At 55.7% G+C, this 45,175-nt stretch carries 36 protein-coding genes, 1 tRNA gene and 1 pseudogene; 24 read left to right on the top strand and 14 right to left on the bottom strand.

Annotation, left to right across the window (positions count from 1 at the left end):
- Positions 1–125 precede the first annotated feature (125 nt).
- The 4 genes from rfbB to PHA01_RS27755 all read left to right on the top strand — a co-directional run bounded on the left by rfbB (position 126) and on the right by PHA01_RS27755 (position 4,389).
- The gene (gene rfbB, locus PHA01_RS27770) at positions 126–1,196 is read left to right on the top strand and encodes a dTDP-glucose 4,6-dehydratase (protein WP_271899493.1); all 1,071 of its coding nucleotides are present in this window, start codon (positions 126–128) and stop codon (positions 1,194–1,196) included.
- Positions 1,193–2,077 (top strand): dTDP-4-dehydrorhamnose reductase, encoded by an 885-nt coding sequence (gene rfbD, locus PHA01_RS27765; RefSeq protein WP_271899492.1) that lies wholly within the window; start codon positions 1,193–1,195, stop codon positions 2,075–2,077. The genes rfbB and rfbD overlap by 4 nt, the downstream gene beginning before the upstream one ends.
- Positions 2,078–2,318: 241 nt before the next feature.
- Positions 2,319–3,431, top strand: coding sequence for a GDP-mannose 4,6-dehydratase (gene gmd, locus PHA01_RS27760; RefSeq protein WP_271899491.1), 1,113 nt, complete (start codon positions 2,319–2,321; stop codon positions 3,429–3,431).
- Between the two features lie 10 nt (positions 3,432–3,441).
- Complete coding sequence (locus tag PHA01_RS27755) at positions 3,442–4,389, top strand: GDP-L-fucose synthase family protein (protein ID WP_271899490.1); 948 nt, start codon at positions 3,442–3,444, stop codon at positions 4,387–4,389.
- Positions 4,390–4,526: 137 nt separating this feature from the next.
- Here the strand turns inward: PHA01_RS27755 and PHA01_RS27750 are convergent, their stop codons facing one another.
- The 5 genes from PHA01_RS27750 to PHA01_RS27730 form a co-directional block, all read right to left on the bottom strand.
- Complete coding sequence (locus PHA01_RS27750) at positions 4,527–7,199, bottom strand: glycosyltransferase (RefSeq protein ID WP_271899489.1); 2,673 nt, start codon at positions 7,197–7,199, stop codon at positions 4,527–4,529.
- Positions 7,200–7,260: 61 nt separating this feature from the next.
- The gene (locus tag PHA01_RS27745) at positions 7,261–8,004 is read right to left on the bottom strand and encodes an ABC transporter ATP-binding protein (RefSeq protein WP_271899494.1); all 744 of its coding nucleotides are present in this window, start codon (positions 8,002–8,004) and stop codon (positions 7,261–7,263) included.
- Between the two features lie 31 nt (positions 8,005–8,035).
- Positions 8,036–8,848: an ABC transporter permease gene (locus PHA01_RS27740; RefSeq protein ID WP_271899488.1), complete on the bottom strand. Its 813-nt coding sequence runs from the start codon at positions 8,846–8,848 to the stop codon at positions 8,036–8,038.
- A gap of 243 nt (positions 8,849–9,091) precedes the next feature.
- Entirely contained in the window at positions 9,092–10,159 is a 1,068-nt protein-coding gene (locus tag PHA01_RS27735; protein ID WP_271899487.1) for an LCP family protein, read from the bottom strand.
- 909 nt (positions 10,160–11,068) lie between these two features.
- Positions 11,069–11,338 carry a hypothetical protein gene (locus PHA01_RS27730; protein ID WP_271899486.1) on the bottom strand — a complete coding sequence of 90 codons (270 nt, stop codon included), beginning with the start codon at positions 11,336–11,338 and terminating at the stop codon, positions 11,069–11,071.
- 315 nt (positions 11,339–11,653) lie between these two features.
- Here PHA01_RS27730 and PHA01_RS27725 point away from each other — a divergent pair, with 315 nt between their 5' ends.
- The 3 genes and pseudogenes from PHA01_RS27725 (at position 11,654) to PHA01_RS27715 (ending at position 15,836) form a co-directional block, all read left to right on the top strand.
- Positions 11,654–12,670, top strand: a complete 1,017-nt coding sequence (locus PHA01_RS27725; RefSeq protein ID WP_271899485.1) for an Lnb N-terminal periplasmic domain-containing protein — start codon at positions 11,654–11,656, stop codon at positions 12,668–12,670.
- A 602-nt stretch (positions 12,671–13,272) separates the two neighbouring features.
- Positions 13,273–14,790, top strand: a complete 1,518-nt coding sequence (locus tag PHA01_RS27720; protein WP_334312061.1) for an MFS transporter — start codon at positions 13,273–13,275, stop codon at positions 14,788–14,790.
- Positions 14,791–14,795: 5 nt separating this feature from the next.
- A pseudogene (locus PHA01_RS27715) lies at positions 14,796–15,836 on the top strand (HlyD family secretion protein).
- 373 nt (positions 15,837–16,209) lie between these two features.
- Here the strand turns inward: PHA01_RS27715 and PHA01_RS27710 are convergent.
- On the bottom strand, positions 16,210–16,413 hold the full coding sequence (locus PHA01_RS27710) for a hypothetical protein (protein WP_112527216.1): 204 nt from the start codon (positions 16,411–16,413) through the stop codon (positions 16,210–16,212).
- A 717-nt stretch (positions 16,414–17,130) separates the two neighbouring features.
- Between PHA01_RS27710 and PHA01_RS27705 the strand changes: the two genes are divergently transcribed.
- Positions 17,131–17,445, top strand: coding sequence for a hypothetical protein (locus PHA01_RS27705; protein ID WP_112551159.1), 315 nt, complete (start codon positions 17,131–17,133; stop codon positions 17,443–17,445).
- A gap of 219 nt (positions 17,446–17,664) precedes the next feature.
- On the opposite strand, the gene PHA01_RS27700 is transcribed toward PHA01_RS27705, so the two are convergent.
- The 7 genes from PHA01_RS27700 to PHA01_RS27670 form a co-directional block, all read right to left on the bottom strand.
- On the bottom strand, positions 17,665–18,819 hold the full coding sequence (locus PHA01_RS27700; protein WP_271899483.1) for an alpha/beta hydrolase: 1,155 nt from the start codon (positions 18,817–18,819) through the stop codon (positions 17,665–17,667).
- A gap of 68 nt (positions 18,820–18,887) precedes the next feature.
- Positions 18,888–19,013 (bottom strand): hypothetical protein, encoded by a 126-nt coding sequence (locus PHA01_RS27695; RefSeq protein WP_271899482.1) that lies wholly within the window; start codon positions 19,011–19,013, stop codon positions 18,888–18,890.
- Positions 19,014–19,037: 24 nt separating this feature from the next.
- Positions 19,038–20,186, bottom strand: a complete 1,149-nt coding sequence (locus PHA01_RS27690) for a helix-turn-helix domain-containing protein (protein WP_271899481.1) — start codon at positions 20,184–20,186, stop codon at positions 19,038–19,040.
- Between the two features lie 369 nt (positions 20,187–20,555).
- Positions 20,556–21,752 (bottom strand): sodium/glutamate symporter, encoded by a 1,197-nt coding sequence (gene gltS, locus PHA01_RS27685; protein ID WP_271899480.1) that lies wholly within the window; start codon positions 21,750–21,752, stop codon positions 20,556–20,558.
- A gap of 23 nt (positions 21,753–21,775) precedes the next feature.
- Positions 21,776–24,856, bottom strand: a complete 3,081-nt coding sequence (locus PHA01_RS27680; RefSeq protein WP_271899479.1) for an efflux RND transporter permease subunit — start codon at positions 24,854–24,856, stop codon at positions 21,776–21,778.
- Positions 24,853–25,965: an efflux RND transporter periplasmic adaptor subunit gene (locus PHA01_RS27675; protein ID WP_271899478.1), complete on the bottom strand. Its 1,113-nt coding sequence runs from the start codon at positions 25,963–25,965 to the stop codon at positions 24,853–24,855. The genes PHA01_RS27680 and PHA01_RS27675 overlap by 4 nt, the downstream gene beginning before the upstream one ends.
- Before the next feature lie 241 nt (positions 25,966–26,206).
- Complete coding sequence (locus tag PHA01_RS27670) at positions 26,207–27,793, bottom strand: bactofilin family protein (protein WP_271899477.1); 1,587 nt, start codon at positions 27,791–27,793, stop codon at positions 26,207–26,209.
- A 405-nt stretch (positions 27,794–28,198) separates the two neighbouring features.
- On the opposite strand from PHA01_RS27670, the gene PHA01_RS27665 reads away from it, so the two are divergent.
- The 7 genes from PHA01_RS27665 to PHA01_RS27635 are packed head-to-tail and all read left to right on the top strand — an operon-like array spanning position 28,199 to position 33,744.
- The gene (locus tag PHA01_RS27665; protein WP_271899476.1) at positions 28,199–28,732 is read left to right on the top strand and encodes a Na+/H+ antiporter subunit E; all 534 of its coding nucleotides are present in this window, start codon (positions 28,199–28,201) and stop codon (positions 28,730–28,732) included.
- On the top strand, positions 28,725–28,985 hold the full coding sequence (locus PHA01_RS27660; protein ID WP_271899475.1) for an MrpF/PhaF family protein: 261 nt from the start codon (positions 28,725–28,727) through the stop codon (positions 28,983–28,985). Before PHA01_RS27665 ends, PHA01_RS27660 begins: the two co-directional genes overlap by 8 nt.
- Before the next feature lie 4 nt (positions 28,986–28,989).
- A complete protein-coding gene (locus PHA01_RS27655) occupies positions 28,990–29,235 on the top strand; it encodes a hydrogenase subunit MbhD domain-containing protein (RefSeq protein WP_112530998.1) in 246 nt (81 codons plus the stop codon).
- Positions 29,232–29,579 (top strand): monovalent cation/H(+) antiporter subunit G, encoded by a 348-nt coding sequence (gene mnhG / locus PHA01_RS27650; RefSeq protein WP_271899474.1) that lies wholly within the window; start codon positions 29,232–29,234, stop codon positions 29,577–29,579. Before PHA01_RS27655 ends, mnhG begins: the two co-directional genes overlap by 4 nt.
- The gene (locus PHA01_RS27645; RefSeq protein WP_271899473.1) at positions 29,576–30,274 is read left to right on the top strand and encodes a Na(+)/H(+) antiporter subunit B; all 699 of its coding nucleotides are present in this window, start codon (positions 29,576–29,578) and stop codon (positions 30,272–30,274) included. The genes mnhG and PHA01_RS27645 overlap by 4 nt, the downstream gene beginning before the upstream one ends.
- Positions 30,275–30,295: 21 nt before the next feature.
- The gene (locus tag PHA01_RS27640) at positions 30,296–30,664 is read left to right on the top strand and encodes a sodium:proton antiporter (protein ID WP_224506401.1); all 369 of its coding nucleotides are present in this window, start codon (positions 30,296–30,298) and stop codon (positions 30,662–30,664) included.
- Complete coding sequence (locus tag PHA01_RS27635; RefSeq protein WP_271899472.1) at positions 30,658–33,744, top strand: proton-conducting transporter transmembrane domain-containing protein; 3,087 nt, start codon at positions 30,658–30,660, stop codon at positions 33,742–33,744. The genes PHA01_RS27640 and PHA01_RS27635 overlap by 7 nt, the downstream gene beginning before the upstream one ends.
- Positions 33,745–33,934: 190 nt before the next feature.
- Here the strand turns inward: PHA01_RS27635 and PHA01_RS27630 are convergent.
- A tRNA-Ser gene (locus tag PHA01_RS27630) sits at positions 33,935–34,024 on the bottom strand.
- Positions 34,025–34,268: 244 nt separating this feature from the next.
- Between PHA01_RS27630 and PHA01_RS27625 the strand changes: the two genes are divergently transcribed.
- The 9 genes from PHA01_RS27625 to PHA01_RS27585 all read left to right on the top strand — a co-directional run bounded on the left by PHA01_RS27625 (position 34,269) and on the right by PHA01_RS27585 (position 45,000).
- The gene (locus PHA01_RS27625) at positions 34,269–36,716 is read left to right on the top strand and encodes a mechanosensitive ion channel family protein (protein ID WP_271899471.1); all 2,448 of its coding nucleotides are present in this window, start codon (positions 34,269–34,271) and stop codon (positions 36,714–36,716) included.
- 301 nt (positions 36,717–37,017) lie between these two features.
- Positions 37,018–38,271, top strand: a complete 1,254-nt coding sequence (locus PHA01_RS27620; RefSeq protein ID WP_417021058.1) for a septal ring lytic transglycosylase RlpA family protein — start codon at positions 37,018–37,020, stop codon at positions 38,269–38,271.
- A gap of 61 nt (positions 38,272–38,332) precedes the next feature.
- The gene (locus PHA01_RS27615; RefSeq protein WP_417021057.1) at positions 38,333–39,469 is read left to right on the top strand and encodes a D-alanyl-D-alanine carboxypeptidase family protein; all 1,137 of its coding nucleotides are present in this window, start codon (positions 38,333–38,335) and stop codon (positions 39,467–39,469) included.
- 86 nt (positions 39,470–39,555) lie between these two features.
- Positions 39,556–40,227: a dTMP kinase gene (gene tmk / locus PHA01_RS27610; RefSeq protein WP_271899468.1), complete on the top strand. Its 672-nt coding sequence runs from the start codon at positions 39,556–39,558 to the stop codon at positions 40,225–40,227.
- Positions 40,224–41,282, top strand: a complete 1,059-nt coding sequence (locus tag PHA01_RS27605) for a DNA polymerase III subunit delta' (RefSeq protein ID WP_271899467.1) — start codon at positions 40,224–40,226, stop codon at positions 41,280–41,282. Before tmk ends, PHA01_RS27605 begins: the two co-directional genes overlap by 4 nt.
- Positions 41,283–41,294: 12 nt before the next feature.
- The gene (gene metG / locus PHA01_RS27600; protein ID WP_271899466.1) at positions 41,295–42,926 is read left to right on the top strand and encodes a methionine--tRNA ligase; all 1,632 of its coding nucleotides are present in this window, start codon (positions 41,295–41,297) and stop codon (positions 42,924–42,926) included.
- Positions 42,927–42,930: 4 nt separating this feature from the next.
- Positions 42,931–43,731 carry a TatD family hydrolase gene (locus PHA01_RS27595; RefSeq protein ID WP_271899465.1) on the top strand — a complete coding sequence of 267 codons (801 nt, stop codon included), beginning with the start codon at positions 42,931–42,933 and terminating at the stop codon, positions 43,729–43,731.
- Positions 43,724–44,533, top strand: a complete 810-nt coding sequence (locus PHA01_RS27590; protein WP_417021056.1) for an MBL fold metallo-hydrolase — start codon at positions 43,724–43,726, stop codon at positions 44,531–44,533. Before PHA01_RS27595 ends, PHA01_RS27590 begins: the two co-directional genes overlap by 8 nt.
- Entirely contained in the window at positions 44,530–45,000 is a 471-nt protein-coding gene (locus tag PHA01_RS27585) for a YbaK/EbsC family protein (protein WP_271899463.1), read from the top strand. The genes PHA01_RS27590 and PHA01_RS27585 overlap by 4 nt, the downstream gene beginning before the upstream one ends.
- Positions 45,001–45,175 lie beyond the last annotated feature (175 nt).

Raw genomic sequence — 45,175 nt, 5'->3', positions numbered from 1 at the left:
TCGACGATCCTTCCATAGGTGTTGATTGGCCCTTCGAGGCTTCTGCAATCCAGCTGTCTGACAAGGACCGGAAGGCGCCCTTGCTCGATGGCGCCGATATTTTTCCCTGAGGAGCAATCAATTTCATGAAGATATTTGTTACGGGTGGCGCCGGCTTCATTGGATCAGCGGTCTGCCGTCATCTTGCCGCCAACCCCAAGAACCATGTCGTCAATGTCGACAAGCTCACCTATGCGGGCAATCTCGCTTCATTGCGCCAGCTTGAAAACCATCCGAATTACAGCTTCGTCAAGGCCGATATCTGCGACGATATGACGATCCTCGGCCTTCTCCGCAGCGAGAAGATCGATGCGATCATGCATCTTGCAGCCGAGAGCCACGTCGATCGTTCTATCGACGGCCCGGCCGCGTTCATCGAAACCAACATTATTGGTACATTCCGCATGCTCAATGCGGCGCTGACCTATTGGCGGGAACTTTCGGAGCCCAAGAAATCCGCGTTCCGCTTCCATCACATATCAACCGATGAAGTGTTCGGCGACCTGCCCTTCGATAGCGGTATCTTCACCGAGGAAACGCCTTACGCACCGTCATCGCCCTATTCCGCTTCCAAGGCTGCTTCGGATCATCTGGTTCGGGCCTGGCATGAGACCTATGGCCTGCCTGTGGTCCTGTCGAATTGCTCGAACAATTACGGCCCCTTCCATTTTCCGGAAAAACTGATTCCGCTGGTCATCCTCAATGCCCTCGATGGAAAGCCGCTTCCCGTCTACGGCGCCGGTGCCAATATACGGGACTGGCTATACGTGGAAGATCACGCCCGCGCCTTGGAATTGGTTGTCACCAGGGGCAAGCCCGGCGAAAGCTACAATATCGGTGGTCGCGCGGAACGCACCAATCTCAGCGTTGTCGAAACGATCTGCGATATTCTCGACAAGAAACGTCCGCGGAGCGGTGGCCGACATTACCGCGACTTGATCACTTTCGTCACCGACCGGCCGGGCCATGATCGCCGTTACGCCATAGATGCCTCCAAGATAGAGCGGGAGCTCGGGTGGAAACCTGCGGAAACGTTCGAGACCGGCCTGGAGCGCACTGTGCAGTGGTATCTCGACAATGAGTGGTGGTGGCAGCCAATTCGTGGTGAGCGTTATGCTGGCGAGCGGCTTGGCGCAGCGGCCAAAGGAACGTCATGAGGATTGTCGTTACGGGTCGAGAAGGACAAGTCGTACGCAGCCTCATCGAACGGGCAGCATATCAGCCTTCAATCGAACTCATTGCCCTTGGACGCCCGACATTCGACCTGACGCGCACCGAAACCGTCTCGAATGCAATCCATGCCGCCAGGCCAGATCTTGTCATCTCAGCGGCAGCATATACGGCAGTCGATCTTGCCGAAGACGAACCCGAGCTGGCACCTGCCGTTAATGCAGTTGGCGCGGGAAGTGTGGCGCAGGCTGCAGCAGCGATCGGCGTCCCAGTAATCCATCTCTCCACGGATTATGTGTTTTCTGGAGAGGGCGATAGGCCTTATACGGAAACCGATCCGACTGGACCGCGCGGCGTTTACGGCCAATCGAAACTCGCGGGTGAAATGACCGTCGCTGCCGCCAACCCTCGCCATCTGATCTTGCGGACAGCGTGGGTCTATAGCCCGTTCGGCAGGAACTTTGTGAAGACGATGCTCAAGCTGGCGGAAAGCCGCGACACCGTGTCGGTGGTTTCGGATCAATGGGGCAATCCCACATCAGCGCTCGATATAGCAGATGCTATTTTGCGCGTTGCCGACCGGCTGCGGACAGACCCTGCATTCGATGCTTTCGGCATCTATCATCTCGTGGGCAGCGGCGACACGAACTGGAGCTCGTTCGCCAGGGAAATCTTTGCGGCAAGCAGCAATAAAGGCGGTCCTCATGCCGAGGTCAGGGACATTCTTACCGCTGAATATCCTACAAAAGCCGCTCGCCCGCTCAATTCCAGATTGTCGACGGACAAATTCTTTGACGTTTTCGATTGGCGTGCCCCAAAATGGAATATTTCCCTTGCGCACGTGATAGACAAGTTGGTCTCTTCCTGAAAACTACTTCGGAATGTGTAGCATAGTGAGACTATCGGGGTATCTTCAATGCAGAATGAGGTAACTTCAGTAGAACGAATATCAAAACGTGCCGGTGAAGATACTTCACAAAATCAATGCCAACGCTTGATTTCGAAGCATTTTCGGAAAGCAAATGTGATACATTTCATCCGCTGTAACGGCAGGCCATCCTTCAAGCAGCGGCGTTAGCAGTGCCCAGTACCCGTTAAAGAGGTGTGTTATGAATGAATCGGTTAATACGAATTCTACGAGGAAGCGCGTTGCGTTAATAACCGGCGTCACCGGACAAGACGGATCCTACCTGGCCGAACTGCTGTTGCAAAAAGGCTATATTGTTCATGGCGTTAAGAGGCGATCCTCTTCCTTCAACACAGCTCGCGTTGACCATTTGTACCAGGATCCGCACGAACAGAATCCCCGATTCATTCTACACTATGGCGACCTGACGGATGCGACCAATCTGATCCGCGTCCTTCAAGAGACAAAGCCGGACGAAGTCTACAATTTAGGTGCTCAGTCTCACGTTCAAGTAAGTTTTGAAACTCCGGAATACACTGGAAATTCCGATGCGCTCGGCACGCTGAGATTGCTCGAGGCCATCCGAATTCTTGGTATGGAAAAAAGCACGCGCTTCTATCAAGCATCGACCAGTGAATTGTACGGAAAGGCGGAGGTGGCCCCGCAGGACGAAACCACGCCTTTCTATCCTCGCAGCCCTTACGCTGCTGCAAAACTGTATGCGTACTGGATCACCGTGAACTATCGCGAAGCCTACGGCATACACGCGTCGAATGGCATACTATTTAATCACGAAAGTCCTCGCCGCGGCGAGACATTCGTCACACGCAAGATCACGCGCGCAGTCGCGGCTATTTTGCTGGGACAGCAGGAATGCGTGTGGTTGGGAAATCTGAACGCGAAGAGAGACTGGGGCCACGCTCGCGATTTCGTCGAAGGTATGTGGCAAATCGTTCAGCAGGAAGAACCGGGCGACTACGTGCTTGCAACCGGCGAAACACACACAGTGCGCCGCTTTGTCGAGCTATCCTTCGCATGTGGTGGTATTGAGATCGCCTGGCGTGGATCAGGCTTGGAGGAAGAGGGATACTGTCGAAACACCGGTAGAGTTCTTGTGCGGATCGATCCTGCCTATTTCCGCCCAACAGAAGTCGATTTGTTGCTTGGCAATCCAGCCAAGGCACGGGCAAAACTCGGATGGCGCCATACAATTGGTCTCGAAGCCATGGTGAGTGAGATGGTTGCGGCTGACTACGCGCTGCTTGGTGGCGGCGATTTGCCTTTGAACGCAGTTGCCCCAACAACTATTTCTTGAGACCCTTTGAATGGCTGATTTCTTGCTTGCAGGAAAGAAGGTATTTGTCGCTGGCCATAAAGGCATGGTGGGTTCGGCCTGCGTGCGTCGCTTGGCAAGAGAGCAATGTGAGGTGCTAACGGCCAACCGCGAGGACGTCGACCTAGTCAACCAAGCTGCTGTCGATCGTTATATTCGGGAAACCAAGCCTGATGTCGTCCTCATGGCAGCCGCCAAAGTTGGCGGAATTGTTGCAAATGATTCATATTCCGGGGTGTTTCTTTATGAAAACCTCGTGATAGCGGCAAATCTGATCAACGCAGCATATCATGCGGGCGTTGCACGGTTGTTGTTTCTCGGATCGTCCTGCATCTATCCTCGGGATGCGTTGCAGCCAATTCCTGAGGAAGCCCTCCTGACGGGACCATTGGAATCAACCAGTGAATGGTACGCGATCGCGAAGATTGCGGGTATAAAATTGTGCCAGGCCTATCGGAAGCAATACGGCGCCGACTTCATCAGCGTGATGCCATCCAATCTTTATGGTCCGAACGACTACTTCCATCCAGACTTCAGCCACGTAATCCCGGGCATGCTTCGCCGGTTCCACGAAGCGAAGCTGCGCGGCGACAGTGAGGTGATCTGCTGGGGAAGCGGACGTCCGCGCAGGGAATTTCTCCACGTCGACGATCTTGCCGATGCCTGCGTTTTCTTGCTGCAACATTATTCCAATGACCAGCATATAAACGTAGGAACGGGTATCGACTTAAGTATCGCTGAATTGGCGGATGCGATTCGTCGCGTCACAGGTTTTGAGGGCATGATCGTTTGGGACAATGCCAAGCCAGAAGGAACAATGCTGAAACGTATGGATGTGACAAAAATCCAAGAGATGGGCTGGCACCCGACTGTCTCGTTCGAACAAGGTCTTGCTGGGACCTATCGATGGTTTTTACAACAGCAGAATGTGCGTTCCTGATGCCGAATATGAAATGTCAGTGGCCTTTCCTTGACTCTGCGCCGGCCCCAATTCCTTCGAATGGAAAGGCATTGTCGCCACGATTTTTGGTGCAGTTTATTCCGTTGTCGACGAGAATTCGTTTCGGACTTTTCCTATCAAACGAGGTGCCCCGAGGAATCGGGCTGTTGTGCCGTCATTGAATCGGCGTCCAGCAACGGAGATGGCTCGCCTGAATGCTGAAGGGGATAGGCGGCGGTGACTGAACGCTTGATGAGCGACTTCAAGTAAGCGAGCAATTCATCAGCTTGTCCATCGAAAGTTCGGATTCGATCTTTGTAAGGATTCGAATAATCTTTGAGAAAATCACCATTTTCAACGATCTTTTCCATGGATTTTCTCAAATAGACGCTGTCATTTGAAATCGGAATTATATCTCCATTCTCTCCGGGAACCAGGTCTTCGACGGCTCCTCCGGCGTCGGTAGCAATAACCCAAACATCGCGGATAAGCGCTTCTCTCACGGTGAGACCAAAGCTTTCTTTCCATTGTGAAGGAAACAGAAGGACATCGATTCCGGAAAAGAACTCATCGATGGTGTCCTGTGAATAGGCCGGCACTATGCGCACTGGGTTTCCAGCATTAAATCCCTTGGCGTTGACACTGCTGTATCCGTGATTGAGAGTGTTATCGACCATTACCAATTCGATGCCGCATTCAGGAAGTTCGCAAAAAGCTTTTCGGACCAGCTCGTATCCTTTTATGGGAGTCGATCCACCGACATAACCAAACCGAATGCGTTTGGACGGACGACGCTTGTATGTTGACGATGGAACTTTTATGCCATTTTTGTTCACAAATATTCGTTCGTCATCCAGCCCGTTATCCATGTAAAGCTGTTTGAAAAAGTGGCTTGGAGAGATAAGTCCATCCGCCTGAAACAACCCTCCTCGAACGATTGCAGTGCGCTGTTTATTAAAGTCTTTGTCCGGTACACAACGCGCGCACACCTCCGGATCAATCCAGGTCTGGAAACAATATTTGCCCTCGCCGGTGACCATGAACTGGCGTTCGCACAACCACCACGCATCGTGGAGGGTTATTGCATAGGGAATTCCAGCTGCCTTGCACACTGAACCCAAGGTAACACCCAAAGTCTGAATTGAATGCAACTGGACTACGTCCGGTTTGATTGCGCTAAGTACGTCTTGGAATACCTGGCTCATAGCATCGTCTTCGACATCCATGAGGCGGCTCCGAATCATCGGCGTTTTTACGGCGAAAACGGTGGCTCCTTTGGCATCGTAGCGAACGATTCCATAGTCAGGCGCGCCATCATTCGACCAGGAAGTGAAAACGTAGACTTCAACATTTTCTTTCTTTGCCAGCCGCTGCGCCATCTCCTCGGCAACTATCGTTGCCCCACCAAATGACTGAGGAGCGAAGTAGACGTTCGCAAAGAGAATACGTGTGACCATTGATATTCGATTATTGAACCTTCCGATGATCGGGGCCAGTTGCTGCTGTGCAATGCGTTCCAGACTGTAGTTCCGATTCACGCTTTCAAAGGCTTTGCCGGCCATTTCAGCGCGAAGCGCCTGATCGTCCACAAGCGCGACCAACTTGTATTCCCATTCGTGGGAACTTGTGGCCATGAAGCCTGTTTCACCATCGATGATGGCCGATCTAAATGCATCTGCAGGTGAACACACTGAAGGGAGACCCAGAACCGATGCTTCCAAAAATTTGATGTTGCTCTTTGCATCGTTGAAAGCAGTCTGTTCAAGGGGAGCGATGGAAATATCAGCATCGGCGACCTTTTCCAGATAGTCATTGAAAGTTGTAAACGGGAGCCGTTCGATGCGATCTGAAAAGTCGTTGAACCGGCTTTCAATGTTCAATTCGCCGATGATCCGAAGCTTAACATTGGGACGCTTCGACAGGACGTTGTAGAGTGCCTCGCTCGCCGACAAAAAGTCGATGTCGTGTGTCTTCGTGCCCGAACCATAGACAATGGTCACCTCTTTGTGTGACCTAGCAAACGGCTTTTTTGTATCCTGAATTCTGCGTGCTATTTTTATTGTTTCGTCGTCAAGCGCATTTTCAACAACATATGCAGGTTTGCCTGTGATCTGCGTCTTTGCTTTTGCAAGCAAAGGCGTAGAGCCAATGCCCTCATCACATAGCAGGAGTGCCTCGCGATAAAGTTTCATGCCCGAAATAACACCGGCGCGTATTTCCGGGTTCAACCGCTCGAGGTTCCGATTGGAAAGATAGCCGTCAGGATCGAATACGAGGTCGTCAACCTCCCAAAAAGTGTGAACGCCGAGGCGCTTGGCTTCTTGGATTATCAGAATGATTTCGGGCGTTGCCGGAACCCTGTAGAATATAACGACAGGATAGGTCTGAAGTAGCGTCCGAACGGTGTCCAGATGCGTCCAATCAACGATCTCGGTTTCGATCCCTATCTTGCCAAACAATTCTGCTTTTTGAGTTACGCGATATTTTTTGCACTGAGGGATCGATAGTTCCGCGACGATCAATACTCGTGGTGTCATGAATGTTGCAGCTAGACGGCTCTGGGTTCGGGGATAGAAAGAGGTGAGGGCGTCGCTGTTTTTGTCGTTGATTGTTGACAGCAAGAAAGTACGGCGATTTCCGATGAGAGCGGGCAATTTGCCACTTCGTGCAAAAGTGAAAATTCGCGATACTGTTTTAGTCAGGCCAAAGACGCGAACGGATTCGACGAGCTTTCTGGTAGCGAAAGGCAGCGTTTCGTTGAGACTTTGCGTTTTGCGAACGAATGCGCTCAGGGCGCGCTTAAAACTCATGCCTTTTACCAATCGGTCTGCTGTTCAGAGGACCACCTTTCGAACTGGTCATTCCGCATGATTAACGACCAAAATATGCGCTCGCTACGGTTTCGGCATTGCCATCCATTTTGATTTTTCCGTGTTCGAGCCAGACAATACGCGTACAATTCTTGACCAACAACTCTTTCGAGTGACTGGCGATAATGAGGATCTTGGTCTTGTTGACAAGATCATGCAGGCGTTCGTTTGCTTTGTGTTGAAATCCTTCATCGCCCGCAGCCAGCCATTCATCCATGATTAGAATTTCTGGCTGTATGACGGTGGAGATCGAAAATGCCAGGCGAAGCTGCATACCCGTAGAGTATGTCCTTACTGGCATGTCGAGGAAATTACCCAACTCCGAGAATTCCTCGATTTCTGCTTGTTTTTCGGCCATTTCGCGTTTCGTGAACCCAAGAAGCGCGCCGCGAATTCCAATGTTTTCGCGCCCCGTTGCTTCAGCATCAATCCCTAGCGAAATATTGATCAATGATGTGCATTTTCCATTGATCGATATGCGCCCACCTGAGGGATAATAAACACCGCTCATCACCCGCAAAAGCGTGGTCTTTCCAGAACCGTTGTGACCTATCAGCCCAAGCCTGTCACCATCGTTCAGCGACAGGTTAATCGATTCCAGTCCTCTGATGACGACGTGGCCTTCAGCGTTCGATCCAATGGTTCCTCCCGTTGCCAGGCTCATCACCTGGTTCTTGAGAGACCGGCTTTTTGCATTGTAGATGGGAAAATCTACAGTGACATCTTCGAGAGTCATTGAAGTCATGATCACCTTCGCGAATTCGTTGGGCTGTTTTTTATAACCAATAGGTAACGCGTGAGCGAAAGCGGTTGAGAAAGAGCAGGGCGATAGTCCATCCGACAAATGCCATGACGACGACTACGCCCCAATTGAGAAGCGTACCAGTCCCACCAAGCAAGGGATCTCTAATGACGCTGATAAGATGATAGAAAGGGTTGAAATCAAGTATCAAAATCGATTTGTTGGCAGGTAATTGATGAGGCTGCCACATGATCGGTGTAACGTACATGCCGACCTGCATAATGTTCTGTATGATTTGTGTTAGATCGCGATAGCGAGTGCATACTACAGACAGGATAACCATCATCCACAATAAATTCAGAGAAACTAGAAAGAATGCTGGGATAACAAGTAAAGCATTTAAACCCATAAATTTCCCGAATAACAAAAGAACTATAGGAAATATAACGATATTATGGAATAATATTATCGAGTTTCTCCACCATGTCCTGAGAATGTACGTAAAAAATGGCAAGGGCAGTTGAAGCATCGTTTCCGTATTGGAAATGAAACTTAAGCAGCCCTCATTGATCAACTGGGAGTAATAGCCCCACATTATCAGGCCGACACAGATGAACGGCAGGAACTCGGACATCGGTGACCTGAAGATCGTTCCAAAAATGAGACCTAATGCACCGATGAGAACACCCATGTTGATAGTGAGCCAGAAAGCTCCCACGCTGGATCTGCGATAGCGCTGCGCCACATCCTGCCAACCGAGAAGCGCCGCTAGACGAAAATTGCCAGCCGCGGCCGTGACGTCTTCCCACGCGGTGACTTTTTGGGAGTTCGCTATGGTCATGGACATGTGGTCTTTCTCTGGATCGTAACAGGGTGGTGTTGAACGATGGGCTATATACTCAATACCACACAGGTTCTATGCGGCATCAAGTTCCATCAACAGCAACGAAACGTGGCGGTAGCATGAAGAGGGCAGTCTGCGAAAGCCCTCAAGCGCTTCATAATAACCGGCAGGCCGTCATGCGGGGGTCTTTGAGAACAGGATGCATATTGTTCAAGTTGATACTCTTTTCCTTGCCCCGGGGTTGGCTTACAGAACGGAATTCACTGGTGGGCAGGGTGCAGTTGTCGCCGGCGGCTCGGGTGGGTCAGGCTTGATTTGGGGCCCGGTGAAGGGCTTGTCGTCGGCGATCGACCGGAACAGTTTCTTGGCCGGTCCCTGGAGCCACTCTATCCGGCCGGGGTAGCTGGTCGAGTAGCGCCACGGCGTGATGACAAAGTGGACCTGATCGGACGACAGCCTGCGGGCAGTGAGCCCGAGATCTAACATCACGCCGAGTGTGAGGGCAGGGTCGGTGGTAATGGACTTGGTAGCCGTGTTGAGGAAGCCAAGCAGCCGGACCGGGTTGATCAGAGTCCAGCTGCTCAGTGTCTTCTTCGCCATGGCGACGACGAAATCCTGCTGACGCTGGATGCGGCCGATGTCGGACCTGTCGCCAATACTGTGGCGGGTACGGACGTACCCCAGCGCCTGTTCGCCCTGCAGCGTCTGCCACCCCGCGAGCAGGTCGAGCTGTACGTAGTTGTCGCGGATCGGCTCGGGGATGCAGAGGTCCACCCCGCCAATCGCATCCACCATCCCTTTGAAGCCGGTGAAATCAACCGTGACGAAGTGGTCGATGTGAATGCCGGTGAGCGTTTCCATGGTCTTCCAGGTGCAGCCGATACCGCCGAAGCTGAACGAGGAGTTTATCATGCCGAGACGACGCTGCTGACCCCGCCGCCTTTCCCCGGCGCGGCAGGCGGGAAGCTGGACCAGCGAGTCGCGCGGGAAGCTGATCACGGCCGCCTCGTTTCGTGCGGGGGACAGATGCACGAGCATGATGATGTCCGCACGCTCCCCGGCATACCTGTCGTCTCTCTGGTCCGACCCGACGACGAGAATGTTCAGAGCATCGGTCCGAGCCTTGGCCGGGCGGTCGTCGCCCAAATCCTCGCGGGTGACTTCGATGTGACTGATGTTGCGGGTGAGCTTCGCGTACACGGTGGCAGGTAGCAGCGCGATTAGGATGACCACGATGGATGGCCACCGCAAGTAGCGGCGGCGCTGGGGCTTGTCCTCGGCTGCCGGCTGCTCGTCGATCACCCCACCGCTCACGTGACTCTCCGGGAGAGGGCGGGTCAATAGCCGCAATTGGCCGGGCTGCCCCAACCCAATATATCCTGCCAAATAGGATTCTAGTCATACGCCTCTAAAACGCAAGGGGCAACGCAGCCGTAGCGGCGTCACAGGAGATGCTGTCTCAACGCCGGAAGTCGTTCGCCTGCAATGTCTCCGCGGTCGCAACTAGACCAAAAAGATGATAATTGGCGAAGTCACCTGAACGATATCCATCGGGGAATGCTGAAATGAGATTAGCTTGCCACGTCTTGATTGCCATCGCTTTCGTCTTTTTATCTGCGTGTACGACTGCTCCCAGTGTCGACAGCAATCTGGCGACTAGCTCCCTCAGAAACTCGATATATGACGAGTGTGGATGGGCGCCGGACTCGTCTAGTCTCGCGAGCTTGATACCTGCCATTTCAACGGGCCGGGACGGATTTCAAAGAATTACAAAAGCAACATGCGCTGCGGCGAAGAGTGCACCGGCTCCCACTTCCCCAGGGGATCATGTTACGGTCGAGATCGAGGGGAAATCGGTTCGCGGGAGGTTCCTCGAACCCGGGGAGAAACTCGCGCAAGATTGATAGACAAACGCGAAGCGATCTATTTCGCCACATAAATGACAACCGGGCTGCCAGCAGGCATGCGGCCGTGATCATCTTAAGCGAACCATTCGTCTTCATCCCTGCTTGCTTCAAGATGTTTAACGTTGTGAGCGGTGACCAGCTTCAAATCCTTCTGGTTGACGGCAAAATCATCCGACTTGGAGCCAAGAATGCCCCCCCTGGGAGACGTAGTCCGCCGGCAGTTTTTGGCCCAAAGCGGTCATTGAGGAGCATCAGAAATCTGAACAGTGTTGCCCTATGTTGGCGGCCAACATCGATGGGATTAATGTCGTCGCCGTCACTCTCGTTTTGACGCGTAAGCTTCTAGCATACGATCGACGTCAGAAAGCTGCCGATAGAATTCGTCTAGCATATCATCAATGACATTCATCTTTTCACCCGCCAGGGCAAAAATTTCCTGTGAGGCACCGCGTACCTTGGGGTCCGAGACCGTCTCCAAAATCAAATCGAGCCCATCGTAGCGATAACGAGCATGAGCAAGTGCATCTTTGATGTCGATGACGCGCCTGCGAAATGGATCAAGCACTTCGCCTAAATCAATCTCCATCCGGGATCTCCACTTTCGAACGATGATTTTGGTTTCTGCTTTGCCAGTACATTAGTAGATACTGACCGCGTGCGATAAATTGTTTGCCTTCCCGGCCTACTCACTTACGGCCGTCGGTACGATGTAACCATGTCAAGCGGGTTGGTTGGCACCGCAACAGCACCAGGTCACTCATGAGCGTCGGTAGCGCGCACCGTCCCGCAGTGTTACACTATAGTGGGGGAAATCGAACATGGATATGGTCAGGAACTGGCTCTCGATCGCGGTCACTGCGCGCTCTCTGCCAAGGAGGACGATAGGATCAAGTAGCGGGCAATGCGACTTATAGGGCGTTTGCTGGTTGCCGGCATTCTGGCTTCAATCATCCTTGTTGCCACGGCATGGGCTGTGGGAGCACTTTGGTACCAGCTACCCGTGCGTCCATCTGCAAGAGTTGCTACTGCTTTCTTGTATGGTGTTTTCGGCCTTGCAACGATAGTTGCCATCTTCACGAAGCTCAGGAACTGGTTGTTGTTCCTGTTTCTATTGTGTTTTGTCTTGCTGCTGACATGGTGGAGCACCATCAAGCCGCTGGAACATGCAGACTGGGCACCGGAGGTGGCGCGTCAGGTGACGGGGACGCGTAACGGCGATGTCTTGACGCTGAACAATGTCCGCGACTTCGAATGGCGCAGCAAAACGGATTTCACCGAACGCTGGGTGACGCGGACCTATGATCTGAGCAAGCTTCGGACGGCTGACCTCTTCTTGTCTCAATGGGGAAATCCCAACATCGCCCATGTTATTCTAAGCTTCGGCTTCGAGGGTGGTGACTTCATCGCCTGGTCGGTAGAGGTGCGGCGGCGCGTCGGGGGCGCGTTTTCGCCTGTTGCCGATCTCTTCAAGAGCGATCCGCTGGTGATCATAGCGTCGGATGAGCGCGATGTGGTCGGGGTGAGATCGAACTTTCGTGGCGAAGACGTCCAGATATATCGTCTCAGAGCGTCGCCGGACGCCGCCCGCGCGTTGCTGCTTGAGTATGTGCAGGATGCCAATGCGCTTTCCACGACGCCGGAATTCTACAACTCAATCACGACCAACTGCACGACGACCATCGTCAAGATGATGCGGGCCGTCGGTGATGTGGTTCCATTCGACTGGCGGCTCATCGTCAATGGATATCTTCCCGAATACGCATATGAGCGGGGCGCGCTCGATACCAGTCTGCCGCTCGCGGATTTGCGGCAACGTTCCCATATTGCCGAGCGGGCCAAGGCAGCAGGTCTCAGGCCGGACTTCTCCCGCCTCATCAGGCTGGATGTGCCATCTCCATCTGCACCGCAAATACAATGAGACCGACAGCGCACTGGAAATTCGCAACGCCGCCCTTTGCTGGCGGGTTCGAATACCGCAACAGAGCATGCAACGCGCGTGTGCCTGAGGGTGTTCGTGGCCTCCCTGTCGATGCATGCCAATTGGCAGCCCGTCGCCGCCCAGTTGCGATCCATGAGTGATGCACAGGTCCACAGTTAATCAGGAGCAAATGTGGCCTGGTTGTAGTGAAATCGAGTTTGTTGGGGCTACCACCGCGAAGCCCTGCTGTTGCAGCTGCCTGTAACCGTAACGTACTGTTACCCAACTGAGTCTTCAGTCAAATTGCAATTCCTAAACAGAGAGGATTTGCGCAATGCGGCGGTAGTCAGCACTCTCTTCAGTCACTCTTCTTGCGGGAACAGACGTTGAAGACGCGCAGAGTGATCTAGACTAGCCCGAAAATAATGTCATCGTATCGAGAGGGTTACTTCATGATCCCCGAGGCGGAGTTTGTCGGATACACCCCAAACAACATAAATCGGGCGAAGGTGCAGACCGTCACCGATGCATCGCCAGTCGCCGACCCACCTATCAATGCGCTCCGATCTGCCGCCTGTATCGCTGCATCAACTCTTTTGTCGATGACACAAGGACTCGGCATGAATTTGGTCGCGACGAATATCCCGCAAATTCAAGGCTATCTTGGTGCCACAAATGTCGAAGCGACTTGGCTGATCGCTGCGTATATGGCTCCCAATGTCAGCCTTTCGGTTGCACTGATCAAGATCCGGAACCAATACGGTCTCCGGAATTTCGCCGAACTGAGCATCGCCATATTTGTATTGGTTTCGCTGTTGCATCTTTTTGTCATTGATCTGCAATCCGCGATCATCGTTCGCTTTGTCAGCGGCATTGCGGCTGCTCCACTGTCGAGCCTCGCCTTTCTCTATATGCTGGAGGCATTTCCGCCATCTCGAAAACGGACGATCGGGGTTTGCCTGGTGCTCACCAACATCTCGCTTGCCGCTCCGATGGCGCGCCTGCTGTCGCCGACCTTACTCGATATCGGCCAGTGGCAAGGTCTCTACATGTTCGAAGTGTCGTTAGCGCTCGTCTCGTTTGGAGTGATCTACCTCCTTCCGCTGACGCCCATTCCGCGTGCCAAGGTGATCGAAAAGATGGACGTTGTGAGCTACGTGCTGATCGCCATTGGTTTTGGGTGTACGGCCGTCGTTCTGGTCACGGGCCGCCTCTATTGGTGGAGGGAAGCAGCCTGGCTTGGAGTTCTGCTCGCGATCGCCATTGTGACGATAACGATAGCCGTGGTGATTGAACTCAATCGCGAAAGACCTCTCCTCGACATACGATGGATCGCCAGCAAGGAGATCCTGCATCTTGCCGGAACGATCCTTCTCTTTCGGCTGGCCGTCTCCGAGCAGTCGACCATCGCCACAAGCTTTTTCCAGAATCTCGGCCTGATGAACGACCAGCTGTGGAAGCTCTATGTCGTCATGATGGTATCAATGATTGCAGCAGGATTGTCTTGCGCCGCGGTCATGACGCCGGAACGCGTTCCAGCAATTCACGCCGTCGCGCTGATTTTTCTCATCATAGGTTCCTATATGGACAGCCAAGCGACCTATCTTACCCGCCCTCCGGAAATGTATGTCAGCCAAGCGCTGATCGCGGCGGCAACCGCCCTGTTCTTGCCGCCGGCCATGTCGATCGGATTGACTGCGGCGCTGAAGCGCGGGCCCAACTACATACTGAGCTTCATCATCGTCTTCCTGTCGACGCAGAGCCTGGGCGGGCTCCTCGGCCAGGCTGTTTTCGGCTCGTTCATTACGATCCGCGAGAAGTTTCACTCAAACATATTGGCTGAAAGGATCGTTCCCTTCGATCCCATGGTGACCGAGCGCGCATCGAAAATGGCCGACGCGTATGGTGGGATGATTGCCGATAAGGCCTTGCTCAAAGCCGAAGGGATCGCGTTGTTGTCCCAACAGATCACGCGCCAAGCAAATATCCTCGCCTATAACGACGCTTTCCTGCTAGTTGCCGGAATATCTTTTGGTGCTCTTGTCATGCTTTTAGCACATACGTCTACCCGAGCGCTTCTCGCTCGCCGACATTCCCCAGCAACCGTTCCAATAAGTTGAGATGTATGTCCAGTTATCGCCGCCATTTCGCAACGTTGATCGCAATCGCCGTGGGTGTCTCGGGCCTGGTCATTGTTCTCTATGCTTGGCGTTTGCCGCCGTTCAGGAGCGATGTCGAGATAACGGAGAATGCCTATGTCAGGGGTTACGTCACGCTGATCAGCCCGCAGCTTAGCGGTTATATCGTTGAGGTGGCGGTACAGGATTATGCGGAAGTTGTGGAGGGTCAGCTTCTGGCCCGGATAGACGATCGGATTTTTGCTCAATAGCTCGACCAGGCCAAAGCGACACTGGCAGGTGAACAGGCTGCGCTGGACAATTCGGCCCAGCAACAACGCGCGGCCGAAGCACGCATCGCCTCAAGCCAGGCGCAGCTTGACAGCGCTATCGCCGTCTCACATCAGGCCCAGGCCGATTGGGCGAGAATCGACCCCTTGGCGCGCCGGGGCGTCATGAGCAAGAGCGATGCCGATCAGAGCGAAAGCGCCAAGCAACAAGCACAGTCCCTGGAATTGCAAGCCAAGGCCGCCCTCGAAGTGTCGCGGCAGGATCTTGAGACAATCAAAGTCAGCCGCGGCTCCTTGGAGGCGGCCGTCGCCGGAGCTCAAGCGGCTGTGAAGCTGGCCGAGATTGATCTGGCCAACACGCGGATCCTTGCCCCTCGAAACGGACGGCTCGGCGAGGTTGGCGTGAAGCTTGGACAATATGTTGCCGCGGGCACGCAATTGATGGCGATCGTTCCACCGGACGTATGGGTAATTGCCAACTTCAAGGAAACCCAACTGACGAACATTACGCTAGGTCAACGCGTTAGTTTCACCGTCGACGCTCTAGACCGCAGGCGAATGATGGGGCACGTCGAGGCCTTTGCCCCAGCGGCAGGGTCCGAGTTCAGCATTATCAGGCCGGACAACGCGACTGGCAATTTCACCAAGATCGCACAGCGCATTTCAGTCCGCATTGCAATCGACTCCGACCAGGAACTCGCTAAGCAATTGGTGCCAGGAATGTCAGTGGTGGTCAGAACCGAACCTAAGGAAAACTAAAAGCAATTCAGACTTCGCATTTAGAATTCCGCCTCAATTAGCCCGTCAGTAGCGGCATCAGAAAAAAAGAGGATTTTCATGTAGAATCAATAACATATGACCATACTGGCGGTCGTTTCTACCTAATCCCGGACTTTTGCGTCTGAGAAGTTGGCGATTGTGTTGGAGGTCTCTGAGCGGAGCAGGGGACTCGCAAACTCGATGTGCTGTGGGGCGTGTACTCGTAAACGAGGATCAGTTGGGACAACAAGGGACATAGATTTGCCGATCGGAAGATGGCCCCCGCGATGCATTCTTGGCCCACCGTTCGGCTCGGGGTTAATATCTTTAGGCGGCACTCCAGCGATATGCCTCCAGAGCAAAATCGAATGCGTCAAACATGCCGGCCCTTGTTCCGTCGGACGATCATGAGAACGATGAGCACCAGACCAATCGCGATCAGCACAATCCCCAACGTCAGGTATTCGGTCGATCCATCTCTGTAGCCAACAGCTGCCAGCAGAAAGCCTAATATAATGGCAATCAACCCGCCAAGCTTTTTGAACAATGAGATCGGTTTGTCATCGATTGCAGCCATGATGAACCTCCAATGCTTTGTTTCAAGGAAACCAAAACCCTCAAAATGATAGCATGCATGCTATCAGTGCTCGGGTCGTCGCTCAACAAACGAGCAAGCGAATGTTCGAAGGCGCCGCTAAATACACCTAAAGCGAAGATTCGGGATTCCGCGCAGGTCACAGTCGTAGCCGGATGGGCTAATTTCCGGTATCGATATCCTTTCCAAGGAGGTAGGCATGCCAAGGTCTTTCGTCAGGGCACTATACCTTTGTCTTATGCTGTCACCTGTCATTGGGCTCGATATCGCCAACGCCGCCCCGCCTGCTCTTAGCGTTGGGACAAGCCTGAATAGGGGGCGTCCAGTCGTTTGCGAGTTAGGTGCCAATCGGTTGAGACAACGCGGCTTTCACGATGTTTGGCGTGTTGATTGCCGTGGGCGGTTCTTTGTCTATCGGGCATGGCAGGCAGGCCGCCGTTTTGAAATCGCAGTCAATCGTCACAACGGCAGGGTCGTCGACTTACGCAGAATTGGTTGATCCGTCCACAACACTCGCGACATTCAAGACATGACGGTTGGGAGTATTCGACCTGAGGGACTACAGAACATCTTCAATCATTCAGTATGTAACCGTTACGTACTATGCCATCTGCTCTGTCCGTGCTGACCTAGTCCATTGAACTAACGGCAAGGGCGGTACCGTCGTTGCTCTGACCACCAATCGCCGTGGAGGAAAGCTTGGGAAAGAATTTGTTTGTATCGCTGGGACTTGTTCTCAGCCTGTTGATGACGCCTGTGGCGCTGCCTACCGCCGCCATTGCCCAGTCCGTCAGCATCACCATCGGCACCAATCTCAACAGAGGCAGGGGAATAACCTGCAGCCAGGGCGAAAGGTTGCTCCGCAATCGCGGTTTCCGCAACATAAGGCGCATGGATTGCCGTGGTCGGTTCTTTATTTATCGCGCATTACGTGGAAATTCCCGGTTCGAGATTGCCGTCAGGCAAAGCAATGGCCGCGTCGTCGATGTGCGCAGGATTGGAAGAAGGAGATAGTTCAGGTTCGTTCGGTCCGAACCCGGATAGAGAACATTCAGAGGCTGCGAGTCCGCAGCCAAAGCGGGGCACTCCTTCCCTTGCCGGCGCTCTCAACCGCATCGACGGCCTATGGCCCCAATGCCATCCTGCCGCGGCCGTAAACGGGCGGCCCGCCCCCGGGCGAGCACGGGGCAGGCGTTGACAGATGGCAGAATAAACAAGAAGTCATGAACGTACCTATCGACGCGCCGTGCTTTCAAAGATGCGGATAGGCGCACTGAGGGCGGCGCCCGTCACCGTGCCAATTGCCAGGCCGGCTTCGACGGCGGCAGCACCAAAATTGCCGGGTATGTTTGGATCGGCGTCAGAGAGGGATTGCCCTCTCAGCAGCCGCTCGCCAAAGAGCCGGACGACTTCGGGGCTTGTCGCAAACTGCGTGTGGTTGAGGCTGTCACCGTTTCGCAGCGCGCTGAGGTCATACACCGTAATCCCGGATGCCATCTTTAATTGGGCTTTATAGCTTGCGTCTGTAAGGTCCACTCCGCCAACGCGCGTCACTTGCCCCGATATCAGTCGGGAAAGCCGAAGCGCTCTGTCGTTTGCCGACACGAAGATCGAAATATGTGGCCGTTCTTGGCCGATGTCGATCAGCTGCTTCCGAAAGACATCGATATCGAGATCCGGCGAAGCGAGAATGACGTCCGTGATCTTGGGCGATATCCGCCTGCCTTGCATCGCTATGTCACGCAGGGCTTCCATCACTGGCCAACTGCCCATTGAATGAGCCATGATCGTGATCTCGGATACCTCCGGGCTATTGACCGCCTGTTGAATGACGTAGCCCAATTCTGAGCGGGAAAAATTGGTGCTTTCCCTATCGTAGTTGTAGTCGAGCAAAGCCCCGCGCGATGGCCAGGAAAACAGCACGGGGGTCACCTCGGCGCGCGAGTCGTGGACAATTTGCGCGAAACGAAAGACCGCGTCTTCGAACCGTGTGTTGAAGCCATGCACGAAGATCAGAACGCGCCTGCCACTCACTGCATGCGACCGATACCAGGTTCGGATGTCCCGAACGTTGACGGTGTCTACGGCAGTGGTCACAAAGTTTCGCTCAGGGTCGCCTGGAAGCCGACGCGGCCATTGGATTGTTCCCGGATTGCGGTTGGGTGGAATTGAGACGACGACGTTGGCGAGGTTGAGATCGTGACCCCGCTCGCCCGTAAAGAATACGCCCTTTTGCGACGTTGGCGCCCGGGTCGTCGCCACGAGCAGATCGACCTTGGCCGCACCAGGCGCCGCGGTGTTGACGGGCGCAAGGACACCCCGGGCCGGTGACGCACATGCCGCAACGCCGCCCACCATGAAGATGAGCGTGATTGTACGGAGTATCAAAATGCTTCGCCTGAACACCAAGTGCCTATCCAATGCGCTATCGACTGCTGGCACTGTGCCTGCGCCCGTTAATACAGGAACCAACCAATTCCGATCGCAGCTGCAACACCGATCAGGAACAGTACGGTGAACGTGAAGGGCCCGACGTTCACGCCCAGTTGTCTCAGCCGCTCGTCCAGATCATCATGACGCATCGAAAACCTCATCGTTGGTGCAGATCAACCGTGAAGCTTGCGGAGCAGCAATCCGAGGCGTTCTTCAGGAGCTGCGGTGGCGATTTCGCCTGGTGGCCTGCTCGGCACACTGCTGCGGCCCGCTCTCACTTCGCTTGGCGTATAGCCGAACTCCCTCTTGAATGCCCGGCTGAACTCTGCGCCATCACTGAAACATCGTTGCTCAGCGATCTCGATGATACGACGTTTGTCGTTCGGGTCGGCCAATGCTGCGTGTGCATCGAGGAGCCGCTGGTGCTGCAGGTAATGCATCACGCCACCGAATGGCTCGAACATTCGATAAAGTCCGGTGCGTGAAATCGCGAGTTCACGCCGCAAGACCTTGGCATTGAACAATGGATCGAACAATCTGGATTGCACTACGCGGCGTGCCTTTTCGAGCAACACGCGGGCGATAGGTGCCTGAGCCTCCTCGATGTTGCCTGGAGATGGCAGCAGGCAGGCCCGGATCATCGCCTGCGTCGCGCCAACGAGTTCAGGGAGATTGTCCGCCTCGACCGCTGGCAGCCGCTTGGCCAATCCGATGAAATAGTCGGACAACAGCCGGCCCATCGCGGTGTCGACTGTGGAGAACTCGGAAGCACTGAGGACATGTGCCACTTCTGGATCGGAATCTCGGGGAACAAACAGCATCAGCATTTCGCTATCTGTTACACTCCCTTCAAACCAACGCCCCAGCGAATGAACCTGGACGATACCGGCGCCGCCTTGAAAGCTTCCTGCCGGGCCCTCGGTGCTGATCGAACCGTCGAGTGGAAGGGTCAATGTCCAGTGATCGAGCGCTTCCCTGCGCGCATGACCTGGGACACTTGCAAACTCGAGTGCGCTGGTTCTGATCCGCGAGAACGCCAGGCTGCCGAGATCCCAGACCGTTTGCTTTCCTTCAAAGCCGCGGGACTTGTCCCTGCATTCGCCGAACTCGAGCATCGAGGAGAAGCTATTGCGCCACGATTCATACTGATGGTCAATCGGCACGCCGCTGGTATCGAACTTGAACGCGGGAATAGAAAATGCGCCGGAAGACGACCGCTTCGGTTGGGGAGGAGGGCCGTTGATGGCAGACGCCGCTGCCGCGTGTGCAAAGTTTCGATCGAGCGATATATCCGATGGTGCGATATGATCATGCGCGTTCATGATTTCACCATTTGTCGTACCCGGAACAACGTGCAAAACAGGTGGCGCTGTCTCATTGTTAGAGACGAGCATAGTAGTACTTCGATCCATTTTGTTGGGGGAAGTACAGGCATGGCTGCTCCAAAAAACCACAAGAATAAGGTATCGCGCAGTTACAAATGCTCGACTTCACAAGTGTGGCACAACCATTGCGGTCTGTTCAGTACGTAACTGTTACGAAACAAGTTGCACAAACGGTGGCCTCTCTACCTGAAGGTGTTCGAAATTAGGTCGAAGTTCTGTCGGAATTGTCAAAAGCCTTTGCCGACAGCAACACGGCAATCCACTTCGCCACGGAGGATTTCTCGCAGTAGATGGTGCTAATCCTGCTCAATTGACGAGAAAGCCGATCGCGAACGCATTTGCGATATCGATAAAAAAAGCAGACACCAGTGGTAGGATAATGAAGGCCATCGGTGCCGCGCCGTGCAGTTTGGTAATGGCAGTCATATTGGCGATGGCAGTCGGCGTTGCCCCAAGGCTTATGCCACTGAAGCCGCCGGCAATCACCGCGGCGTCGTAGTTGCGACCCATCAGCGGGAATACAACGAAGAGTATGTAGGCAATCGCTGCAATCGTCTGGAGCGCGAGGATCAGAAGCAGCGACGGCCCAAGCCCTCCGAGAGTCCAGAGTTGCATGCTCATCAGCGACATTGCAAGAAAGATGCTCAGCGAAAGGTCGGAAACAAGGGCCAACGCGCGCGTCCGCGTCGGCCAGAACAGGGACGGCATGATCCGCGGAACGACGTTGGTCAAGACGATGGCAGACAGGAGGCAGGCGACGAAGAGGGGTAGACGAAATCCCAAATCAGCCAATAGCTCATCGACCGTGTAGCCGATAAGGACCGCAACGTTGAGGACGAGGATAGTGCGCAGCAGCGTGATATGGTTGAGGTCGTCATTCATGGCGTCGTCATCCCCTAATCCAATCGAAGGGGCGGCGTCAGGACCTTTAAGCCGATAGCGCGCAATCAAGAGACCAGCGACTGGCCCACCGACAAGACTTGCAATGACAAGACCCAGAGTTGCCGCCGCCACGCCAATCTCCATCGCGTTGGTGAGGCCGAAACGCTCGGCAAGAATCGGGGCCCACGCAATTGTCGTGCCATGTCCGCCGATCAAGGACGCTGAGCCGACAAGAACGGTCATGCCTTCGGGCATTCCTAGGGCGGCGGTGCTTCCGGCGGCGATAAGATTCTGGATGACGAGATAGATCAGCGTCAGTCCAAGCAGGATCAGCAGCGGCTTGCCACCGGCGATCAGATCGGCAAGGCGAGCGTTGAGGCCGATGCCGGTAAAAAAGTAGAGGAGCAACAGGTCGCGCGCCGCGAGGTCAAACGAGATCGCAATTCCCAGGACGCGATAGGCGAGAAGGGTCGTCAGAGCTGCGAGCAAACCGCCGGTCACGGCTTCCGGAATGTTCCATTGCCGCAGCGCCGCGATCCGGCCGTTCAGCCCAGCGCCGATAAAGAAAACGACGATCGCTATCGTCAGACTGACAAAACCTGGAAACTCGATACTCGTCACTGGCGATCGAACCTCATCTGGAGCTATGCCGGATTATGTGAAACGGGCCGCATGGTAGCGGCACTGCTGGTCGGTTCCTTGACACGGAATGCGGCCACATAGAGGGCTGGCAGGAAGACGAGAGTCAGCACCGTTGCAACGAGCAGGCCGCCCATGATCGCGATCGCCATTGGCCCCCAGAAAATGGTCCATGCTATCGGTATCATGCCGAGAACAGTGGATATCGCGGTCAGCATGATGGGACGGAAGCGCGATACGGTGGCATCGATCACCGCGTTCCATACCTCAGTCCCCTTGGCCCGCTCTGTTTCGATCTGTTCGATCAGGATCACAGCGTTCTTTGCGATCAGCCCGAGCAGCGACAAAATACCGAGAATGGCGACGAAGCCCAAAGGCCTGTTGAAGATGAAGAGCGAACCGACAACACCGATGAGCCCCATCGGGACAACGCTCAGCACCAGAAACAGGCGGCTGAAACTCTTCAGCTGGATCATGAGAATAGTGATCATCAGGAACAGCATGATCGGGACCACGGCGATGACCGAAGCCTGCGACTTGGCGCTTTCCTCGACCGTTCCGCCCGGCACGATCCGATAAGGACCGGTCAGGCTTGCGTCGAGCTTCTCGATCTCCGGTTCGAGTTCCTGAACGATGGCTTCCGGCGAAGACCCGGCTGTGACATCCGCTTGCACGGTGAGCGTTGGAACGCGGTCGCGGCGCCAGATCACGGGAAATTCCTGATCGACCTCGAATGTGGCGAACTGGCTGAGCGGCACGGTCCGGCCATTGGCGAGCGGGAACTGCAGCGTGCGCAGATTGTCGAGTGATACGCGCTGTTCATCGGTCGATCGGACGACGACATCGATCAGATAGATATCATCGCGCACTTGCGTCACGGCTGTTCCGGACACCACTGTGTTCAGGGCGGTGGCCAATGCCTGGGAACTTAGGCCCAACAGGCGCGCCTGATCCTGGTCTATATGAACCCGTATCGTGCGTGCCGGTTCGATCCAATCGAAATTAATGCGCTTCAGCTGCGAATTGCCGCCGAGCATCTGCGCCAGGCGCTGGGCGATAGCGCGGACCTCGTGCGGATCGGGACCACTGACGCGGTACTGCACCGGCCAGCCAACCGGTGGCCCGAGTTCGAGCAGCGAGACGCGTGAAATGGCACTCGGGACCTTTTCCGCCAGTTCCTCTTCCAGTCGCGCGCGCAGCCTCTCGCGGCCGGGAACATCCTTTGCAACGACAACCGCTTGCGAGAAGAACTCATTCGGCAGTTCGACGTTAAGCGGCAAATAGAAACGTATGGCTCCGCGCCCGACATTGGTACTCCAATGGGCAACATCGGGATCGTCCTTCAGAAGCGCGTCGAGCTGGTCGGAGGCTTTCTGACTTGCTGCGATCGACGCATTTTGGGGCAGCCTTATATCGACGAGTAGCTCGGGCCGATCTGAGGATGGAAAGAATTGGCGTGGCACGAATGGAAGCGCGAGCAGCGCTAGCACGAAACATGCAAGCGTCAGGCCGATTGTCAGCCAACGCATACGCAGCGCGCCAAGGAGCAGGCTGCGGAAGAAGCGAAGAACGATGGAAGGTCTTCCAGGTTCGGCCTTATCCGGCTTCTTGAGCAGGGCTACACCGAGGAGGGGCGAGAAAATCACCGCCCCGAGCCAGGAAACGACGAGGGCGATACTGACAACTGCGAAGATCGAGAATGTGTATTCGCCTGCGGAACTCTGCGCAAATCCGATCGGAACGAAACCCGTTGCGGTCACGAGGGTGCCGGTCAACATGGCGGCTGCCAGCGTCCTGAACGTAAAACTCGCCGCCTCTTCCTTTTCGTCGCCGAGTGCGAGCCGCGTCGTCATGGAATCCACTGTTGTCATCGCGTCGTCCACTAGGAGGCTGAGCGCGATGATCAGGGCGCCTAGAGACACACGCTGCAGATCTATCCCGAAAATCTGCATGACCGCGAACACCATCGCCAGAGACAGTGGAATGGCGAGAGCAACAACGGTGCCCGCACGGATACCGAGGCTGATGAAACTGACGGCCATGATGATGAGGATTGCCTGCCAGAGCGACGTGGTGAATTCGCCGATGGCATCATCGACGACCTGCGGCTGATTGGCGACGAGCGTAGTGTCAATGCCGATCGGCAGATCCGCAGTGATCTCCTGCATCGCCGCCGTGATGTTGCGGCCCAATGCCAGAATATCGCCGCCCTCACGCATGGAAATCGCAAGGCCCATGGCGGGCTTGCCATTAACACGAAACATCGGCTGCGGCGGATCTGCGTAGGCCCGGTGGATTTCGGCGATGTCGCGCAGCCGGACGAGCCTGCCGTTTGCCACAAAGTTGAGATTCTGGAGATCCTCTTCCGAATCGAAAGCTCCGCTTACACGCAGCGTCAGCCTTTCGTCCGAAGTGCGCAAAGTGCCCGAAGGGCTGACCACATTCTGTGCCTGGAGCGCTGCGATCACGGCGGCCCTATCGATGCCGAGACCGGCGAGCTGTTCCGTGGAGAATTCGATGAATATTCTTTCCGGCTGAGCTCCAAGCACGTCGATTTTGGAAACATCTGGCACATGCAGCAAGTGCGAGCGGGCGTCATCAACGTAGTCTGCAAGTTCGCGCTGGGTGAAACCATCCGCGGTGAAGCCGTATATGATGCCGAATGTATCGCCGAAATCGTCGTCGAAGCCGGGCCCCACGATGCCCGCTGGTAACGTCGGTCTAATGTCCCCGATGCTCTTGCGCACTTGATACCAGACGTCAGGGACCTCCGCCGACGTCGTTGCATCCTTGAGGTTCACGAAGATGGTTGTCACGCCAGCATTGGTAAAGCTCCGCAGAAAATCCACTTCAGGTATCTCCTGAAGCTTGCGTTCCAGCCGTTCGGTAACCTGTTTCAGCGTGTCATCAAGGGTCGCGCCCGGCCAGGCAGCCCTGACGACCATCGTCTTGATGGTAAACGCCGGGTCCTCGTTGCGACCGAGATTGATGAAAGCGGCCGCGCCGGCCACGACGACCGCAATCATCCCGTAGATCACGAGTGAGCGGCTTTTCAGTGCCCATGCTGACAGATTGAAGCCGTTCATTGGGTTGACCCAAGCAATCGAACTTCCTGGCCATCATGCAAGGCCTGAACGCCGGCGGTCACGACGACCTCGCCGGGGTTGAGGCCCTGGGCAATGACGACCGTGGCTGGATCAAAGCGAAGCACTTCGACGTTGCGTGTCGACACGGTTTTTTTGTCCTGATCCACGATCCAGACTGCAGGCTGCCGGTTGAAATTGGTCAATGCGGTGGCGGGTATTGCGATCTCCGGCGACGAAGCGAGTGTCACACGTCCGATAACTGTCGACCCGAGTCGCATGACCTCCGGCGTATCGCTCAGGCCGACGCGCACCCGGAACGTCCTTGTAGTCGGATCGGCTTGGGGTGCCACCTCGCGAACCCGTCCTGTAGCTTTGACCGCAGGATCGTCGGTCAGGGTGACCTCTATGATAGCCGCCTCCGGAGCCTGCCGCAGCAGCTGTGCCGGTACATCGAAAACGGCGTCACGGCCATCCTGTCGGGCGACCTGGAGGACCATCTGCCCCGCCTGAACAACTTCGCCCGGCTCGGCACCAACGGCGGTGACGCTGCCGGCGGCATCCGCGTGCAATTCCGTGAAGCCCACGCGATCCTCGGCATTGTCCAACAGGGCTTGCGAACTGTCGACCTGGGACTGCGACGCACGCATGGCCTGTTGTGCGGCATCAAATTGGGCGCGTGTCGTAAAACCCTGCCGCAATAGCGTTTCCTGTCTTCCAAACGCGTTACGCGTCTTGACTAGCTGCCCTTCGGCAGCAACCAGGTTGGCCTGTGCGGTGCGGAGTGCACTGATCTCATTTTGGGGGTCGAGTTTCGCGAGGATTTGTCCTGGCTCGACCTGATCGCCAACGTTGACCAAGCGTTCGATCACACGCCCGCCAAGCCGAAACGCGAAGGAAACCTGGTTCTCAGCCTCGACATGGCCGGTGAGGCTGACGCTGTCGCCAAGCTTGCTGTGGTCGACCGTAATGGTCCGCACAGGGCGGATGAGCGGGGCGGGTTCCTTTGTCTCCTCCCGACATCCGGCAAGCGTCGTGGCTGCCATCAAAAGACCAAACAGCGCGCCAAACGCACGCACCCTTCGCATCGACCTATTCACTAAAACCAGCATCCTCAGCACTCCGGGAAGCTCAATTAAATGGGATAAAGCTTATCTGAGAGGCACTTCGACTATAACGTCTGTCTATGGTTTGTGATTGGTCAGAAATCCCAAATGGGCGCTTGGAATCCCAATTCCAGCGGGAACCCAAGAGATGGCCCGTGGCGGCACGCATGTGCTGTTAGTGCCGCATTCCCTTGATATCGACGTTTTGACATGCTGGCGAAGCAATTGCCCATGCAGTTGCATCGACTTACTTCGACTTGACCAGCCCGGAAAACCCGGCGACTGCAAGCAGGCTCAAGGCCCAGCCAACAACCGACTGAAAGAAATAGTATTTCAGGATGAATTGGCCATTGGGTTTTGTGGGATCCGGCCGCCAGTATTCCTTCTGGCCGATGGACAGCACCGGCAACAGGACATCCAATGAATACATGAGCGGGTTGAACTCCGGGTAGCTAGCTGCTTCTGGCTGGTTGAGGAAGCAGGAAAGCTGATTTTCTCCAGTCGCCGCGCGTCCAGCGAAAGTCTGACCGCTCGAGGGCATGTAGCGGCTCTCGGTCTGCTGCAGACCGCACGTGGTCCATTCAAGGGAACGGAGGATGACCGGGCTGTTCGGCTTGATGGCACCATTTTTCTGGGCGAACGCGAACACGCCGATGCCGATCGCCCAAAACAGGATCAGCCACAACAGCGCGAGGAGAGGCTGGCGGCCATAGCGAAGGGTTATGGCCAATATACCATCCGTTGTGGCAAGAGCGACGCGCAGCGCCGGGTTCTTTGCGCGCGCCCGCCGTGCGCGCCTCTGCAGCCGTTCCTTGGTGATCAGGACGGCGCGGGCATCTTCGTCGTGACCCATTTCCCGCAGCACGGTCGAAAGCTGCTCGTAGGGTTGCGGCCAGAAATCCGCGCTCCATCGTTCAGGCGTCTGACGAGATAGCCAATCGAGCCTGCTTGCCGCGTCGACGGGCCCGCCGATGAACGCGCCATACTGGCAACGGTTCAGTAGCAGATCACCCATCTTTGGCCAGCTTGCCTGTTCGTCATCAATCGCTCCGATCGACGTGGCCGTCAGGTCGAGCGTACCTTCAACCGAAGCACCTTGTCGCAGGAAGAATGCACCATCGACGATTGCACGATTGAGCCTCAATGCGTAGCCGCCAGGCTGCGATAGCGTCGCCGATGTGCAATCGATGTCTCCACCAAAGCGGGCACCCAGCAGGCGGGCCTCGCCGACGATGGTTGCCCCTCGCATGGCGAGGTCACCGCCCGCGACAATGGCATCCCCGTTCAGGGCGACTTCGCCGGGACGCTCGACATGTGCGCCGACGGCGTTGAGGTCACCGCCAAGTCGGACGCCCGAAAAATTAATGCCCCCGCGGACGTCTGCGCCGCGCAACAGGATCGCACCACGAACCTCCAATCCGCCGGCGTCGAGGACAATGCCTGCGGGCGAGACGATGGATGCGCCGTCTATCTCGATGTTACCACCGATGCGTGCCCCGGAGAGACGGATTTCTCCAGTGATAGTCGCGCCGCGGAAGGATAGACCCCCACGCGCTTCGAGACGATCAGCCTGCATGCCGGGCATGGCCGAACCGTCCAGAAAGAGGTTGTCGATGATGGCCGAGCGCAGGATCGGCGAAGCTTCGAAGTGGCAGTCCTTGAGACCAATGTCGCGTGGAATCCGGCAACCTTCGAGGTCGAGAATACCGGACACCCAAGCGCCGCTTAGCCTCAGCCCCTTTTCGTGCAAATGATATTCGCTATTCCCGAGGATGAGGAAGCGCAATAGAGTCGCGCGCACGATGCGCGCTGGATCCTCCTGCTCCGGGCGCAAGCCATCTCCAAGCCTGTCGAAATCTCCCAAACTCAGATGCGCAACGACCTTGGCTTCTGCGGCACTGAGTGGTTGGAAACCAGCGAGGCTGGAGCCAACGGAGATTTCAGGTTCCGTTTTCGGAGGGTTCTCGATGTTGTCATTTCCCTAATCGCATGGCCAGTGTGTGGCCAGTGAAATACATTAACTTCCCACAGAAGCACTGTGATTGGCATTGAGTCCCAAATCTTTGCTTTAGATACCATTCGTCCAAACAAAAAAGGCTTTCAACCAAATAAAAACGAAGGATAGTCAACAAATTGGAAGCACTTTTCCGGAACTTTAGCTTATAGTAGAGCCGGTTATATAGAGACCGCTTCCGCCAGTCGGATGGATCATCTCGATTGTCTACAAAGGCCGCTTTAAATGCCATCAGACCGTCAGACCGATGATAGTAGCGTTTCGCGTTCGGCGCTCGGCTCGATCAGTCTTTGGCTGCTGTTGTTTTCGCTTTGGCTGATCCTGAATTCGAGTCTCGCTCTTCCCATCGTGGTAACTGGCGCGGTGATTGCACTGGTTGTCGATTGGATTTTCATGCGGCGCAGCGGCACATGGTGGAACGTCCTGCTGACACCGCGAAGCGTCCTCCATTTCATCGCCTATACAGGCGTGTTTTTTTTAGAGTTGGTGAAGGCCAACCTGAACATGCTGCGATACGTCTATTCTCCACGCATCGACATTCATCCCGGTATCGTCAGGATCAATATTCGGCTCAAATCGCCGATCGGAAGACTGGCCCTTGCCAATTCGATCGCACTCACGCCGGGCTCACTCGTCATGGCGATAAAGGGCGATGCCCTGTTTATTCACTGGCTCGACGTCAAAACTCTCGATCCCGAGATCGCGACCGAAATGATCGCAGGGCCATTCGAGAAACACTTGGGAGAGGTCTTTGGCTGACATTATCCTGCAGATAGCCGGTGCAATGATTTTTATGGGCATCGCCTGCGGTGTGGTGCGGCTTGTCATCGGCAGGACCATCGTCGACAGGATCGTTGCGATCGACATGCTCACGGTGATCTCAATTTCGCTCATAGCGCTCTACGCCCATCTATCCGGTCGTTTCGTCTATATCGATGTTGCGCTGGTCTATGGGTTGCTGAGCTTCCTGGCCGTGCTTGCCATTGCGCGCTTCCTCGAACGGAGATCCTAGCGCCATGTTGGAACTCCTCGTCATCCTGGTTTGCGCCGGCATCCTGGTGAGTGGTGTGCTGGCAGTGTGTCTCGGCAATCTGCTGGCCGCGATGATCAGCGCCGGCCTCGCGAGCCTCTTTGCTGCTGTGTCATATGTTCTGCTGGCTGCACCTGATGTCGCGATGGCAGAGGCGGCAATCGGCTCGGGACTGGCAACTCTGATCTTCCTCTACACGATGCGAAGGACCGGCAGCGGGAGGGAGCCATGATGGAACTGATAGGCAGCCTGGTGATCCTGGCGGGCGCTTTCTTTCTTTTTTCGGCTGGGCTCGGACTCCTGCGCATGCCGGATGCCTTTACCCGCATCCAGGCGGGCACCAAGGCGTCGACTCTGGGGAATATTTTGGTACTGGTCGGACTGGGCATCTATCACCCCGATTGGAGCGCCAAGCTGCTCATCGTCGCCTATTTCGTGCTGATGACCAATCCATTGTCATCGCATGCCCTGTCGCGTGCCGCCCATGCAATCGGAACGCCCATGGCTGCCTCTACCATAACCGATGCATTGCGCGACGCGGAGAATGCACACAAGGAGGAGGGCGACGCAGGATGAAACGTGTATTTGCCATCGTCGCCGTGCTGATGTTCGCGGCAATCTTCTTTGGCCTGGTTAGGGGGTATAGCGAACGCCAGACGAGATCGCCGCTTGCCGAATACTACCTCACGCAGGTTCCGCGCGAACTCGGTGCGCCGAATGTCGTGACAGGGATACTTATCACCTATCGCGGCTTCGACACGCTGGGGGAGGTGGCAGTGCTTTTCATGGTGGCGGCGAGCGTTGGCGTGCTCCTTGCCAGCAAGTCTGGCGAAAACACGCAGGTCACGAATGCGGCGAGTATCGACGAGAGCGAGCCGAGCGAACTGGTCCGTACCGGCGCCGAGGTCATACTGCCGCTTATCTTCCTGTTCGGCGCTTATGTCATCATGAACGGGCATCTTTCGGCCGGTGGTGGGTTTCAGGGTGGTGCGGTGGTGGCGTCTGGTGTCATGCTGCTGATGCTGGCGAGCCCCGCAACCCAATTGCATCACGGTTTCCTGAGTGTGACGGAATCGCTCGCCGGCGTCCTTTACGTATCGATCGGAATTCTCGGTATTGTTTTTGCCGACGGTTTTCTTGATAGCCACATTCTGCCACTCGGAACATTTGGAACGCTGTTGAGTGCTGGGGCAATTCCGCTGATATCGGCCTTGCTTGGCATCAAGGTTGGAGCCGAGCTCAGTGTCGTCATCGATCGGTTCCGGCGCTGATATGACGGGCGAGGTGGGTTGATGGGTCTACCGGTTTCGCAGATATTGCTGGTCACGGGATTTTGCCTGATCCTGATCGGCCTTGCGGGAATTTTCGTCCATCGCAACATTCTGCGCATCATTATCGGTTTTTCGCTGATCGACACCGGCATCCACGTTGTCATGGTGGCAACGGGCTACGTCACTGGCGGCACCGCGCCAATCATCGACGCGGCATTGGACAAGGCCAACGCTGCGACGAACGCCGTCGATCCCATCCCTTCGGCGCTGGTCGTCACAGCCATCGTCATCGGCTTTTCAGTAACCGCGATCATGCTGTCATTCGCAATACGCCTTTACGATGCCAGGAAGACGCTCGACATCGACGCCTTCACGGAGTCGAAATGGTAGAAGCCCTGATGCACCCGTTGAACATCTTTCTGTTCGGCCTTGGGGGCAGCTTTCTCATCCCGCTGCTGTATCGCATCGCCAAACCGTTGCCGGCGGTGATCTTTGTTCTTGCGCTCGCCGGTATAGTTGCCGTTTCGGGTGCCTGCCTGTGGGCGGTTTACCACGGGCAACCGGTGTTGGAGAGCTTCACGGCCGGCAGTGCGCCGCCATATTCGATCAATCTCCGCGTTGGGCCCTGGGAGGGTGTGTGTGCTTTCAGCGTCAATATCGTCGCGCTGCTGGCCGCCTGGCATCTTTGGGATCGGCTACGTCAAAACTATGCGGCGCTATTGCTGTTTCTGCTTTTGATCATGGGCGTCAACGGTATGGTGATGACCCGTGATCTGTTCAACCTTTTTGTGTTCCTCGAAATTGTATCGATAGCGACGTACGGTCTCCTCGGCTTCGATGGTACACCGGCAGCGCTAGCCGCCGGCTTCAAGTACATCCTGGCGACCGTGCTTGCCTCGACCTTTTTCCTGCTGGGGACGGCTCTGCTCTATCACGTAACGGGAACGCTCAACATTGACGATATGATCGTCCACCGCGCGATGATAGCCGGACCGATCGGAACAACGGCGTTGCTGCTTGTATTGTCCTGCCTCATCATCGAACTGAAGCCCTTTCCGGCCAACGGCTGGGGGCTGGATGTCTATCAGTCAGCCTCGAGCGGTGTTGCAGCACTGGTTTCCGGGGCAGTGTCGGCGGGCGTATTCTTTGCACTTTTCAAACTGCTTCCGCTGTTCGAAAACTACCTTACCCTTATCGCAGTGTCGGGCGGGATAACGTTCCTGTTCTCCAATCTTGCCGGACTGCGCCAGACGAACGTTCAGCGCATGCTTGGCTATTCGTCGATCGCGCAAATGGGCCTTCTCACCTTGGCGCTTGCGCTAATGCGACAGCCTGGTGCCGATGCGTCAATGCCGCTCGTCGTCGGCGGGCTGTTCGTCAATCACCTTTTGGCGAAGGCTGGCCTGTTCTTCCTGGCAGGCGCCGTCAATCGTCCGCAGGTCGACGACTGGTCCGCACTCGCCGGACGTCCGCTAATAATGCTCATCTTCGCCATTCTGCTCGTCGCCATTGCCGGTCTGCCGCCTTTTCCGGGTTTCTGGTCGAAATGGGAACTCGTGATTCGCGTCGCAGCGGCTGGGCACTTTGGGTGGATCGCCGTTATTCTGATCGGATCGCTGCTCGAGATTGCGTACATGTTCCGCTGGTTCAATCAAGCGACACGCGCGGCTCCGGAACAAGGCAGCCTCGATGCGCCACTTGGCCGCCTTCTGGCTGCTGGTTTGTGTGCAGTGTTTCTCTGCGTTTCGGGCTACGTAGCGGCTGATCTTTCAGGAGCGGCCTCGCTATGGATATTCGCACCGCTCGGTGCCGCGGCCTTTCTGTGCTTATTCGACTGGCTTCCCGGGCGGCTCAAATCAATGCTCATGCTCATACTGGTGCTTCTGCTTGGCATCTGGATCGTTGGTCCGGTCGAGGGCATCAGCCGCCTGTTCGCGGTGCTTCTCCTTTCAGGCGGGCTGGTTGTCGCGTCGGCCAGCTCCTATCGCGCGGACTCGCGGCCCGGCTACTATCCGCTGATGGCGTTGCTGCTCCTGTCCATTGCGGCACTCCTGCGTACCAGGACGAGCCTAGAATTCTTCTTCAGCTGGGAGATGATTACGCTCTCTTCCTATTTCTTGATTGCGCATGCGCGCAGCGCCTATCCCTATGCGTTGCCATTCCTGTTGTTCTCGATTGCATCGGCCTTTTGTCTTCTCGCAGGCTTTGCCATGGCCGCCGCCGCCAATGGCACGATTGACCTTGCTGCATTCGGAGCTGCAGGGAAGGATGCCTGGCCGGCATTTGTATTGCTGGCCGTGGGTTTTCTCATCAAGGCGGGGGCTGCGGGTGTCCATATCTGGCTCCCCGGCGCTTATGCGGAGGCCGATGATGACCTCTCGGCAATGTTGTCGGCCGTGGTCAGCAAGGTCGCGATTTTTGGCCTGTTCTCGGTCACGTATCTCGCCATCCGCTCGGAAATTGGCCTCGACATGGCGCATGTGATGGGTTGGGTCGGCCTGTTGACGACGTTGCTCGGTGCGGCATTTGCGCTGCGGCAAACCGACATGAAGCGGATGCTTGCCTATTCGAGCATGAGTCAACTCGGTTACATTGTGACCGCCATCGCGCTTATGAGTCATCTTGGCTGGGTCACGGCGTTCTATCTCGTTGCCAACCACCTCATGGTGAAGGGCATATTGTTCCTTGCAGTTGCCGGCGTCATCCTGCGGACCGGAACACGGCTACTTGGAGAGAATGGTGGACTGGTCCGCAACATGCCCTTCACCTTCGCTGCGGTCGCCACGGCCCTGATATCGATGTCCGGCCTACCGCCACTCGCGGGGTTCGGTGGCAAGTGGCTGCTTCTCAGTGCCATGGTGGAAAAGGGCTGGTACGGGCTCGCGGCATTGGCCGTTCTCGCAACCTTCGTCGGCTTTCTCTACATGTTTCGTTTGGCCTACGCAGTTTTTCTAGGAGAACGGAAAGCCCGATTCGAGGCAATTGCGGAGGCGCCGCTCGCACTTCTTGTACCGCAATATGTCCTGATCATCGCCATCTTCGCTCTAACATTCTTCCCGAAACTGTTCATGGACCCCGTATCCGCAGCTATCGACCCTGCATTCGCATCAACGTTGGTTTGGGATGGCATGTCGCTGGAAACGATTTACGGATATTGGAATCCCATACCTGTCATGGCCATTACCGTCGCGATCGCAATGGTTCTCTTTTTCGTTGTCTGGCTGCGTTATATTTACGGCTATCGGCGTGCGCCGACGACCGGCGTTACGGTCTTTTACGCATTTTACCAACCCGTCCTCTCGCGCTTGTCGAGGCCTGTCGCTATAGCATTCTGGCGCGGTATATCGGATTTGACGCTGAGCGCTGCCGGCTCGGTTCGACAGATCTATACGGGCGATGGCCAGACCTATTGCCTCTATGTTCTATGGTACGTCATTGCCGTTTACGTGACCGGCACACTTGTTCGCTAGTCGTAATGCAATCGGCAGAGTTGATTGGCTGGGGTGCTAAAATTTTTCTTTAGTGCGATGAAAATCGTGCCGCCTATCTCAGATAAACTGCAAAGCGCCCTAAATGCGGGGAGTTTTTTGTTGGGGGGTAGGTAGTTCAAGTTATCTTAATTTTGTAGGTAATTGATAACGAAGAAAAATTTATGTGAAGTGGCGGAGGGGGTGGGATTCGAACCCACGGTAGGCTCTCACCTACGCCGGTTTTCAAGACCGGTGCCTTAAACCGCTCGGCCACCCCTCCAACCTGCTGAAACGTTTGATATCCAATGTTTTGGCGAAGGCCAAAAGAATGCTACGAACGCTGTGCGCGGTCTATATAGCCTTTCGAATTGCGGCGTCAACCTCGTCGTCAGTGTCCAGCTAACGGCAGTTCAAACTACCAGTCCGGTAGTCTGTCTGGCCTTATAAAGCGTAAAATGCCTTGATTGTGCCGATATGAACAGGCAATCGTGCCCTGAAAACTGTTTTTACATGGATTTGACCCCGTGATTCCTTCCTTCGTCCGCCAGATACTTCTGGCGATTTCTACGGTTTTGATTCTCGCTGGTGCGGTAAATTCGACTGCCGCGCAGACGCCTGCGCCTGCGCAAGCACTCGCCACGGGCATTGTTGCGGAACAGCGGCCTGCAATCGATGCCGTGAAGAAGCAAATCGCAGACTATGTCCAACAAATGGAGAAGGCCGACACCGACGCAGCATTGGCGGATTTGCGCCTCAATCTGGAGGCCAGCGCCAAAAAACTGCTGGACATCGGCGTATCGTTCAGGCCGCGCGTCACGGAAATCAATTCGCGGCTGGATCAACTCGGTCCTCCACCACCCCAAGGCCAGCCACCGGAAGCGCAGATCGTCACCGATGAGCGGGCGAAGCTAATGACCGAGAAAGCCGAAATCAATGCCGTCCTGGGCGAGACCGAGGATCAGTTGATCGCGGCTAACCGGATGATTGAGCGAACGGTGGATGCACGGCGCGAACTGTTCACCAACACGCTTTCGCAGCGCGTCAACATCAATTATTCGCTCGGTAGCGAAGTCGCCGACGCCTACGGCCAGGAAATACGAACCATGAATCAGGTGGTTACATCCTGGTGGCGCTTCGTCGTTTCCTTCAAATGGCAATCCATGCTGGCGGCAGCCTTTTTTGCCGCGATTGCAGCGCTCGTTTTGCTGATAGGTGGTCAGCGGACACTCGGCCATCTCTATCTGCGTGATGCGACTATTGAATCGCCATCCTATCTCAGCCGTCTCGCTGTCGCGTTCTGGTCCACGCTCATGCGATCGTTGACGGTGGTTGTCTTCCTTGTCACAACATACTTATTTCTTAATTATTTCAACGTGTTGCGACCAGATATTGCATCACTGATCTATATGCTCTTTTGCGTCATTGGCATCGTGTATTTTGTCCACGCGCTCGCGCAGGCGGTGATCTGTCCGGGCGCACCCAACTGGCGTCTGGTGCGCATAGCGCCGCGACCAGGCCGGATCCTGATGGTACTGATCACGGCCACAGCAACGATCACCGGGCTCGACTACATCGCCGATACGGTCAATCAGATCGCTGGTTCGCCATTGTCATTGACCGTTGCGAAGAGTCTCTTTGCCACCGTTCTGATGGGCCTCCTCATCATCGCCATGGCGTCATTGAGGCCGCTGGAAGACGAAGAGACCGGGAATATCAAGCCTTGGCCAAGGGCCATGCGGCTCTTCCTCTACACGATCGGTCTTGTGCCTATCGTCGCGGCGCTTCTCGGTTATATCGGACTGGCACGCTTCGTGTCGCAGCAGATTGTTATCAATGGCGCCGTGGTCGTCACGATGTACCTGGGCTTCCTGACGGCTCGCGCGGTATCCGATGAGAATGCACTGACGGGGACCAAGCTTGGACGGGCGGTGCAGACCCGTTTTGGTTTGGATGAGACTGCCCTCGACCAGCTCGGTCTGGTGTTGAGTATCGTCATCAATATCTTCGTTGTAGCGCTGGGAATTCCGATAATCCTTCTGCTGTGGGGATTCCAATGGAGCGAAATGTCGGCCTGGTTCGTAGCGATCGCGACGGGTTTCCAGATCGGTTCGGTTAACATTTCGCTGGTTTCGATTGCAATCGGCGTTCTGTTGTTCGCGCTGTTCTACGGATTTACGCGCTGGTTCCAGGGCTGGCTCGACAATCGTGTCATGGCACGCGGCAGGCTCGATTCAGGTGTACGCAATTCGATCCGCACCGCTGTTGGCTATCTTGGCCTCGGCATTGCGGGCGTCATCGGCATTTCGGCGGCGGGCATTAATCTTTCCAGCCTGGCATTGGTCGCCGGCGGTCTATCACTTGGTATCGGTTTCGGCATGCAGGCGATCGTCTCGAACTTTGTTTCAGGTCTTATCTTGCTTGCGGAACGTCCCTTCAAGGTCGGCGACTGGATCGAGACCGGCGGCGTCGGCGGTATTGTCAAGAAGATCAGCGTCCGGGCAACGGAGGTTGAAACCTTCCAGCGCCAGTCCCTCATCATTCCAAATTCATCCTTCATCAACGGCAGTGTCGGCAACTGGACGCATCGCAACAAACTCGGCCGCGTCGACATCCCGATCGGCGTTTCGCATAAGGTCGACCCCCGCCGTGTGCATGCCATCCTGATGGAGATTGCCCGCGGTCATCCGCTTGTCTTGAAGAACCCGGAACCGTTTGTCGCGTTCAGTGCAATCAGCGAGTCAGTCATGCAATTCGAGATGCGCGTCCATCTCGCGGATCTATCCAACTCCGGCACTGTTCAGAACGAAATCCGATTCACATTGATCGACCGTTTTGCGGAGGAGGGGATCGAGATTCCGTACCCGCAACGGGATGTGAATCTGCATCTCGAAGATGCCGAGTCCATTGTCGAGATGCTGACCGACCGGGTAAGAGACAAGCTCGCCGGCGAAACAAAGAAGATCAAACACTGAACAACTCATAGTATGAGTCCGTCGAACACAAAAAGTGAACCAACCCGAAACACATACCGCTGGTGGCGTTTAAGAACGCGATAATAGAGAGCGGCGGCCAGATATTGTTAAGCTGGTATCAACCTATCGGTGGTATTTATACAGTTGGTGCAGCTGCCATGATGGGTCTCGGGGTTGCGCCAGCATTCTGATCTGTCTATCAAATTACAAAATCCTTGGGGGCGGCCCACGCGGCCGGCGGTTTGCATTGTCAAAAGCCAAAGCTTTTCGCGTTGTGGGAGTAGTTGCAGTGGGCGCCCTGATGGCAGCCTGTGCATCGTCGCCGCAGATCAAAGTCGCCAAGCGAACCCATGGCAAGGAATATTTCGCCGAGGCAGAATATGGTGTGAAAGCCAGTCCGCGCGTCGTCACCGATTTCCGCAACATGCCACGCGGCGGGGGGCGCAACCAGACCGGCCGCCCATATCAGGTTGCAGGTAAATGGTATTATCCCAGGGAAGAGCCGGGTTATGTCCGCAAGGGCAGGGCTTCCTGGTATGGCTCCGCCTTCCATGGCCGCCTGACCGCCAATGGCGAAGTGTACGACATGAATCACCTCTCGGCCGCGCATCCGACGATGCCTTTGCCGAGCTACGCCCGTGTTACCAACCTGACCAATGGCAGTTCGGTTATCGTCCGCGTCAATGATCGCGGCCCCTACCACAGCAATCGCCTGATCGATCTTTCACAACGTGCAGCGCAGGTCCTCGACTATCATGATACCGGCACAGCCAATGTGAAAGTCGAATATGTCGGGCGTGCACCACTGGAAGGGCGCGATGATAATTTCCTGATGGCTTCCTACCGCGGTCCCGGCGCACCGGATCCGATTGGGCAGCCAGCTTCGGGCGTGATGATCGCCATGAATGGGCCGACGCCGACGCGGCATGCACCTGTCGCCATTCCAGGCATGGCGCAGCCTGAGCCAACCGGTATCCAGGTGGCGAGCCTCAGTAGCCAACCGATGTCCCTGAACGGTCAGGCAGCTCAGCTTGCAGCACCACAGCAGGCGATGGCTCCCGTGGACGATTCAGGACTTTCCTTCAACATGGACATCGTTCCGGTTCTACCGCTGATCGGGCCCTATATCGATGACAAGCCCACGATCCTTATTGGCTCGCTCAAGGGTGGCAAGCAGGTGTCTCCATTCGTCAGCTCCTACGCCAGCGAGCGCGTCGCAAGTGCGAACAGCACCGTGCAAGCCGCAAACAGCCTGCTTTCGCCAGAGGCTGTTTCGACTGCATGGAAGGGTATGAGCGACATGCCGCAAGCCGCCGGTGGTTCGGGCGAATATATCGATGTCGGCCTGTTTGCCAACAAGGCAGAAGCCCGAAGAGTGATGTCCGCGCTTGGCCCGCTTGGCAAGGTGGAACTGTCTGAAATTGCCAGCCCCGAAGGGCCTCGTATTGCTATGATCGCGCGGGCAAGCGCTGGAAAGAACGCCGACACTCTGCTTCAGGCGGCGTGGAAGGCTGGTGCCGTCGATGCATTCGTCGTCCGTGATGACGGCAATTGATATCGAACGGCTTGGACGTTCTCTGACTGCGCCACTTCGTATTCTTGCTCTTGGCGCGGCCATGACTCTCGCTTCAGCTGGCGGGACGAACGCCCAGGATGCGCTGTTTGATACCAAGGCCAAGCAGGCGTTGATGGTCGAGGACCAGACCGGCACGATCCTCTATGCAAAATCGCCTGACACACTGATCGAGCCGGCCGCGCTTGCCAAGTTGATGACCATGGAAGTGGTATTCCACGCGCTCAAGACAGGCGAGATCACGCCATCGACACAATACATGGTGAGCGAGAATGCCTGGCGAACAGGCGGCGCGCCATCGGGCGGTTCGACCATGTTTGCCAAGCTGAAATCCTACATCAGCGTTGGCGACTTGATCCAGGGGGTTATCGTCCAATCGGCCAATGATGGCTGTATTGTCCTCGCCGAGGGCATTGCCGGCTCGGAACAGAAATTCGCTGAGATGATGAACGCCCGGGCGAAGGAAATTGGCCTGAAGAGCTCAACCTTCACCAACTCGACCGGGCTACCTGATCCGAAGCAAAGGGTTTCGCTGACAGATCTCGTCACTTTGGCGCGCCACATCAAACACGAATATCCCGAATATTACCGAACCTATGCGCAGGATAATTTCACCTGGAATAATATCTTCCAGCGCAATCGCAACCCACTGCTGCGCCTCGATATCGGCGCCGACGGGATGGGTACCGGCTACACCGAACAGTCCGGCTATGGTATCGTCGGCGCTACGGAGCGGAACGGTCGGCGTTATATCGTTGCGCTGAGCGGCCTCGCTAGCGACAAGGAGCGTGCCGAGGAGTCCAAGCGCATCTTCGAATGGGCGTATCAAGCCTTCGAGGAGGCTGAAATCTTCGCTGAGGGTGAAATCGTTGGCGGGGCCAGTGTGTTTGGCGGGACCAAATCAGCTGTCGCTCTTAAAGCGCATGAGAAAATCAGTATTCTCATCCCGGTGGCCAATCGCGACCGTCTGAAGGCGCACGTTGTCTATCAAGGGCCATTGGTGGCACCGCTGAAAGCCGATCAGCCGGTCGGCACATTGCGGATATGGATCGGCGATGCACTCGTCCAGGAAACGCCGGTCTATACGTCGGAAGCAATTGAGAGTGGTGATCTGAAAAAGCGTTCGCTCGATGCGGTATTCGAATTGACGACAGGTTGGGTCCGGCGACTCGATTTCTAAGACAATCCCGCCTCGACCTTTTCTTTTGCGGAGGCTAGAACCATCTACATCAGACAGTGACTCCGCATCGAAAGACAACTGGTGGCGTGCAAGGACTATTCGTAACATTTGAGGGCGGCGAGGGCGCGGGCAAATCCACACAGATTGGCCGGTTAGCGGATCATTTGCGCGCCGATGGCGATGATGTGCTGGTAACGCGCGAGCCAGGCGGTTCGCCGGGTGCGGAAGCCGTGCGCCATGTCATATTGAGCGGCGCCGCCGAACCTTTCGGCCCGGCCATGGAAGCCTTGCTGTTTGCCGCGGCGCGCAACGACCATGTGGAGCAAGTCATACGTCAAGCGCTGAAGGTTGGCCAGATGGTGCTTTGCGACCGCTACATCGACTCCAGTCGCGTCTATCAGGGTGTGACCGGCAATCTCGATCCGGATTTGATGCGCGCTATTGAACGCGCCGCCATCCACGGTCTCATGCCGGATATGACGATCATCCTTGACTTGCCCGCCGAGGTCGGTCTGCAACGCGCCCATGCACGGCGTGGGGCAGCGACTGCCGACCGCTTCGAGAAGGAAACAATCGATCTGCACCGCAAGCGCCGTGACGCCTATCTTGCCATCGCGACTGCAGAACCCGAGCGCTGCAAAGTGATCGCTGCAAATCGCCCGGCCGATGAGATTGCAGCTGACATCGCCGCACTGGTCGACGGGTTGAAGACCAGCCGCGGCCTGAAGACGAAGCAAGGCATCGAGGTGGCGAAATGAGCGACACCACCCTCGACGTGCCGGCAACCCACGATACTATCGATGGTGTTCCTGCACCTTCGGCCAATCCCGCATTGTTCGGTCACGCCGGGATAAGGTCTTTTCTCGCGCAATCCTATCAGTCGGGCCAGATGCATCACGCGCTATTGCTCGAGGGTCCACAGGGTGTCGGAAAGGCAACTCTGGCGTTCCACCTAGCTGGTCACATGTTGCGATATCCTGCGGAACGCGAGGCACCACTGACGCTTGCAGAGCCGAATTTCACAGTTGCGCCTTACCGGCAACTTGCGAGCGGAACACATCTGTCCGTGCTGCATATCAGCCGCCCGATAGATGCCAAGACGGGCAAGTTCAAGACAGGCATCACGGTTGATGAGATCAGGCGCGTCGCGCATTTCCTCAACAGGACCTCCCATGATGGCGCGTGGCGTATCGTCGTTGTTGATCCTGCAGATGACATGAACCGCAATGCGGCCAATGCGTTACTGAAGACTCTTGAGGAGCCGCCGCAGCGAACCCTGTTCATTCTGATCTCGCATTCTTCCGGCCGGTTATTACCGACAATCCGCTCCCGTTGCCAATCGATCCGTTTTGAACCGCTTGAACGCCAGGACCTGCTCGCTGCTCTGTCGGCAATCAGGCTCGATACCGAACAATTGCCCGACGCGGATTCGCTCATCGCCCATGCGGACGGCAGTGTTCGGAAAGCTGCCTTGTTGCTGGCATTTGGAGGGCTGGAAATTTCGGGGGCAACCGATGCTATCCTGAGCAATCCTGTGTTCGACGTGCCCAAAGCCCACGCACTGGCAACGGCGCTGTCCGGACGCGACGCCGAGATCCAGTACGATCTTTTCCTCGATGATCTTTTGGGGCGCATTGCAGTGAAGGCGCGGCTTAGCGCAGAGCAGGGCGATGTTTCGCAGGCGAACCGCTGGTCCGGTATCTGGCAGGACATGCAGAACGAGGCGAGGGAAGCCGCTGCTTTCAATCTCGACCGCAAGCAGACCGTTCTTATTTTCCTGGAGAGAATGCACCGCGCTCTATCGGGCAGATAGAGGTCTGCCGGTATGGCAATCAGGTCCGACTTGCGTTATGTCAGCCAGACGTTTTTTTCCCAAGATGCCCAAACCAAAGACGAAATCAGGTCACGCATGAGCCGCGAAACATTTTACATCACAACCGCCATTTCCTATCCAAACGGTAGCCCGCACATCGGCCATGCCTATGAGCTCATCGCGACCGATGCGATCGCGCGCTTCAATCGTCACGACGGCAAGGACGTGCTGTTCCTGAGTGGCACGGACGAACACGGCATCAAGATGCTGCAGACCGCGCGTAAAGAGGGCATTACGCCCCGCGAACTTGCCGACAGAAATGCCAAGCTTTTCCGTGACATGGGGCATCTTTTGAATGCTTCCTATGATGATTTCATTCGCACAACCGAAGAGCGGCATTATAAATCTTCGCAAGCCATCTGGCAGAAGATGGCCGATGCCGGGGACATCTACAAAGGTGGTTATGCCGGATGGTATTCCGTGCGCGATGAAGCGTATTACCAGGAAGAAGAGACGGAGCTGCGTGCCGACAATGTGCGCTATGGTCCGCAGGGAACGCCCGTGGAGTGGATTGAAGAAGAGAGTTATTTCTTCCGCCTCTCGGCCTATCAGGACCGTTTGCTGAAGCTTTATGCGGACAATCCGGGTTTCATTGGTCCGGATGAGCGGCGCAACGAGGTGGTTTCCTTCGTCAAATCAGGTCTCAGGGACCTGTCTGTGTCGCGCACAACCTTCGATTGGGGTATTCCGGTTCCGGGCGATGAAAAGCACGTCATGTATGTTTGGGTCGATGCGCTGACGAATTACATCACCGCCGCGGGCTATCCCGATGAAAACGCCGAGCGTTGGCGCTATTGGCCAGCTGACGTTCATATCATCGGCAAGGATATTATCCGCTTCCATTCGGTCTATTGGCCAGCTTTTCTATGGTCCGCTGGTATCGAACTCCCGAAGCGCGTTTTCGGCCATGGCTTTGTGTTCAACCGCGGCGAGAAAATGTCGAAATCGGTTGGCAACGTTATTGATCCGACTGCATTGGTGGAGCATTACGGCCTCGATCAATTGCGTTATTTCCTGCTTCGGGAAATCCCGTTCGGTCAGGATGGCAACTATAGCCATGAGGCGATCGTCAACCGGACGAACGCCGACCTCGCCAATGATCTCGGCAATCTGGCGCAGCGTTCATTGTCGATGATTGCAAAGAACTGCGATGCCAAGGTTCCACAGCCGGGCGCGTTGACCGACGCAGATAAGGCTATTCTCGATCAAGCCGTGGCGGCGCTCGATACCGCTCGCAAGGCGGTTGCCAGCCAAGCACTCCATCAGGCGCTGGCGGCGATCTTCGGTGTTGTGGCTGAAGCCAACCGTTATTTCGCCGCACAGGAGCCGTGGGCGCTCAAGAAAACCGATCCGGCACGCATGGAAACGGTTCTCTATGTGACGGCAGAAGTGATCCGCCGTGTCGGCATTCTTTGTCAGCCATTCATGCCGGGATCAGCGGCCAAGCTGCTCGATATCCTTGCCGTGCCGGCGGACAAGCGGGATTTTGCCGATCTGAGGGCTAGCGAATTGATACCTGGCACCGATCTCCCGGCACCGCAGCCGATCTTCCCGCGCTACGTCGAAGCAGAAAAAGCAGACTAGTTCCATGCTTGTCGATAGTCATTGCCACCTGGATTTTGCGGATTTTACCGAGGAACGGGATGCCATCGTTCAGCGGGCGGCGGATCATAACATCACGCGGCTGGTAACGATTTGCACACGCGTCCGGCGCTTCGGCGATATCATAAAGATCGCGGAGCAGTATGACAGCGTCTACGCATCGGTTGGAACGCACCCCAACAATGCCCATGAAGAGCTCGATGTGACGGCAGACGACCTGTTCCGCTTGTCGGAGCATCCGAAGGTGGTGGCTATCGGCGAAGCCGGACTTGACTACCATTACGACTATGCGCCTCCGGAAGCGCAAGCGCAGGGTTTCCGCACTCATATTGCCGCTTCCCGCGCCACGGGCTTGCCATTGGTCATCCACGCCCGCGCTGCCGATGATGATATGATTTCAATTCTGATGGAAGAAACAGGGAAGGGCGCCTTCCCCTTCATTTTGCACTGCTTTTCGTCCGGTGCGGAACTGGCGCGAGTGGGCGTAGACCTCGGCGGTTATGTGTCGTTCTCCGGTATTCTGACATTCAAGAATTCACCTGAGATACGCGAAATCGCCAAAAACGTGCCGCGAGATCGGCTCCTGGTTGAAACAGATGCGCCATATCTCGCGCCGATGCCGCATCGCGGCCATCGCAACGAGCCGAGCTTTGTCCGGCATACGGCGGCTGTACTGGCCGAGACGATTGGCGTGAGTGAAGACGAGATCGGCAGAATAACAACCGACAACGTGTTCCGCCTGTTTACCAAGATGCCAAGGCCAAGTGCTGGAACCACAAATGCCTGATCGCTTGCGCTTCACCATTCTTGGTTGCGGCTCGTCTCCGGGCACGCCACGCATCAATGGCGATTGGGGCAGTTGCGATCCGAGCGAGCCGAAGAACAAGCGCCGGCGTGCAGCCATGTTGATTGAGCGTATCGCGCATCATGGCGGTGTGACGACTGTGATCATCGACACGGGACCGGATTTTCGCTCACAAATGATCGATTTCGGTTCCGGAAAGCTCGACGCGGTTGTCTATACACATGCGCATGCTGACCATATCCATGGTCTGGACGATCTGCGCACATTCGTCATCGATCGCCGCGACTTGGTGGACATCTATGCTGATGCGATGACACAGCGGCGCTTGATGGAAGGTTTTGGCTATTGCTTCAAAACCCCCGAAGGTTCGAGTTATCCGCCAATCCTGCGGCCGCACGAGATTGTTCATCACGAAGCTTTTGAGATCGACGGGCCGGGCGGCGCGATACGCTTCCTGCCGCTGCCGCAGATCCATGGCGATATTCTTTCTCTAGCGTTCCGAATTGCCGATGTGGCCTATTGCTCGGATGTCAGCGCATTTCCCGATACGACCGCAGCACAACTCTTCGATCTCGATACATTGGTCATCGATGCGCTGCAATACAGAACGCATCCAAGCCATTTTTCACTAAATGAATCAATAGAATGGATTGGAAAGCTCAAGCCGCGTCGAGCCATTTTGACCCATATGCACATACCACTGGATTATGGAACTGTGCTGCGCGAGACTCCGGACAATGTCGAGCCTGCCTATGATGGTTTGTCGTTCGAGGTCGAGCTATGAGCAAAAGCGTCGAGCGTGTCCGTCAGGCGGCTCGTGCGGCTGGTCTTGATATCGAAATTCGCCAAATGTCCGATTCGACCCATACGGCAGAAGCTGCGGCGATCCAGTGCGGCGTCACCGTGGCGCAGATCGTCAAATCCTTGATTTTCCAAGGCGCTGACACGCAGAACCTTTATTTGTTTCTTGTTTCGGGTCCACGCAAGCTGGACCTTATCAAAGCTGCCAGGCTGACCGGCGAGGCATTGCACAGGGCTGATCCCAAATATATCCGCAAGGAAACCGGCTTTGCCATTGGCGGTGTTTCACCATTGGGACATCTGATCGACATCAAGACTTATGCCGATGAAAGCCTGATGCAGTTCGATGTGGTGTGGGCTGCAGCAGGAGGCACCAACTTCGTTTTCCCCAGCGAACCAAAGGCATTGGCCAAAGCTGCCAAGGCGCAAATTGCCGATATTACAGGCTGAATTGCCCGTTTGCCCACAATCAGCAGTTCCATAATCTATCTTATGTGATCTTTGGGACCCATGGGGGTGTAAGCGCAAAGTTAAAATGTCCTGTTTCTGCAAAGTAGAAATGTCGCTGTGTCACCTTCTCGTTCATCGCAACGAGATTCGGGAAGCAGATTTTGGGATGGATTTT

The sequence above is a fragment of the Candidatus Phyllobacterium onerii genome, assembly GCF_028331445.1.
In the GTDB taxonomy this organism is placed as follows: Bacteria; Pseudomonadota; Alphaproteobacteria; order Rhizobiales; family Rhizobiaceae; genus Phyllobacterium; species Phyllobacterium onerii.
Note: the sequence above shows the minus strand (reverse complement) of the source record. Positions and strands in the feature narration are given on the sequence as shown.

Bases quoted from the DNA above. Each gene is read 5' to 3' on its own strand.
- rfbD (WP_271899492.1), top strand. From the start codon at position 1,193: ATGAGGATTGTCGTTACGGGTCGAGAAGGACAAGTCGTACGCAGCCTC.
- PHA01_RS27745 (WP_271899494.1), bottom strand. From the start codon at position 8,004: ATGACTTCAATGACTCTCGAAGATGTCACTGTAGATTTTCCCATCTAC.
- PHA01_RS27595 (WP_271899465.1), top strand. From the start codon at position 42,931: ATGCTTGTCGATAGTCATTGCCACCTGGATTTTGCGGATTTTACCGAG.
- PHA01_RS27655 (WP_112530998.1), top strand. From the start codon at position 28,990: ATGTTGGAACTCCTCGTCATCCTGGTTTGCGCCGGCATCCTGGTGAGT.
- PHA01_RS27665 (WP_271899476.1), top strand. From the start codon at position 28,199: ATGCCATCAGACCGTCAGACCGATGATAGTAGCGTTTCGCGTTCGGCG.
- PHA01_RS27635 (WP_271899472.1), top strand. From the start codon at position 30,658: ATGGTAGAAGCCCTGATGCACCCGTTGAACATCTTTCTGTTCGGCCTT.
- gmd (WP_271899491.1), top strand. From the start codon at position 2,319: ATGAATGAATCGGTTAATACGAATTCTACGAGGAAGCGCGTTGCGTTA.
- metG (WP_271899466.1), top strand. From the start codon at position 41,295: ATGGCAATCAGGTCCGACTTGCGTTATGTCAGCCAGACGTTTTTTTCC.
- PHA01_RS27730 (WP_271899486.1), bottom strand. From the start codon at position 11,338: ATGGAGATTGATTTAGGCGAAGTGCTTGATCCATTTCGCAGGCGCGTC.
- PHA01_RS27590 (WP_417021056.1), top strand. From the start codon at position 43,724: ATGCCTGATCGCTTGCGCTTCACCATTCTTGGTTGCGGCTCGTCTCCG.
- PHA01_RS27615 (WP_417021057.1), top strand. From the start codon at position 38,333: ATGACTCTCGCTTCAGCTGGCGGGACGAACGCCCAGGATGCGCTGTTT.
- PHA01_RS27710 (WP_112527216.1), bottom strand. From the start codon at position 16,413: ATGGCTGCAATCGATGACAAACCGATCTCATTGTTCAAAAAGCTTGGC.
- PHA01_RS27725 (WP_271899485.1), top strand. From the start codon at position 11,654: ATGCGACTTATAGGGCGTTTGCTGGTTGCCGGCATTCTGGCTTCAATC.
- PHA01_RS27585 (WP_271899463.1), top strand. From the start codon at position 44,530: ATGAGCAAAAGCGTCGAGCGTGTCCGTCAGGCGGCTCGTGCGGCTGGT.
- rfbB (WP_271899493.1), top strand. From the start codon at position 126: ATGAAGATATTTGTTACGGGTGGCGCCGGCTTCATTGGATCAGCGGTC.
- PHA01_RS27740 (WP_271899488.1), bottom strand. From the start codon at position 8,848: ATGTCCATGACCATAGCGAACTCCCAAAAAGTCACCGCGTGGGAAGAC.
- mnhG (WP_271899474.1), top strand. From the start codon at position 29,232: ATGATGGAACTGATAGGCAGCCTGGTGATCCTGGCGGGCGCTTTCTTT.
- PHA01_RS27695 (WP_271899482.1), bottom strand. From the start codon at position 19,013: ATGCGTCATGATGATCTGGACGAGCGGCTGAGACAACTGGGCGTGAAC.
- PHA01_RS27690 (WP_271899481.1), bottom strand. From the start codon at position 20,186: ATGAACGCGCATGATCATATCGCACCATCGGATATATCGCTCGATCGA.
- PHA01_RS27640 (WP_224506401.1), top strand. From the start codon at position 30,296: ATGGGTCTACCGGTTTCGCAGATATTGCTGGTCACGGGATTTTGCCTG.
- PHA01_RS27755 (WP_271899490.1), top strand. From the start codon at position 3,442: ATGGCTGATTTCTTGCTTGCAGGAAAGAAGGTATTTGTCGCTGGCCAT.
- PHA01_RS27750 (WP_271899489.1), bottom strand. From the start codon at position 7,199: ATGAGTTTTAAGCGCGCCCTGAGCGCATTCGTTCGCAAAACGCAAAGT.
- PHA01_RS27645 (WP_271899473.1), top strand. From the start codon at position 29,576: ATGAAACGTGTATTTGCCATCGTCGCCGTGCTGATGTTCGCGGCAATC.
- PHA01_RS27620 (WP_417021058.1), top strand. From the start codon at position 37,018: ATGGCAGCCTGTGCATCGTCGCCGCAGATCAAAGTCGCCAAGCGAACC.
- PHA01_RS27680 (WP_271899479.1), bottom strand. From the start codon at position 24,856: ATGAACGGCTTCAATCTGTCAGCATGGGCACTGAAAAGCCGCTCACTC.
- PHA01_RS27605 (WP_271899467.1), top strand. From the start codon at position 40,224: ATGAGCGACACCACCCTCGACGTGCCGGCAACCCACGATACTATCGAT.
- PHA01_RS27675 (WP_271899478.1), bottom strand. From the start codon at position 25,965: ATGCTGGTTTTAGTGAATAGGTCGATGCGAAGGGTGCGTGCGTTTGGC.
- PHA01_RS27720 (WP_334312061.1), top strand. From the start codon at position 13,273: ATGACACAAGGACTCGGCATGAATTTGGTCGCGACGAATATCCCGCAA.